Here is a 57,671-nt window from a genome sequence, read left to right on the forward strand (position 1 = left end):
ACGCTCCAGATCAACCGGGATCACTCCCGCATTTCCCGCCACTGCCTGCACATGCCTTTCCACCTCAAGCTCAAGATAAGGTGACACCTGAGATGAAAGCTCCACAAATTTTGTGTCCTCTCCCATCAGCAACCGTGCTGAAAAAGATCCCGACCAGGGAGCCAGCGGCTTTCCACTATGAAACGAAGACACCCAATTTTTATGAGTCCTTTCTTCCTTCCCATTCCAGAAGTCATCATCGGCTTGATGCCCATATTCAATCACGTGTAATACTCCCGGAAACACAGAAAAACTGCAGAGGGCTGAAAGCTTCCTAGCACACCTTCAAAATTTTCTCGGCTTCACCAGACTGCCTCTTGAGGTAGAAATCCGCAAGACAATCCATGAAAAATGACAAACAAAAGAAAGAGGCAACAGAACAACACAACGATTATGAAGAGATGGTCAGCAAAAACGATTGAATTCGCCGGATGAAGAAGTTACAAATCGGGAAAATGAAAATTCCCTGGCAGGTCTAGAAAAAATGTGGCGCCTTGCCCCATGCCCTCACTTTGAGCGCGAAGTGCCCCTCCCATATTTTTTGCCATTAACGCACCGTGATGCAGACTCAAGCCCCGTCCTCGATATTTGGTGCTATACCCTTGTCCAAAAATTTTTGTAATGTCGTCCGGAGGAATCCCGCTGCCGGTATCCTGAATTTCCACGCATAGAGAATCCGGAGGGCCAATGACAAGCTTGATACGCACAACTAAATACCTCTGCGCAGCCGATTCCATTGCCTGACAGGCATTACAAATGACATCCACCAAAATCTGAAGGAGTTGATGCTTATCCACGATGAGCTGTGGCACCTCCTGAAACTCCTGAATCACCGCAACGTTGGCTTCCTGTAACATCTTTTGATTCACTGCGAGGGCCTCTGCTACCACCTCAGCTACACATACCTGCTCTGTCATCCCGTTGAGCTTAGCCAGATCCTGTTGGGCCGCAACACATTGCTGAGCATGCCCGGCCTTCTCCCTCAAGCGCTCCAGTTCCAACAATGCCACTCGCTGCTCTTCCTTCAATTGCCCCGATAATTTCTCCAAATAATGCGGTAGTTGTTTTCCCTTGGGATTTTGCGATAAGTACGTTCCAAGATCTTCACGATGCCTATCCAATAACTGTGAGATCCGACCTACATCTCCCACCATCGAATTTTTCAAAAGATCCGTGATGACCCCGATAGACACATTAATGCTATTTAACACATTGCCCACGTTATGCAGCACACCAGTCGCTACTTCAGCCATCCCCAACTGCCTTGAGGTTTCCATTAACTGCTCATGCAATTGCAGCTTCTCTTCTTCCATCCGTTTTCGTTCAGTGATATCCTGGGCCACACATACCAATCCCTGAAATTGCCCCTGCAAATCCTGCATCATCGAACCAGAGACCGAAATGGTAATTTTCTGTCCCTCATGAGTCAGGAAACTGGATTCCACCCCACTCACCGATCCATGAAGTAAGAGATTTTCGATGATGGCCCCCTGGGAAAATTCCTCACCAAAAATTAGGCCGGGCGACTGCCCAATGAGCTCATCCTCCTGATAACCTAAAAGATTTAGCAAAGAAGGATTCACCGCCCCAATAGTCATATCGGCATTAATAACTAATAGGGAATCGGCCATCGATCTAAGAATATTTTCAACATAATATCTGGAAGCCGCTAATTCGCCACGAGCAGACTCCAATGCCCCCGTCGCCTCTTCGCCATTATCGCCATCAATATCCAGGTAGGGGATAGAGGAACAAACGTTTTCATCAGAGTCGGTTGCCCGATCAAACCCAGGTTCCACCGATTCCAATACCGGCAGGCTCAAACAACAAGCTAATTGAAAGGCTTCTTCTCCAACAAATGGGATCCGAAGTATCGCCCATTGCTCGGGCCGACTCACAACCAGCCGATGGGGCCAAGATGCGCGATTGGAAGGGAGACAGAATATGCACCGTAAGGTCTGATCACATTTCCATAGCTCCTCAACCAAATCTCGCACAATTTCCCATTCCCCTGAACGACCCTCAATCACAACGAGAGCAAAAGGATTGTTCGCAGCTTGAGCCTCTGCGAACTTCGCTAAAACCTGAGGCCCCAATTCCACGCTGACAAGAGTGAACTGCGGTAAAGATGGCTGGGCTCCGGGCCTCGCAACACGCTTGTCACTTGATAAGGTCTCTACCGGCGGGGCATCCATAGACGGCACAGAGAACGCATCCCGGAACATTTCTTGGGTTTCGGGATAAGTCCCCACCAATAACACAGGGCGATGCGCAGGAGTCCGTGCCATAGATTACAATGAAATCAAAAAATTTCTCTCAAAAATCCACAAAACAGATGTCAGCAATCCTTGCTTTTCCCAATTGTCAAAACCCTGAGAGTCATCTGTGGAACTGGCCGTGAGCTCTTCTCATCGATGAATGGGGAGCGTGACTATGAAGGTAGACCCTTCTCCCAGCTTGGAACGAAGGGAGATGGATCCCCCGCACTGATCGACAATACGTTGACACACGGCTAAACCAATCCCTGTCCCTTCGAATTCCTCTTTCCGATGAAGTCGTTTAAACATTCCGAAAATATTCTCGAACTGTTCTGACGGAATGCCAATTCCCTGATCATGAATCTCGATTTGACAAAGCTTCCCATACTGGCCTGAACCTGTATGACGTCGATCCTGAATAATCGTTGCTGTGATACGAATGGCAGGTGGCACATCCGGCTGATGAAATTTCAAGGCATTGGCCAGCAAATTTTGTAACAATTGCCTGATTTGAAACGCATTTCCATAAATGGTGGGAAATTCCCCAAGTTGAACGATAGCCCGAGATTCTTCGATCAGGGCCCCGAGATCCGATATGACTTCCTCAACCAAATCGCGCAAGACAAGCTTCTCCTCTGCCATTGGCGAAAGCCCGACCCTGGAATACACCAACAGGCTCTGAATCAGCTGTTGCATACGACCAGCCGCGTTTTTAACGCGGTCAACATACCCTAGCCCCTGAGTGTTAAGGGCTGATCCATATTTCAGCCGTAAGAGATCAAGAAATACCTGGATGGAATGAAGCGGTTCCTGTAAATCATGGGCTGCAACCGACGCAAATTGCTCCAAGTCCCGATTTGACCGGGCCAATTCATCGGTTTTATGACGCAATATGACTTCGATCCGTTCCCGTTCACGAATTTCATTCAACGCATGGTCCCGAACAGCAAAAAGTTCGAGGGTGCGTTCTTCGACGTCTTGAATAGCTTGAGCCAACTGCGCCTCAACTGCTTGTCCCCTGAGCAAAGCCTGTTCCAAGCGACGATTGGTTTCTTCAAGGAGACCCGTGCGCGTCATGACGATCTGTTCGAGTTCCTGAACCCGCAACCGGGCCTGCTGAACCCAATGCCACTTCATTGTCAAAAACGCAGTCAGTTGCCACACCTCAATCGGATCAAAGGGCTTACGTAAAATTAACAATTGATCCCGTCGTCCTAATCGAGACAATACCTCTGACCAACCAAAATCAGTTTGGGCCGTACATAATACGACCTGTACCTCAGAATCCTCATTCCAAATTCGCTTAACCGTTTCAAACCCGTCCCAACCATTGGCCAATTGCACATTCAGGAACACCACCGCAAAGGGAGAACCCTGCGCCTTCGCGTGCGTGACCAGATCAAGGCCTGATTCCCTATTGTCCACACAATCGAGTTCGAAGGGTTCTTTTTCTTGATGCAGGAAGGAGTCATCAAACGGTTCATGCATGCTCTCCAACCACACACCGGAAATGAATCTTGTTGCAGGACACAGAATTTTCAGAAAATCCTGTAAAACATCCGGGCTCTCATCGATCACTAAGATCCGTCGATTAAGAGTACACACGGAATTCATGTCTGTCCTGCTCCTGCCTCAACCGGAAGGATCAGTGTCAAGGTTGCGCCGGCGCCAATTCCATCGCTATGGGCCCGCAACAATCCACCCATACGATGAATCTTGACCATCGAACTATGCAGACCAATTCCATTGCCATCGTGTTTGGTCGTAAAACCGCGAGTAAACAACCGGCCCAAGTGTTCAGGCGCAATCCCCATGCCCGTGTCTTGAATTGTGATGACAACGGAAAATCCATCCTCTGTTCGAACCTCGACCCGAATGGTGAGCTGGTGATCAACTCCGACCTGTAATTGCATCGCCTGTTTAGCATTTCGCAGCAGATTCACAAGAATTTGAAGAAGCTGATGCCGATCGGTTACCACAGCCGGCACAGACTGATAGTCCCTTTTGATTCTAATCCACTTCGCATCCCCAGGCTGGAAACTTAACTCCACCGCTTGGTCCAGAAGTTCCACCACAGAGAGAGCCTCACTGGTGCCCCGAGACTTCGACATCGTCTGATGTGAAATGATAATTTGTTTCACGTGATCAATATTGCGAACCAGACCTTCCAATTCTTTCAGCACGGTCTGTTGTTCTTCTATAAGGCTGCTCCCCAATTTCATAATCGCCGGTGGAATTCGTTTTCCTTTCGGATCCTGAGTGAGGAATAGTGCCAAATTCTCATCATGCCGCTTTAACAGCTCCGCAATGCGATGAACCAAAATCACCGAAGACTGATGAATCAACTCATGAACCACATTCACGGCCACATTGACGCTATTGAGCACATTCCCCACATTGTGCAACACGGTTGAGGCGATATCCGCCATCTCAATATTATAAAAGGCATCTTCTACCTGCTTGCGCAATTGCTCCCGTTCGATCAAGCCCCGACGTCGAACCAACCCCTCTTGAATGGCCCAGGGCATCGCGATACTCGCCAAATGTTCATTAACCAGCCAATCAATAGCCGGTTCGCTTATTCCCTCTCCATCGGAAATATCATCATTAATCAATCCTAAAATGAACGCATTGCCATAGATTTTCTTGATCTGGCAAGCAATCTCCTCCCCGATTCCCTTTACGCGACAGTCCAGGAGAATGAGATCAAATGGGTTGTCGGAGTCAAAACAGGAGGGATGCACGGAGGCATAATCAAGCCACGAGATCTGAAGCATGGAACCTTGAGAAGCCAACACCCTTTGACAGGATGGGGAAAGATCCCTTTCCTGAAGTCCCAGGATCCCCACTCGAAGAAGCGGAAATTCTGAAACCATCTGCCGATCAGATTCTGACATGCCGTGGACCATCACATAAAGAGGGATAAGGAGAGAAGATCAATCATGAAGGAGAAATACCTCATCCAAGAAAAAATTCAGCAGCCCACGGTGGACGACTGAAATTTTGCCTTGACCTTCCATGGTATTTCATTCACAGGAGCGGGTGAATTGATGCTTCCCTGACTTGCCGACGTATTGCGCACACTGAAAAAGAGGCCATCCCCTAATCCACAAATATCCTTCCATATAAGAGAATATTTCCGACGCACGAATCCACAGAATATGGGAGATGGCCTTACTTTAGTGAGCTTTGATTGTTTCCTCGGCCCGTTCTTCTGCCCATTTGGCTAATAATTCCAACTGCGACTTTGCTTGCCGCGATTCCGCCCAACGTTTGGTAAGGGAATTCGCCAACTGCCAAACTTCAATGTTATCAAAGGGCTTTCGCAAGATAAGGAGTTGGCCATTGTTATTCAATCGTTGAATGACATCTTCCCATGCATGATCCGAGAATGCCGTACAGATCACAATCTGCAAATCAGGATCTTCTTCCCAGAGATGCTCCACAGTCTCTACGCCATCCCAACCTGGAGGCATGCGCATATCCACAAAGGCAACCGCATACGGCCGTTCAGCCTTCATGGCATCTTGCACCATCCGATGTCCCATTTGCCCTTGGTCCGCAGTTTCAACTTCAAACTTTTCAACAATTGTTTGTTCTTCCACATCATCAAATAATTCGGCCCGAACCTCTTGGAGCAGCGAGGTGTCTAATGATCGCTCAAGAATTTTTCGAAAATCATCGTGGATGGCCACATTATCATCAATCACCAAAATACGCCGGTTGCCTTGTTCCTTCTCCATTACCGTTCTCCCTCCATGTGAATAACTGGCAAATCAAGGGTAAATATTGCTCCCTGCATTGGACCGTCACTCCACACCCGCAGCGATCCAGCAAGCTCTTTGGCCGCTATGGCACTGGCATGCAGATTCGGCAACAGGTCTGATTGCTCCCCCGGAGCCTGCGGGGAAAACACCCGCGTGAGACAATCCAAAGGGATTCCGCTTCCAGTATCAGCAACCTGCAAGCGGACAAACCCTTCGCGGTCCGGGCAGGGCAACACAGATAGAGTGAGGCGATGGGTCCGGTCGGTTATCTTCTGCATGCCATTGATGGCGTTCCGGATCAAATTCACCACAATGCGGAGGAGCCTGGATACCTCCAGAATACCTTCGCCAACCATTTGATACTCCCGACACACTTGGACCCCCATTCGATCCAATTCACCCTGATGAGGAGCCAAGGCCTCATCCATAATCGTTGCAAACTGAATGGTCTCTTTAAAGCCCCCGACCCGAAGGGGTACTTGCCCAACCGTCAACAGATATTCCAATTGTTCAAGGTGATAATTGAGCGTGGTCAATTCTGTGAGAGTGTCGAGGTGGTTCTGGGCCAATTCCTCACTCAACTCCCCCAAGAAATATGGAATCTTTTTCCCTTTGGGATCCTGAGTGAGGTACCTCCCATATTCATGGCTATGGGCCTCCAACATATCTGCAACCCGCCCTACATCTGCCACATGAAACTCCCGGAGCCGATGGGTAATGAGCCCGGCAGACACATGTATGCTATTCAAGACGTTTCGCATTTGATGGAAGATGGACTCCTCCACTGCTCCCATTGGTCTTCCCCAAACTCCTGATGATTTCGTCTGAGTCGTCATCGCGGCAATAGCCTTGGAGGTCCTTTTACCGAGATGGCGTATCAACTTATATTGTAAAATCGGTTGATTCTAAATTGTTTGCACGAATCCCGGTTATAAAAACGGAAGAGAACATACCAAAACATCTCAACCGAATCCTTGGCGCGGCATATGGGAATGAATCGGCAGTATAGGAAAGAACCTTAAGAGCCTTGGAAGCTTAACTCGCATGTTCCTGCGCATCCGGAGAAAAACCGGATTCTCAAGAGGTAACGGTTAGCCTTGGAAGAAAAAGGGCGCACGTTTCTAGTCTACGGCATTGCACTTCCAGAACGGAGGAGAACTTCCGAATCTTTAAAACGGAAGCCTCACTTCACAAGAGGTATCGATCGAAACTGCAAGAAGGTACTGGTGTGATTTCTTTGATAAGATGATGCGCACGAAGGTTCGAATCATGATTTCCCCAATTCACGACAAAGAATCAAAGGCATGGACCAAAAAATGATTGACTGGAAAGCATGGCTTCGACAAGATAACTCAAGTTAGTAATCTCGCTATCCTCAAAAATGACTTAACCCCTTTTGAATTTTCAGAACCGTCTCGACTTGTTTTTACTGGGGAATAATACAAACTATGCTAACCTTCAATCTTCTCGGTCTCAGGGTATACCCACCTTGGGGTCCTATTCAGGCTATCAACCAACAGTTAGTTTCGGTTTCGTTATGATACGTATTTGTTTAATATCTCCTTGAACTCAGGGATCAAAGAAAAAAAACCCATACCCACGCCTCGGAATCCCGGTGACTGAATCTTCCTCCGTCTCCCCACCACCTGCAGTGCAATCCGCAGCTCTCCGCGGACTGCTCGTTGCGCAATTTTTTGGAGCCTTTAATGATAATGCCTGGAAACTCATTGTCGCCCTCTTGGCTATTAAGCAAGTCGCCGCCTCAGTAGGTGCCTCTGGGCCGGATTTTGAAGCAGCCTCCCAGACGACTACCACGCAAGCCTTTGTCATCTTTACCCTTCCCCTGATGATAGTTTCGGCCTTTGCAGGAGTCTTTTCCGATCGGTTCAGTAAGCGAACCGTCATCGTCGTCATGAAAGCCGTAGAAGTCTTGTTGATGGGAGCCGGTACCGCTGCCCTTTTTTGGAATCCGCTGGGTGGAGTCCTCCCCCTCCTGGTACTAGCCGCAATGGGTGCTCAAAGTGCCATTTTTAGTCCCTCCAAATATGGGATTCTTCCTGAACTCCTGCCTCACCATCGCCTGTCATGGGGAAATGGTCAACTCGAGATGTGGACCTTCATCGCCATCATTGCAGGAACCGCACTGGCGGGTCCCTTGCTGGACCTTTCCGGCCAAACCCCCTGGCTAACCGGATTAGTGCTTATGGTGTGCTCCGGAATAGGTTTATGGGCTTCATTGTTTATTCCCACAGTCCCAAGGGCTCGACTTGAGGGTGGAGTTCGAGAAACCTGGAATGCCGCTATTGAAGCCATTCGATTAGATCGAGTCTTGAAATTGGGCATCATGGGGGCCATGGCATTTTGGACGTTGGCCAGTTTGGTTGGGCAAGATGTATTGATCTACGCAAAAGCCGTCCTTCAATTATCTGATTCTCTTTCAGGGCTACCCCTGGCAGCCTTCGGAATCGGAGTTGGCATTGGCTCCCTGTTGGTCGGAAAACTTTCAGCGGCCAAAGTGGAATTAGGCTACCTTCCCTTGGGAGGCACCGGGATAACCGCCAGTCTTTTCGCCTTAGGGTTTGGGGAGCCACAGTTAGGAGGAACCCTCCTGGCCATGGGGTGCCTAGGCCTCGCCAGCGGATTTGTGGTGGTTCCGCTCAACGCCCTCATTCAATGGCGATCCCCAGCTGATCGACGAGGCGCCGTGATTGCCTTTGCCAATACCCTGGTCTTTGGAGGAGTCATATTGGGATCTCTAGGATCAGGATTCCTGTCAAAGATCGGGCTTAGCGCCAGCAATATCTTTCTCGTATCTGGAATCGGGAGCGCGACTCTAACCATTTGGGCGCTTCGGGTTCTCCCCGAAATGTTTATTCGGTTGATGTTAGTCTTATTTACCCACACCATCTATCGACTCACCATCACAGGACGGGATCGCATTCCACAAGAAGGCGGGGCTCTTCTGGTGCCCAATCATGTCTCCTTCATTGACGGCCTTCTCCTACTTGCCACCACCGATCGCCCTATTCGATTTCTCGTCGACCAACATTATTATGACCATCGCGTGCTCCATCCATTTGCCAAAATCATGGGAGTCATTCCAATTTCCTCGAATGGATCTCCCAGAGAAATTTTACATGCGTTACGGCAAGCAGGACAGAGTCTCGATCGAGGCGAACTGGTCTGCATTTTTCCAGAAGGCCAAATTACCCGTACCGGCAACCTCTTACCCTTCCGATCGGGATTCACCCGTATCCTCAAAGGCCGGGATGTTCCCATTATTCCCATCAACCTTGACCGGGTCTGGGGGAGTATCTTCAGCTTCATCGGCGGACGTTTTTTAGCAAAGTGGCCTACTCGCTTCCCTTATCCCATTACGCTCTCTATCGGCGAACCCCTCCCCTCAACCACATCTGCCGAAGAGGTACGGCATGCCATTCAGGAATTAGGAGAAGTCGCGTGGCGCTTACGAAAACCCACCCGACCCCCTCTCCATCATAGTTTTGTATGGTCCATGCGCAAACACCCGCTTCGTGTCGTATTTGGTGATGCCACCAGACCTCGTGTGTCCTGCTTCCAGGCGCTAACAGGCGCCATTGCCTTGGGAAGAGCACTCAGAGCCCGCTGGAAAGGGCAACAGACGGTGGGAATCCTGCTGCCTCCAAGTGTAGGAGGAGCGCTTGCCAATGTGGCCGCAACTCTTTCTGGAAGAACCACCGTCAATTTGAATTACACGGTCGGCGTGGAAGGGTTGGAATCTGCGGCCAATCAAGCTGGGCTCATGACGGTTCTCACCAGTCGGGTCTTTTTAGAAAAAGCCAAATTGGAACTGCCTATTAACCTCACTCCCATCTGGATCGAGGAGATTCGAAACACGATTAAATTGCAGGTTCGGCTCACCGCGGCGCTGTTAGCGCTCTTCGCTCCAATTCGGATCTTGGAGCGTTTCTGTGGAGCCACCATACATCCTTCCATTGATGATATCGCCACAATCATTTTTAGTAGCGGGAGCACTGGAGAACCCAAAGGCGTCCTGCTGAGTCATTTCAACCTTGATTCAAACGTGGAAGGTATTGCCCAGGTCCTGCACCTGGACCACAACGACCGAGTTTTAGGTATATTGCCGTTTTTTCATTCTTTTGGATATCTGGCCACACTGTGGTTTCCGGTTATCCATGGAGCGAGCGTGATCTATCATCCTTCTCCATTGGATGCCGGGCCCATTGGAGACCTGATCCACCAGCATCGAATTACCATCCTGCTAACAACCCCGACCTTTCTACAGTTGTACCTTCGCCGCTGCACCCCGAATCAATTCGGTTCCCTGCGGATCGTCCTGACAGGCGCGGAAAAATTACCAGATCGGCTTCTGGTCGCATTCGAAGAACGATTTGGGGTTCGACCCATTGAGGGATACGGGGTCACAGAATGTGCGCCGGTGATTGCTCTTAACTGTCCGGATTTTCGGGCGGCGGGATTTTTCCAAACCGCCTCACGGCGAGGAACGGTCGGTCAGCCCCTTCCCGGCGTGTCCGTCAGAATTGTCGATCCTGATACCGAGAAACCATTGCCCGTCGGCACCCCTGGCATGCTGTTAGTCAAGGGACCCAACGTAATGGATGGATATTTAGGCCGTGAAGATTTAACCGCCAAGGTAATACGCCAGGGATGGTACATTACCGGAGATATTGCCGCACTCGATGAGGATGGATTTATCACGATTACCGATCGTCTATCTCGCTTTTCCAAAATCGGTGGCGAGATGGTTCCTCACGGACGAGTTGAAAAGGCCTTATTGGAAGCCGCAAACGCCGAAACCATGGTTCTGGCCGTCACCGCTGTGCCCGATGAACGAAAAGGAGAACAACTGGTGGTCCTTCACACCCTCGAAGAATCTGCCATCCCGGAGATCTTGGAAAAGGTCTCGGCTAGTGGATTACCCAATCTGTTCATTCCCAAACGGGACAATTTTATTAAAGTAGATCACCTCCCTGTATTGGGAACGGGAAAGTTGGACTTGCGCACCTTGAAACAAGTGGCACTGGGAAAATTGTCAAAAGCACAACTGCCTTAGTACCCGTCAGCGAGCAGGTCCCGCTCCCAATTGACTTCATCTTCGACTAACTCATGGGCACACAGAGGCTAAAAATTGACTGACCAAGAAGTACCTATGCAGCAACCGCAAAGAACAATGAAATAGAGTATATTGCGACACAATCTTCCAACCACACGGAACAAAGGCGTTTTTCATATTCTAATGAACTATGACTAAATCTAAATGTGGGATTTTTGGATAATGGGATTAGTGCTTCTTCTATTTTGACCGGCGGCCAAGCCCCAGGAATGTTTCGCCTGTTTACTAGAACTACTTTCTTTTCTAATTGGTATCCCTTTTCTTTATGCCAGCTCACCTTCATTCCTTTCCACTCCAATTCCTTATCAAGTGGTCACCATTCATACCGTCACTCTCATCCTAGTTGAACATTGGGCGTAAGCCGATTTCCCATTGAACTACTAAACTCAAGACCTGTTCTTCTTGGGCCAAAACCACTATGCCCCTCTCGATCGCTTTGGGCAAGAATAAATTCCGGCCAGATCCAAACGTGAAATACTACTCGGGCAATCGCCTCTTGCCTCAGGGCATTGGAGGTTTGCCTTGTCACTTCCGAATGTCTGGCCTTTCGGCCCGGGGTATGAAATATTCAAATGGATCACAGCCCGTACCACAGAAGAACCTGTCCCAAAATTTCTGTGGGACACACGGTGAAGAGTGGGATACACAATGTGATATCTCATTGGCCTTCACCCAACCCCTAAGGAGCCTCCACACGTCAATCCATTTACAATCGGCAACTGGCCCACATCCAATGACGGATCCACCCCCAACATCCACACAAAAATCCTTAATAAATTGCCATACGCATTGGGTCGCTTTGCCGGAAAGAAATAATGGCTGCTAATCTCTTCACACATGTTGAAGAATCCAATATTCCGCTTTTTCACTAGAAACAGCAGCTATCTCCAAGCAACCTGGCTGCCACAAATAAAATTTCTTCAGGATCTCCTAAAGAAATGGCGAGGATTCAGAGATGCTGGGAACACCGCTCGCCTAGGTATAAAAGTGGGGTACACCAACAACGGTCGACTTAACCGAGAGGCCACCGAATTCCTCATTTCCAATGGTTTAGTCCTCAAGCGGGGGCAGGACTTCCCAACGAATTTCTGGCGCGTGTCTCCATACAATCCCAAACCCATTGATGCAATCCAAGCACTAGACCGCTGCACGGAAGTCGGAGCCATATTGGTGGAAAAGGAAACTTTATCCTTACTAAGAACACAGATTTTGCCTTACGGGCGAGGAAAGAAAAAGAACACCGAATCCCCATATTGTCCACTGATCTCCGAGATTATTCGCCTGAGCGAATGAATTCTTTTGCGATGGGCTGGGGGACAGAAGCCACCATGCATGTATGAGCTCCTATCCTTTAATTAGAGACATTTTAAATGAAGAAGTGCTTTGTGGAAGGAAATTTAAGTACCAGAACAGGATTGGGAATGGCGCAAAAAATATTGATGAGGAACAAAAAGGATAGCCCGCATAACCCTTACTCGCTTCAACAAGAACAATTGACCTTCGAATGCTCTTCTAGGGGTTTTGCCTAATCTGAGGAACAATCCGAAATCTCACATCATCAGCCACGTTATATGCCGAGGCCTCGTCTCCCACAAATAAACCACAACGATAGAGTCCGGGTTTCCAGCCTCCTTCCGGTGAAATTTGAAAACGAAAGTATCCGGATTGATCATTCATGCTCATGATGACCCGATCCTGGACTAACGCAACCTGATTGGACGAAATCTCGGACTTTTCAAGAAAACATTTGGCAGTTAAGGGAATTTCATCGTAGGAAGGTGTGACTAAGCCAAACACTACATATATTTCTGGTTGAGTAACGGGAAAAGTGTCTCCCGGATCAATGGGAATAAATTCATGGGATCCCATAAGCAGATCATCACGCATCACCATTTCTGCGGGAATGGCAAATCGGAACCAACTGAAATCCGCGTCACGCCCCATTAGAGATGCTCGGGAATGAACCGGCTCCAAACCCTCTAGGCTTCTAGTTGGCGCTTCCTCAGTTTGAACGGGTGGCGTATCGGGGATGCTGGAATCAGGGCTGACTGGACTGGGAACCGCTGTGGACTGTTGCGTACGGGGAAGATGCGTCCGAATTTTCTCCAACCATTGTGACACCTTTTGCATATCCAGAACTGGTACCCCGGCAGGGATTGGAGCATCATCGGTACTTTCCTGGCTCTCCTCTGAAGTAACTCTTGGTGCAGAGCCTAACTCCTGAAGTAATTCAAAATGCAGCAACGCTTCAGGCCATCGTTCCAATTCCACCAGGCACTGACCAATACGAAAAATAGAGTCCAAATACACCTCATTGGACACACCCTGATCAATCCCCTTTTGGAGAAAATCGATGGCTTCCTGATAGCGTTTCAATTCCATTAAACTCTGACCGAGTTCATAAGCCGCTCGATGATCGGAAGGTTTGAGGATAAGAACTTCTCGAAATACTGGCTCGGCTTCCTCGTACCTGCCAGCCGTAAAGAGTTCCCAAGCCTTATTACGGATCAACGCCCATTGCTTAAGATCAGCCCCAGTACCCTCGGGGGTAAAGATGGGTTGAAAACGGCGCCCCCTCTCTTTGGTGGCCCCATACACCACCATCAACAAATTGCGAGCAGCGGCTTCGACCGGAGAGCCTTTTGGGACATTTTGCAATACCCCTTCCACTTCTTTTCTGGCCCCTTCATAATCCAAAATATCAAAAAGCGCGCGGCCCAAAGATAATCGCCAACCCGTTATATCCGGAGCCAGGAGGACCGCTTGGCGATATGATTCAAGTGACTCCTCTAAATGATCAAGTTTCCTGAGTTCTTGTGCTAAACGCAGATGAACCAGAGGATTATGAGGTGATCGTTTGGCGATATTCCTTAGCTCGGTAATGGCCAAATCTCCCTCTCCTATCCGAATCAATACACTCCATTTTGCCCAACGAACTCCCAACGAATCGGGTTCACGTTCCAGTATGGCATCATAGACCTCTAAGGCTTCTTGGTTCCGACGGATTGTCGTCAGAATGGTTCCTCGAAGCTTTTGTAAAATTGTATTTTGGGAAAAATGGGGAATTTCTTGGTCCAGAATATCTAAGGCTTGATTGGCGGATCCTTTCATCCACGCCGCCCTTGCTTGATTGATCACCTCATCCTCCGTCTTCTTTTTCTCCGCATAGGCCAACCCAGTCCCGGCAAACAGAATCATAAGAAGCACCAACCCGTGAACGGCTCCTGATTTCTGTGGAAGTCGAGCCCATGACCTAAGAGTATTGTTTGACAATTTCATAAATGGGCTGAGTAGCGTGATGACAGTGTAAACTCATTATATCACACCACAAAATTCGATAAAAAAACAAATCAAATACCAGGAAGGAATGGGAACATTCTCCGGCAAAATCCACTCCACCATGGAGATAGAGTCTTTCCGACTAAGTCCAACGCCAAGGAGATCCCGTAACCAGAAAATTATTGTAGGTGAGGCATAACGCGCTGTCGAGGGTTAATGGACGGGAATGGCTGAGGACAACCCGATACCCGGGTTGTCCTTTGAAGAGTGGGCTGATATTACCATAAAGAAGATTTTGCTCTTGATCGATTTTGCGATTCCGTTGACGGGCACTTAGCCCTAACGTTCGTTTGTGTAAGATCATAATCCTGGAAAGCCTCATTACGTTTGTTCGCCATGGCGGAGGAAATCCCTAGATATACCCTTCTGGCAGATTCGGATAATTGCGGGTCGAACGGTGCCCCTTTAAATGCTGCTTCGGCCGCCTTGCGTTCATCATAAGTCAATGGTCGATTCTGTTTTTGCATAACTCCTCCGTATTCATGGTTGTTTAGATTACTATCATCAATGCACTAAAGGGCGCGGCTCTTTTTCGGCCTGAATCCGTTTCCCACAATTCAAGCAAGCAAAATACAAAAGACTGAGTCCAACCTCCAAATCCACGGCTCGTTCTAGTACCATTGAACCCTGACATTTTTCACAGGTTTTCATAATGTTCCTCAAATAATATGTGTTTCTGTTCTCAGCTTCGTTTAAGCAAACCATGTGCCCCTTTTCCGAATTCACCAGACAACCACCATTTTCATAAAATCTAAACGAACAGGGTTAATTGAGGTGTTGGAACACCCCCATAGTCTGGATCGAAAAAAGCCCGGCGTTAAATCCCTTGACAGATGTCTCTATTCAACATTGGGCAGTAGGGCGAGATCATATGCTTTGAGAGCAGGTTGGTTAGAATTGCATAGCGACAAATCTGTTAAGGAACCTGACGCGAGCCAACACACGCAACCTACATAAAGGATCGAAAACTTTTCTCTAGTTAGAGAGACTGAATATCAGAGATTGGAAATGAGGATTGCAAATGATTTAGATTCGGACAGGAAAAGAAATGGCAGACCTGGAGGCTCTATTCTTCCAGATCAGATTACGAACACTCGCTGGAAAAGAAGAAAAAAGCGGGATCTCTTGGACCTATAACTTTAAAAGCTTGTCCGATAGGTTGTTGGCTGGAGCCGGCGAGTGGGATTGAACCACCGACCTGCTGATTACGAATCAGCTGCTCTACCACTGAGCTACGCCGGCTCACATTGGAAGGAAACAAATCGCGAAAGACAGAGCGCACTGGAGCACAAGCTGGAAGGTTTTCTTTGTGGTCGTTTATACCTTTCGTCGCTTGGTAACGTCAACAACAAAAGATTCTGACTCGTTTCCAAAAATTGAGGATTTTGGCCAAGCATTCAGGTTCCGCCCATTTATCCTCTTCTCAATCTCTCCATTGACAAGGCCGTAGGTATATTTTAGTTTCTCGGGTTGACGTTGTCTCAAGATCCATATGAGGGCGGAAGTGGATGATCGAGTAAAACTCATATTTAGGGGAATCGGGCTCATAATCGGTTTGGCAAGTACACCTCTATTGGCACAGACTGACTTTGTGGTTAGGACTGTTGTGTTATCCAAAGAAGTGAACAAGAGAAACCCACAGGGAATATTCCTGCCTCCAGCCTATTGCGAAAAGGATAAAAACGGGCAAGCGGCCATGCCAGTGGTTCAAACCTCAAAAACCTCCCAAGTAATATTTTGGACCAAAATCGAAGCAACCACAACAGGAAAGATTCGTCACAGCTGGCATCACAAAACCGACGGAACATGGACAAAAATTTCAGAAGTGGATATTGCGATTCAACCGTCTCCAGGTTATCGAATGTGGAGCATGAAATCACTACATCCGGATTTACATACCGGCGAATGGATGATTGTGGTTGCCCCTTCGAAAGAGCCGAATCGAATTCTCTGTATCGCACGATTTACGGTGAAATAACCCTGGAGGACTTCCTGAGTCGGATTCACATTGGCATGAACCAGAACTCTAATGTTATTTGCTCTGACCAGGCGGATTAGGCAACTCCCATGTCACGCCAGATGGTTCACTTATTTTTTTAGTCATCCCTACATACGGTCTATGCCTTCTTCCGTTGCATTTGCCAATCTGATCCGGTTGTTCAATCAAACAGGGACTCTCCTTTTACTTTTCCCCACGCTTTGGTCCCTGTTTCTGGCTTCGGAAGGTTGGCCAAACCTTACACTTCTTTTGATTTTTATTTTTGGATCTTTCCTCATGCGAAGCGCAGGAGTGATTATGAATGACCTGGCAGACCGTTCATTCGATCGGGAAGTCCAACGGACACGGCATCGACCCCTTGCTTCCGGTCAATTAACGCCTTTCCAAGCAGTAGCATTCCTGGCCGTCTTACTTGGGCTAGCAGCAATCTTATTATTGTTCTTGAATCCCCTAACGCTTTTTTTGAGTCCTGTGGCATTACTGCTTGCCGGGGGATACCCTTTTTGCAAGCGTTTCATCCATGTTCCCCAATTTGTTTTGGGGTTAGCATTTGGATGGGGCGGCGTCTTGGCGTGGGCCGCTGTGCGGAACGAATTGGACCTGTCAGCCTGGGTTCTCTTTGCAGCAACAGTATGTTGGGCGATGGTCTACGATACGATTTACGCCATACAGGATAAGGATGATGACCTAAGGATTGGAGTTAAATCCACCGCCATTCTCTTTGGATCCTTCACCTGGCTTGGTGTGGGAATTGCCGCTTTTTTTATGCTGGGGTGCTTGGCCTTGGTCGCCAAAATCAACCATCTGGGAGTTGAATATTCTTTCACCCTAGTGGGAGTAGCTGTCATATTGGGCTATCAAGTCCTTGTTCTTCGCTCAAAGATTTCAGCCGAAAAAGCCTTGTCTTTATTCAAACAACATATCTGGATCGGGGTTCTTATTTTAGGAGGAATTTTGATGGGACTTCGATAGGCACTTGGAAATGAATACAAATTCACGGTTTACTTTTATATTTTTGCCAAATCCTTCTTTCGAACTTAGGCACTCATTTTCGTTTTTCTAATTTGTCCCCTGACATGGTCATCCAAAACATTTCCTGATGCTTTAGATCTTACGACCTAACGGAGCTTAGGTTCTTAGCCTTGAATAAAATCAAAGAATGGCACATTTTTAGGCGAATGTTTAGCCTAAAAAGACGCTTCTCAAGGAGTGAATGACCGTTGGGAGGTGGAGGTTATTCTGCCGTTGAACTCTGATGCTCAGGCTTAGGGGCCTGGAGCGTCCCTAGATAATACGTGAGAGCCTTTGCATCTTGTTCTGAAATCCCCAAATTTGGCATCCTGGTATGCTTTTTCATGGCTTGAGGATACAGAATCCATCGATAGACCCATGTAGGATTAAGGCGGAAACCTGCTCGATCCAACGCAGGGCCAACCACCCCTCCTTCATCGTTAAGACTATGACATCCCTGGCATCCGTACTTATCGTTATATAACTGTTTTCCCAGTTTAGCCTGGGCCGCACGGTCCTCTTCAGAAATGGAAAGATCAGGTCGTGGGATTTGTGGCTTTTTGGGTCGTTTTAAAAAATTATCAACCGCCGCTTTTGCGGTTTCATATTTTTCATTGGCGGCAAGAAACACGGCTTCTTCTGGAATAGTCAGTTCTTTGGGTTCGTAACTTTCAAGCTGCTCATCAGTTAACGTTTCTTCATAGGCTGCTTGTGCGGCCTCTGCCTTTTCAGTGGCTGCCTCATAGGCTGCCTTTGTGGTTTCCATCTCTTGCTGCGCCACCTGCAACGCCTCTTCCAATTCTTTTTTTCTGGTTTCTAAATCATAGCTTAGGGACATCCCATGAAGGGTTCGAACGTATCCCACAATTGACCAGATTTCTTCTTCAGATAACGTATACTTAAAGGTCGGCATGGTGGGTACAGCAAAATAGTTCTCATCATCAATGACTTTTTGATCCGTGGTATCTTTCATGTCCCGATAAACGGTATGGAAAATCTCCTCATCACTGAAAGTGGACATTTCGGCTGTGGATGCGAGATTTTTAGGTCGTGGGTCAGACATGCGCTCCCAATTGAATCCTTCTCCCTGTTGTCCGGTCTCCCCATGGCAGTGACTACAATAGTGGTTATAGAGTTTTCGACCCTTCGCCGTTCTTTCATCCTCAAAAAGCGCACAGCCAGAAAATAGCGTGAAGGTTATTCCGAGTACGGCCAACCCGATGACTGTCATATCGCGACCGCCTCCCGCTACCCGTTTCATACTGATTGCCCCTTTCTCAGTTTTCTGACTATCACCATTTCAAAGGCCGCTGCGAGGGCTAACCCCAAAATAACCCAACCAAAAATGGAATTATCTGCACTCGGTTCTGCACGAAGATACCACCAAGTGGAGACGGCTTTCTGGCCCCCCTTTTCCTTTACCAGACCATCGACAACCGCCCCATCCCAAAAGGCAAATGCCACGTTACGCCATTCGCCTTCATCTACCTGGACATCCTGTGCATCATCGGTTTTCAATAAACGGGAAAAGACCACTTTCCAAATACCATTTTGCCAAACACCTTTTGCTTGAACATCCTGGTGTGGTTGGGTTTCCAAGGTCTTAAAACCTTTTGCGCTCATATCAACTGCCTTGCCATTTTCATTTTTCCAAAACCAAATGTTTACCGGTCCCCCTTCAACCTGCAACATTTCTTGACCATGCGCGAAATGAGCTGGCTTATCACCAACCATGAATTCAAGTGCTGCGCCATCCCCGGCATCTTCGGTCGGATCTGCATACTCCAGGAGAATGGCCAGTTCCTGGCCATTATGAACCCCTTTGACCTTCACTGACTTCACAGTCACCTCCTGGATTCTAGGAGGCCAGTGCACCTGAGGCGCCAGGTTAAATTCGGAACTGGGCACCGAATCCCATTGTGAAGAATTTGGGTCTTCTGACGGCAAGCTGCCTTCTACTTGATACAATCGAACCGAGACACTACCTGGCTCTTCCGAAGTAGGTGGCTCATTGGCAAAAGCTGACGAAAATCCCAGGACCCCGAACAGCCCAATAATGGATAGTGTCCTGAGGCTTCCTAGTCCGTTCAACATGTCATATTCTCCACTCATTCATCCACAACATAATTGGCCTGAGGCTATTCTTCCTCTTCTTCCCAAGTCCGAGGGGATTGGTGTGCCCCATCATATTCACCCATAATAATTTTCCAAATAAATTCCTCTGGCAATTCCTCTTCCCACCGGGGCATAGCCGATTTCCAGGGCATTCCTTCTACGGGTAACCCCACTCCCCCTTTTTTAATTCTCCAGAACAAATAGGCCTCTTGTAATTGCGCAATAGTTCCCGGATCACTGAAGTTGGCAGGAGGTGGATTAAAGCCCGGGGCGGCCGGACCCTTTCCATCATAATTTGCACCGTGACAGGGTGAGCAGTAGGCAGCATACAGGCCTTTGCCCATCATAATATTCTCGGGTGTTTTGGGATAAGGGTTCGATAACCCGACAAATTCACCTGGCGGGGCCGGATGAATAGTTCTGTTTTCAGCAGGTGGAAGATCACTAGGAACCAAGCGACTGTACGTTTGCCACCCCACTAAAAGGGGGAACATAACCAACACCGCCAACCGGGCCATCTGTCCTGCTCCCGTCTGTCCTTCCCCAGATAAAAATCTGAAGATTGGCCCCATCATGGCTTCCAAGGAGGCCGCACTCATTGTTCCATAGATCATAATTCCACTCAGAACAAGGGCCAAATATAGGTAAATTAAACTGGCTGGAAGAGGTGCCGTCACTAACGGAAGGAGGAATTTCAAAAATATGAACATTCCAGCAAGAATGATAGCTCCACTAATGATAGGGCCTTTCATGATATTCTCCTCATTGTGGCTAGTCCTTAACGATCCGCTAAGTTCTGCAACTGAGATTTAAGTGTGGAGGAGACCGAAGCCACCTTTAAAGAACTTGCTGTTTTTTGCCCAGATTCCATTATATCTTCAACCTTGATACTGATGGGTTCCCCACTCATTTTTTGCAAAAATGCAATGACCGAATAAATTTCCTGCTTGCTTAAACCAATGGGATCCTGGTCGATATGGGGCATCTGAGCAGGATACTCTTTTGGAATACCATCATGCCTGAAGTCTAAATAAATATAGGCTTGTGGCTGGGTTAAACTCTCATAGATAAATTCAGCAGACAGTTTTGCCCCAATGCCATTTAAATCAGGGCATCTGGCCGATTCGCTTGGTCCAATTGAATGGCATAACGCACATTGTCCCTTGCTAAAAAATATTTTCTGTCCAATAGAGGCCAAATCATCTGAACTTTTGACGCTGGCAAGATCGAAGGTTTCCACCGCCGGGGGCAAGGACGCCATTTGGGGAACACTCAAGGCAATTAAGCTAAAGACTCCCAACACCATAGCCACGAAACCAAGCACCCGAAGGAACATGCCCCTAATAAACAACAGGATGAGGATACCCACCCCAATGACACACATACCGATTATCTGCAATAGCGCGACTTCACTCATGTTTCCTCACCCATGCTTTTCAAAGATGTCTGGCATTTGAATCTTTCTCTTATTTCTTCCCTATTCAAGTTTTTCCCCTGAACTCGGTGCGCCCCCAGCCATTGCCGGAGCGGCGTGGCCAGGAATCTCCATGGTCGATCCCTTTGGTGGCTGAGCTTTGGCCTTATCCCCCAAGGTCGCTACCCAAAAAATAAACGCCACGATCAGGCAAAACACAAATGTATTTAGGGACATAAAGGCCGCCGCATACCCTAACGCCGGTGAATAAGCATAATCCGATGTATCTCTCATGACACCATAAATGTGCCAGTGCACCCGAGATGATGATCGTGCATATCCCATTAGAGACATGAGCAAGATGACCATCACCGCATTTAAGACCAAGCTATAACCTGCTCGAATGGGCATTTTCCCCCATACCATTTCCGTTGTCGTTTTAGCACTTTTCATTAACAAAGCGGTTAATGGTGTGAATGTCACCATGATGAACAGCACAATTAACACCTGGGCAACCGAGAAATAATTAATGCGGATAATGGCTGGGACAAAATACCCCCATACCCCAAGAACCACCACGGCGATACCTGCGATAACCAGTAAGGCTCCCATAATAGCCTTCGCAGCTTTGGCCCATCCTGCGGTTTCTTGTTTTCCCGCCCGCCAATACATAATGAAACTCATAAACGTCACGAGGATCATGATATTAGATACCGTCATTTTTGCGGACATCACCCCGAAGACTCCCAATAGGGGATGGTGAGTTCCACCCATTTTTTGGGCTTCCGCCAGGCTGGCCACTAAGGAATGCGGAGTCATCCACACACCAAGACACAACAAGAGGACGATCAACATTCCCATAACCGGTTTTTTATATTGGCCTTCAGAACCTGGAATTCGGTGTGTAATTCCCATCCAAAAATAATAGTTGGCTCCAAGGAAGAGCACTCCGATGAGCATTGCCTGAAGGATAAACAGCCATGCCAGGAAACCACCCATAAGGGTAATCCCCATTTGTTGGTTGTATTGGTAGACCTCCCGCATAAGCCAATAGCCGGCAAATGGGAGGGGCAACATACCAAACACACCAATAAAATTCCCGACATACCCCATCCAATCGTAGTGCTCCCGTTCTTCACGTGAGACCGCGAGTAAATAGCGTACACCCGCATACGCTCCCACTATAAATCCACCCAACACCACGTTGGCGATTAATCTATGGATATTGACAGGCCACCAGGTTGGGTTTTGCATGGCCATCCAAGCCCTAGCCCAAGCATCTCCCTCCCCCACAACCACTGGACTGGCCTGAAAGGTTGCCCATGAATTTGGGACGATCATGATTCCCAGGGCAAAAAGATTTAAAAGAAAACCTAAAAAAAGGTGGAAAGTCTTTTTATTTCCCTGCATATAATCCCACCCATACCAATACATATACAGGGTGGCCGTTTCCAATAAGAAGAGAAGACAATAGACAAGGAAGGAAGGGAAAAACATATCGGTTAGGTAGGCCATCAACTTTGGATAGAGTCCAATCAGCAGGAACAAAAGTATTCCTCCGAAAAGGGCTGTTGTGGCATAAGCTGACGTGAGAAGTTTTGTGAACTCTTTGGCGAGCTTGTCATACCGTTGTTCCTTGGTTTTCCATCCAACCAACTCGCATATCCAGGCAAAAATAGGAACACCTAACACGAAACCAGCCAGCAACAAATGTTGTTGCGCGACAACCCATACCAGGTTTCGGCTACCAATTCCAGGGACATCCCGATATTCCACAGACATGGCTTGAATTTCAGCCCCTCCAGCCGCCATAGCCAAAGCCGGGAGAAAGAGAAGGGCCAAAAAACTTCCAAATTTAAGCAATCCAGGCATTCTATTCATTCCTTGCACAACGGTTGCGTGTCGTAATTGGCCGGCCGATTTCATTCTGGCCCCCCTTCGATCGTTCATTATTTTGTTCAAGGCTACTCATCAAAGTCCTCTAAGTTTAGAGGGATTTCCTTCATCCCCTACTGGCGGTTGTTTTTCAGCCTTAGTTTCCTGTTTGGCTTTAGATGAAATGTCGCCAGCTTCTATAGATGTTTTTGTATCTCCAGACTTCTCCTCCTGTAGCTTACTCACCACAAATTCGGCATTAGCCAGAACTTGCTCCGCTTCTTGCAATACCTTTTGTGGCTCAACTTTGACCACTTCTTTTTTTTCAAAAGTATAGACATACTCTTCATGTGGGTGTGGCGTCGTTGAAGGCAAGAGAACCCAGAAGAGAAATACCAGCACGACCCCAGCCCCAGTAAATGCGGTTAAGAGCAGAGGCTGATCTGATGGTATACGTAATCCATCCCAAAAATTAGCCTGGTCCACTGCTGACCCTTTTACCGGGGTCGCATTTTTTACAAATGGTTGAGCGAGCCACCCTAATCCATACAGCCATCCCAATATACAAAGAATAAGCACAACAGACGACACACTACCCCACATCACCAGCTCAAGACTTATCTGCTCAGCGACGGGAATCACGAAAATATTCTCTTTAATCGATTCAACAATATTGGAAACCACAGACTGAGTAGTTTCTGTCACGGTTGACACCACCATCATGATAATCGGTAATGCCAAAGCACTAAAGACTACCCATCGAATCCAAAGTTGAAGACCGATACCTGGCTTTGGGTCAACCTTTAACCTATCAATAAACACGGTTCTCGCACAAAGACCAAGAGCCCAAATATCCACGGGTATGGAGACAAGTAAAAATAGGAAAAGTCCGCTACCCTCCCATGGATGCATATGTGCCGCAAGCAACAACAAGGCGACCACCATCTTTATTGGAAATCCGGTCCAGAATGTTGGCCAAAAAACTAAAAGCCCTAACTTCGAATTTGACATATGTTTCCAGAAATTTAATCTAAAAAGTGCCGGTTTATAATGGCTGACACAGTAAACACAAGAATAAATACCATAATCACCGTCCAACCAATAAGAGCGATTGGTCGTTTAAAGATATTTCGCTCTGAGCTTGTATCCAAAAATGGCAGGGCTGCTAAAAACGCCATAAATGCTCCAGGTATGGCCATAGCCCCGAGAAATTGGCCAAATTCCCCGCCAAAAATTTTCAATCGAAGTAACTGAAACAGGAACAAGAAATACCACTCTGGCTCTGGATGATAATCCCCAGGATCCGGAGTCGCTTGTTCCAGCAACACGACCGGCTCAATGAAGGCGAGTGAGCAGATGATTAAAAATACTGTGGCCATGGCCACAATATCTTTCCAGATTTGACGCGGGAAAAAGTAGTCCGTTTTGGCCTTAATTTCTTCAGGTGTACCCCTAAACGGTCCGGCTGGCCCAGCCTTTCTAAAAAGAAAAATATGAAGGCCAGCCAGCCCTGCTAAGGCAGCCGGCAAGACCATGACATGAATTACAAAAAACCGGCTTAGGGTCATTTGCCCTGGGGTCGGACCACCTTTAAGAAAACGAGCTAAAAAATCCCCTACTATTGGAGTTTTATCCATGATTTCTACACCCACCACCGTTGCCCAATATGCGCGTTGATCCCATGGAAGGAGATAACCCGTAAAACCAAAACCCATCACAATGCCAAACAAAGCCAATCCCACTAACCAGACCAGTTCTCTTGGCTTTTTATAGGCTCCCCATAAAAATACTTGAGACATATGCGCGAAAACCATTACTACCATGGCAGATGAGCCCCAAAAATGGTAGCTCAGAAGAAACCAGCCATAGTCTACTTCGTGAATGATATACTGTGTACTCGCATAAGCGTGATCGGTACTCGGGACATAATAGAACATCAACAATATCCCAGTGACTACTTGGAGTATAAAAATAAATAGCAACACAGAGCCAAAAGCATAAGCCCAGCGGGAACCACCAGGAATTGGCTCATTCAGCATTTTTGCCTGAATATTTTTCAGACCCACCCGCTCATCAACAAACTCAACAACCTTTTCGAATGCGTTCTGTTGACTTGCGACTTGACTGTCTTCCTTCATGCGCCTTTCACCATTCCATCCTAGGCTTTTACAGAAGCCGAATTTGGTTATTTACACCGGCTTTATACTCAACATCAATGATCTTCAGTTCTCCACCGGCATCAACTTGCAGAGGAAGGACATCGAGCGGTCTCGGAGCCGGCCCGTCGATAACTTTTCCAGCTTCATCATAAATACTCAGATGACAAGGGCACAAAAATACCCCATCTGGAAAGTTTTTCGTCTTTCTCCATTTATATCCACAACCTAGATGAGGACATTTGCCAGAGTAGCCGATATAAGGAGAATTTGACTTGTTGACCCAAATGACATCCCCCTTATCATCATAAAACTTTTTATCATTTCCTTCGTATACGGCTTGTTGAACGGCCGGAGTTGCCTTGACCACCCAGATATTTTTTTCAATTTGTTGCTCTGGCATAAAGGCTTCTTTAAATCCACGGGTAAATTTAAATTGGAAGCCAACATTTTCTTTATTTACTTTTTTTACATTGCCGACGGAAAACCAGGCATTATCGTAGGGCTTAAACATGGGCTTCATGAGATACTTCAACACAGGAAACACTAAAGGCAAGGCAATTAAAGTCCCAATCGCATGGGTCATATTGGTAAAAAATGTGCGCCTGGGAACCCCTTGCTCTAGTCGAGGAAGAGGAACCAGAATCTCACCGGGCTCCACATGCAAATGATCCTCCAAATGCGCAATTTCAACTTCCTTAATCGTGACGTACTGATCTCGCTCCAGGACAGGAAATTGACCGAATTCTTCAGTTGAACACCGAAGGACAATCTCTTCCTCGTTCACCACTTCCTGGACTTGGCCAATAGGAATTTTCCGTTCCGCTCCGTGACCATTCAACTCCTGAATGATGACATGGCTGATTTCGTGGGAAAGTGGATCAACAATTACCTTAGAAATCTTCCCGACTTCCTTGTTCGCACACAATGCTTTTGCTGTCAGTTTTGGTTGCATAGCCAGGGAAAACCTCAGGGGTTGATTAGTTCATTTTTATAGGCTTGGGTGTTTTCACGGACTCGTCTTTTAAGGAGGCCAGGAAAGCGACAAGTGCATCGATTTCTTGTGGAAACATGAGATCTTTATACTTATCAGGCATTTTTCCCTTTTCGTAATCCTTATCAAATCCTTCCGCTTTCCAGCTCTTTGGATCTAATATTTTTTCTTTCAGCTGATCCGGGGTCATGAGATTACCGATATTATCCATTTCAGGCCCACGCTTTTTCCCACCTTGTCCATATAGCTTATGGCAGTTATAGCATTCTTGAAGTTCCCATTGGTCTTTTCCTAGGGCCACCAGATCGCCGGAGGCCGCCTTTCCCCCACCTGCACTGGTAGCCACGGCCACCTCAACTTTGGCCTCGGCCCCAAGGGAACTCAGTTGTTTGGAAATAGCCTTGGCCCGTTCATCCAACTCTTTTGTCCTGGCTATCAATTCATCAGCCTTTCCTTGCTCGGTTTGGGCGCGACGAAGTTTTAAAACTTTTTCAATTTTTCCCTTTTCATCTTCCGGATCAAACTGAGGCAGAATCGACGCCCCTGCGATATAGAGACCAGAAAGCAGAAGGTAAAATACCACCAGCGCCCCCACCGCCTTCACACCTTCCAATCGTTTCATCGCTGGCGCATCTAAAAGAATGAATACCAAAGCTCCCAGCATTGCATAAAGGAAAAACATCACTTGAAACACATAGGGGAAATGGGTGAACCTGGCCCCTACCACCAACACCACACCAATTATGACGCCCATGGCGGTCTTTTTCATAATACTTTTGGCAAAACTTTGGTTAGCCATTTGTTTCCTCTTTTTTCAACCTTCTCATTTAGCTTCAACAGGAACTGACGAAGCCATGGACGTTGCCGACTTTGGACTTCCTGCTTTCAGCGTGACAAGGATGGCAAAACTCACAACAGCGTAAAACACGATGGTGACCCCCGTTATCCACCAGGCCGAATAGGCCAGAGTCGGCGTAAATGCTTCAGGGGTAAAATCTGGAACCAGGTTATAAACATGATAATACTTACGAGTTAATGAGCGTACCGTTCCCATGAGACCCATGGTCCAAATCGCACTAAACGCCAAGAATATCAGAACGAATTGCGAGGCAAAATCTATTTTTCCCCACATGATCGTCCCACGCTTAATGGCTCGGTTATAGAGTATGTAATTTACGACAGTTAGGAAGACAAGCGTGAATGCGGCTGCATTTTTTGCTGGCATAAGCGCTAGCTCACCTGCCCAAGAAGGTAGCTCCAACTCTTCCGTGGCAAGACCTTGCGTTGGCACAAACCCGTGAGGAGTCATCCAAATGGCATCAGCCACCACGATCATTAAAAACCCAATTTTAATCATGGTGAAAGCTGAAACCGTGAAGTTCTTAAGACCAGGGATTTTACCAAGAACCACAGGAAGAACGACCAGAATCCCCAAGACAATTAAAGACTGCCACTCGGGTGGAGGAAACATTTTCCAGGTAAATCCCATGATGGCTGGCATGAACAACACTACTACCGCCACGAATCCGGATATCCGAACCTGTTCCACACCCTGTATTCGCTTAAGACTTAGCCAGATATAATAATTACTGGCTAAAAAAATCAGTCCGATCATAGCCCCCTGCATTTCAAAAAACATCGACAATTGGTCAGCCATCATATAGGGGCAAATTGATGCATCATAATCACACAACTCGTAGGCTAGGAGATAACCCATGAACGGAAGGAGCAGGAGCGCCCCTACTCCAATCATGTTCCCCACAAAACCCATCCAGTCGTAATAGGCTCTCTCCTCATCTGTTTTTGATCCCATAAACATATAGGCCGCAATAAGCCCGGCAATAAATCCACCAAACGTCACATTTCCTACTAGGCGATGAAGATTGAGGGGCATCCAGCTAAAATTAGCCATCTTATCCCACAAGCTGGCTGTCTGGATAAACTCCACCAAGGATAGACCTTCCACAGCCTTGGCCGGGGTGTTCATGAAGGATGTCGGTCCATCAATGACAAAGAGTGTCACTGTTCCGACAATATTCAGTAGGATTCCAAGAGCGATATGACGTCCCTTTTTTGCCCCTTTCATGGAATCCCATGAATAAAAATAGGTGTACAAAATAATGGTTTCAAGGATAAATAGCAGAGGATAGATAACCGCAAACACAAGGAAAAAATGCTTGATCAACCATGTCGAAAAATCAGGATACGTCCCGAGCAGGACAAAGATGAACAAACCTCCGGTTAGGGCGGTCATGCTGTATAAGATGACTGTGACCTTAATGACTTCCTTGGCCAGACGGTCATATTTGGGATCGTTATTCTTGTATCCAAGCCATTCGGCCACCACTGCAAATATCGGTGCGCCTAAAATAAACGCCGCAAATAAGATATGAAGTTGAGCGACGACCCACACCGCCGTTCTATTTCCCGAATAGGGAAAATCCACAAGTGGAGCATCCGGGACCTGGCCAAAGGCAATGCCCCCCCCACTTAGGCCCAACGCTAGAACTATCAATAGACTTCGATTCAGTGTTTTCAAGGGTCTCCGCCCTCCTTATTGTTCATTCATTTCCTGGATTACTCTGCCGCTTTTTCAGCCTCTCCCCCAGCAGGGGCCGCACCAGCTCCTCCTGAAGGAACCCATTGGCCTTTCGCAACATCATATTCCTTACCCTTAAGCCCAAAGGTCGCTTCATAGGCAATGACTTTCCAGATGGCGTCCTCTGAAAGCTTGCTTTTCCACGCTTTCATCTTTGTCCCAGAAACTCCCTCAGATATTCGCCAAAACCATACCGCATCCGAATATAGCTGCATTTGCTCTGTTCGCCTGAAGTCACGGGCACCGGCCTTAACAGGTTTCCCATCTTTGCCGTGACAACTCGCACAATTCACATCAATATTCTGCTGTCCCGTAAAAATAGCCTCTCCCTCTTTCAAAATTTCCGGGTTATTCCAATACCCAGCTGGCATATGCTTATCCGCATATTCCGGTGGAGCAGGAGGAGGGGGTTGCGGGGGACCTTCGCCACCACCACATGCTGACATCAAAAGGCCCATAACGGCCAAACCACTGACTAAAAGGCTTTTTACTGTTTGAGACTCGTTCATTGTTCCCCCTCGTTTACCTGATTCTTGATTTTTCCAATTCAACATTCCTCACAAAATCCTCGCAACTACGGAACGACACGACATGGGTACTCAATGTTTGCCGCAAAGATTCAATCTGGTTTTGGACTGGCCCGGTCAACCTCCATCCACCGTGTCGACTCAAACTCTCCTGCTTCTCCTGATTGAATAACCAAGCGATGTCCCTGCTTCTCACTGTCCAAATGGAAAACGACTTTGTTAAATCCATTTTCTCTGCTTTTCCATTTCTCGAAACCTCTGTTCACGCATCCTTCCCTGAAAGGGCAACCGTTCCAAAGCCATCCTGGCCATATCCAAAAATCCGACCCTCGATCATAAAGCGATGGTCTAAATCATGAAGGGCATACAACGCACGGGCCTGGAAAAGGGACTAACCGAGAAGGAATGAAAGCTAGAACGAAGTGATGTGCTTGCACCACATACGTACATCCTATATTCCGCATTTTTCGCAAGCCTTCGTATTTCCTTCAATGAAAATACCCTGCCAAACCCACATATTCCATTCAAAAATATTTGGGCTATATAGGTCTCCTGGGCCCAAAAAAGTTCAGGACTTCTATCACAGTCAGAAGCCAACCGTCAATTATTTCTTCCGTTCTTGAGCGCTGTTTCCCACTCGTCATTCCTGTGTTTTCAGAGAATAAGCATACTAGGTCATGGGTCCAGGGAGAAATAAAATCCTCATCACACCCAGACTCCGATTACAAGGAAAATATGCTTTGGATTATATGGAAGTTTTAGAACATCGAAGGGAAAAGAGAATGCTTGCGGAATCGTGCTGTTAGGAACTTGCCTCGGGTTTCTTCCACTTTTGCGCCCAGTCCTCCCATGACCGACCAAATGCTGTATCTTGCCCTGAGAATACGATTTCAGCCACTTCTTGATATAAAACCATACGTGGTTGGTGATCTCCTGGCAGGAATAACTTAATATACGGCACAGGAGCCTCCTTCTGACGATCAAATACAAATCCCACAACCTGCTCCCCCGTTTGGAGGTGAATCGTCACATCACCTCGATAATCAAATACGCGATCCATGGCTTCATGCAATTCTTCTTCATTCGAAGGCTGCAGATGACGGCCTTCCCAAGATTGAGGAATATCCTTTGAAGATATATCTAAGCCCATGATGACCCCTTACTTCCCTACAGCAAAACGTTGAGTCAACTTCCAGAGGACCCAGAGGGAAGGAAAAAAACAAAGAAAAGAAGCCTCACACCGCATTGGGAAACAGGGTCGCTCGGACGGTCCCAAAAAACCCACTCCATGAGCTGAAGGTATCTTTCACAGCTGAGGCTTCATACCCACAATGCACCATACAATCCCGGCATTGTTCATGTCGTCCCGTTCCATAACGCTCCCACTCCGTTTCTTCCATTAATTCTCGAAAAGTGGATACGTACCCATCCTGTAATAAATAACAGGGGCGCTGCCATCCAAAAATATTGTACGTGGGATTCCCCCATGGGGTGCATTCGTACTCCCGCTTTCCCATCAAAAATTCAAGGAATAACGGAGACTGGTTGAACTGCCATGTGCGCTTTCGTTGAGACAGCAATTGCGCAAATAAGGAATGTGTCCGATCACGGCTCAAAAAACTATGCTGATCTGGAGCCTTTTCATAGCTATACCCAGGAGAAATCATCATTCCTTCCACACCCAGCGCCATCATTTCATCAAAAAATCGCCTGACACGGGCAGGTGCCGCATCATTAAATAATGTCGTATTGGTCGTCACCCGAAAACCTTTGGCTAAAGCGGCTTTAATGGCTTTCACGGCAACATCATAGACACCATCTCGACAAACGGCATGATCATGCTCCTCCTTAAGGCCATCCATATGGATGCTAAATGTGAGGTATTTCGAGGGGGTATAGTCCTGTAATTTTCGTTCGAGCAGAATGGCATTTGTACAGAGGTAAACATATTTCTTTCGCTTCACCAGCCCCTCGGCAATAGCCGGCATCTCAGGATGAATCAGGGGCTCTCCTCCAGGAATACTCACAATAGGCGCACCACATTCATCAGCGGCAGCCCAACATTGCTCAGGCGTCAGGCGCCGATTTAAAATGTGATCTGGGTACTGGATTTTCCCGCACCCTGCACATTCCAAGTTACATCGAAAGAGGGGCTCTAGCATGAGCACAAGAGGGTATCGCTTCACACCGCGTAAGTGCTGTGAGAGGGCATAATGAGCTACGGTATACATTTGTGACACAGGTACCGACATGGTATTTTACTCCCTCTGGGTTTTCACCATATTTCAAAAAGATCCACTCTTACCCCAGCATAAATCCTAAAACCAGTGCCTGGGTTGACAGGATAAATTAAATGGAGGCGCCGAGCGGGTTCGAACCGCTGAATCGCAGTTTTGCAGACTGCTCCCTTAGCCACTTGGGTACGGCGCCTTTCCGAGCTCATTATAAGAAGTCTATTTTCTCTTGTACAAGAGAAAATCCGGCTTTCTTTTTCTTTAGTCCTCAAAAGGGTGGAATCATTACTGACGAGGCAACACGGGAAGTTCTCTGGAGACAGAACGTATCGGGCTTAAGGAAAGATCTTCCATTGGGGATTGATGAATGGAAACCCCATCAGGCGTTTCCTGAACATTGCCGCTCGGGCCTTGACCACCCTGCTCTTTAGCCATCAACTCCACTTCTTCAATCAAAACATGAAGAAGGTCTTCAGATGGCACACGCTTATATAATTTCCCTTTTTTAAAAAGAATTCCTACGCCTTGACCTCCGGCAATTCCAATATCAGCTTCTTTCCCTTCGCCAATTCCATTCACCACACAACCCAGGACGGATACGCTGATCGGGGTGGTGATATGTCCTAGTCGATGCTCTAATTCGTTAGCCATTTTCACCACATCAATTTCCACTCGCCCACACGTTGGACAAGCAATCACATTGACCCCGCGATGACGAAGCTCCAACGATTTTAGAATTTCAAATCCAACTTTGACTTCTTCCACCGGATCGGCCGCTAAAGAGACCCGAAGGGTATCGCCAATACCCTGAGAAAGCAGCCAACCTAACCCAATAGCAGATTTCACGGCACCGGTCATCGCAGTTCCTGCTTCAGTAATGCCGATATGCAATGGGTAATCGGCTTGCTGGGCAAACAACCAATAGGCATCAATCGCCATGTGCACGTCAGAGGCCTTCAGAGACACCTTCATATTGGTAAACCCAACATCCTCCAAAGCATGAACCGCGTTCAATGCCGATTCAGCAAGTGCTTCAGCCGTGGGGTAGCCGTATTTTTCAAGAAGATGCTTCTCTAAGGAACCCCCATTCACGCCAATTCTGAGTGGAATGCCATAGTCATTGACAGCCTGAATCACTTCTTCAGTTTTCCACCATGGCCCAATATTCCCTGGATTAATTCTGACGCAATCCACAACTTTCGCTGCTTTGAGAGCAAGACGATGGTCAAAGTGGATATCTGCGATCAAAGGTACCGTCATTTGTGATTTAATTTTAGGAAGCGCTTCAGCCGCTTCCATATCTGGCACAGCTACCCTAATTAATTCACATCCAGCTTTCTCTAATCGGTGAATTTGCTCCACAGTTCCGGCAACGTCCCTCGGATGTGGAATCGTCATAGACTGGACCGATATGGGGGCATCCCCACCGACCTTGACCGATCCAACCTGGATTTGTTTGGTTTTTCGTCGAGAAATATACACGAGAATAGACTAGCGTATTACTGCTTGCAGTGAAACCCGGTCATGCAACGCCTTGGCCTGATCATAAATCCCATCCGCCGTGAGACCATACTTTTCTCTGAGCAAATCCTGAGGCCCTTGTTCAATGTACCAATCTGGCAATCCGAGTACTTTGGTCGGCATATTCCAACATTCTTCTTCGGATAAAAACTCGAGTACGGCGGATCCAAACCCGCCCATCCGGCACCCTTCTTCAACCGTAATTACGCATTTCACTTTTTTGACAATTTCTCGAATTAGATTTTTATCTAGAGGTTTCACAAACCGTGCATTAATGACAGCCACCGATACCCCTTCTTCTTGTAAACGCTCAGCCGCTTTCACTGCCTCCGAGACCATAACCCCAATCGCGATAATTGCCACATCTCGCCCATCAGATAACAGTTCACCCTGGCCTATTGAAAGAGGAATTGGCTCAGAATCTAAAGGCACCCCAAGGCTACTGCCGCGAGGATATCGCACCGCCACAGGACCATCATGGACCAATCCTGTTTGGACCATATGTTGAAGTTCATTTTCATCTTTTGGGGCCATAATTACCATATTGGGCACATGCCGAAGAAACGCCAAATCAAAAGCCCCATGATGGGTTGTCCCGTCTTCAGCCACCAATCCTCCCCGATCAATACAAAAGGTCACCGGCAGATTTTGGGTTGCCACATCATGCACAACCTGATCATAGGCCCGCTGCAGAAAGGTCGAGTACATACAGATAACCGGCCGCATATTATCAGCGGCGAGACCAGCGGCATATGTCACTGCATGCTGCTCGGCAATCCCGACATCAATCAAACGGGAGGGAAACTCCTTTTCAAACTCCGACATTCCCGTTCCCTCGCACATCGCAGCCGTAATGACTAACACCCGGTTATCTTTTTTAGCCTGACGGATCAGTGTTTTAGCGGCGATGGAACTATACGAGGGGTGACCGGGCTTTTTCATCGGTTGCCCAGTCTTCGAATCAAACGGTGAACAGGCATGGAACCAAACTGGATTCTTCATTGCCGGCTGGAAGCCCAATCCTTTTTTGGTAATCACATGCAGGAGAGTTGGCCCTTTTAATTTCAAAACATTCTCCAACGTTGGGAGTAAATGTTCAAAATTGTGTCCATCAATTGGACCGACATATCGAAATCCTAATTCTTCAAATAGCAGCCCAGGGAGTAATAAGCCTTTCGCCAGCTCTTCAGCCCGAATCGCCATTCGCTTTACAGGTTCTCCAATTTGAGGAATGGTTTCCAGGAGTTGAGAGGTTTCCTCACGAAGTCTTGTGTAGAACTCCCCGGTAAAGGTCCGATTAAGATAGGCGGAAATAGCTCCGACGTTTCGGGAAATCGACATTTGATTATCGTTGAGGATCACCACACAGTCCCGGCCCATATCTCCGGCATGCTGCAATCCTTCCAGTGTCATTCCAGCCGTGAGAGCCCCGTCCCCTACCACGCAAACTACCTTGTTGGACTTGCCTAATTGCTCACGTGCCTCCACAAAGCCCACGGCAGCAGACACTCCGGTTCCGGCATGCCCGGCATTAAATGTGTCATAGATGCTTTCTTCTCGTTTACAAAATCCGCTTATGCCCCCAAACTGGCGCACCGTATGAAATTGTTCACGACGACCCGTTAAGAGTTTGTGTGTGTAAGCCTGATTACTGGTATCCCACACAATTTTATCGTCCGGCGTGTTCAATAAATACTGCAAAGCCACCGTCAACTCCACCACACCTAGATTGGAGGCCAAATGCCCACCCACATGGGAGATCACTTCTATAATGAGTTCCCGAATTTCCTGACAAAGTTCAGGGAATTGGTCCCGAGAAAGCTTCTTTAAATCTGCTGGACTTTCAATCCTCTTTAGCAAGGACATCGCGCATCCTTTCTTGTAGAACCTAACGTGTTGTAGGGGAAAAACTAAAAATGTCCAAGATCCGACATGATTACCGGAAATCTTCCCATAGCTGCTATTGCCTGTCAAGCATTTGATCTAACTTCAGGGATGAGCGTCAGAGCGGTCAACATCCACCTGGCTGAGGGTCCGCTGGAGCAAGAACTGCGCTTCCGGCCGATGAATCCGTTCCCATATCCATCGCTTTTGAAGAGGGGGGGAATTTACAACCCGCGTTAGCTCCCTCACTGCCTCCAAATTTTGTCCGCGTTTCAGGTACCATTTCGCAAGATCCAACCCTGCCGGCGCGTATCTGGTATCAAGGGAAGCTGCTTTTTTCAAATGCTCTCCAGCTAGGTTCTGATCGCCTCCTAACATCCAGGGTAACTCCTCATACATCCGCCCTAACATATGGTGAGCCTGAACATTTTCCGGATCAAGCTCCAAAACCCGATTCACATGTTTCTTTAACTTCTGAATCGTCAATGCCGCTCCAACCAAACCCTCCAACTCCGCAGCACTCCCGAGATTGGCGGCAAACAAAAAATGGGCCTCTGCAGAAGATTCACGAAGATCTAAGGCTTTTTGGGCGAGACGGGCTCCCTCCTGGAAAACTGCCAACTTCTGCTCCCGATCAACGTACACCCCGTACCCCAGATCCAAATACAATCCAGCCATCCGAAGCAAGCGAGTGAGGTCGTTCGAATGAGCGGCTCCCTCACTCACCAAATTCTCCAGCTCCCTTTCAAGACGATCGGGATTTTGCTGGTCGGTTGAGTCTTCACCCTGCAATGCCCCAGAAGGGAATATGAAGACTCCTCCCATTAGGAGGAGTAACCCTATTGGCACAAATAGACGCATATGACTGGATCTTGTCAATACATGTTTTCCGGAAGAACAGATCGAGTATGAGCTACATCAGAAAGGATAATTAAGGCCAGCAAATACCGCTCCACCTTCCCTGCTATACCCCCAATCCACCCGAGCCATAACATTGGGGCGGACAATGGCTCGAAATCCTACTCCAGGAGTAACTTCCCAATCATGAAATTGACGAAATTTAAAATCCTTATAGGTTCTCCCCATATCCACAAATGGCGTTAACTCACATTCTATACTGACATTGAACATCTTCAGGCCAAATAGATGTATACGTTCCTCCACATTAAATGCCACCATGTGTTTATCAATAAACCGATCCCTTCCATATCCTCTCAAGCTGTCTTCTCCTCCCAAGGAACTTTGTTCGTAAAAGGGGATCCCATCGCCAAAACTTAATTGCAGCATCGCTCTCGCCACAAATATATACCGTTTGGAAGGACTCGGAATCAGGTGCCTGATATCAAACCCTGAACGAAAATACATCAGATCCTCTTCTTTCCCAAAGTCAAAGTTCTGCGCTAATTCCCCAAATGCTTCAACTCGGGTACCCGCTGTCGGGGTATTGAGATTATCTCTGGAATCATATTGGAACACCAGACGGTGGGCCAAAATCGTCGCACCTTTTATCCCCGGATCCCGGGGGAAACGATCCTTTGTATATGGCTCGTCATCTACACCTCCCGGTTGAATTTCAACATTTCGAAACCTCTGGTTGACAGATAATCGCGTCACATCATTCAAATGGATACCAAAGTTCCAATGGATTTGAATTTCACGCCCCGTATAGTTGGATTCATTCCCTTTGGGAGTGGTTTGCCCTAAGCCATAAAACCGCTTGGTCGCATTTTTGAAAAACTGTGCCCCAACATCCACAAAAAACAACCCTTCGATAAACCCAGGATCCTGGTAACGAAACTTCAGCTTTCGTTCAATTTCCTCAGTATATGAACCGACTGTCTCCATTTGCCTTCCACCAGACCAATAATGAAAATAGTTCAAGGTTCCCCGGACTCCTAAAAATGAATTGTGAATCAGCATCGGGGCAAAGAGAGAGCGAAGGTTACCTTCCGCATCTGAATTCAATGACGGGGCGATCAACCCAAAGTCTTGTCCATCATTTTTGGAAGTGGAAAACGCAGGAACCACAAAAAGAGAATTTTCGGCGAGGACCATGGAGGAGGGAGAGATAACGCCGCCTAAGGCCAGGCACGACAACACCAGGCCCCACGAACGAAACGATATCACAAAACCGACTCCTTAGGACGGAGTCCCCAGGTCGGCTTTTGAACGGAGCTTCTCGAGAAGAGCTTCAAACGATGAGGAGTTAATTATACGAGAAAATTGCCCACGGTAATTTTTCATCAAACTTACTCCATCAATCACTACGTCATACACCCGCCACTCTCCATTTTTTTGCAAGAGACGATAGTCCAAGGGTATTTGCACTTTAGGGGACACCACTTTGGTCTGGACTTCAGCAAATTCCCCCTTTTCGCGTTCTTTGAGGTACTCCACTTCTTCCCCAGAATACCCGTCTACATTGCCGACGTAAGAATTTGCCAAAAACTGCTGAAATAAAGTCACAAATTCTTGTTGTTGCTCTGCACTTAACCCCTTCCACTGAGAAGGCAGGGTACGCTTGGCCATTTCGGCATAATCAAATCGCTTTCCGATAATTTCTTCCAGCTTGGCTCTTCGTTCCGTCTCTCTCGCAGGGTCCTTCAACGCTTGATCCCTCAGCACCACAAAAACCTGATCAACGGTTTCCTTGACTGCCCCTGTTGGAGTACTTCCTCCCCATGCAGCAGTCAGACAGGCAAGAGAAACTACTATCCAGCCAAGAAATATGACCGCCACATTTCTTAAAGAATTTTTAAACTGCAACCTTTGAAGTTCACCTGCTATTGTCCCCATCTTTAACTCAGGCTTCTTAACCCATTCCCTTTGCATATTTCCTCCACATCCATTACATCAAACAAGCATCACTCAACATTGCCATGGATAAATTGACTAATCACCTGCTCTAGGTCAATTCCGGACTCAGTGTCCACAATGGTCCCACCAGCCTTCAACCGTTCTCCCGCCCCGCCGGGTGATAATTCCATGAATTTTTCTCCGATAATGCCACGAGTCTTGATTGAAGCAATCGCATCGTCAAACACCGGGACCCCATCCTGGATCGCAAGGACCACTTGAGCCCGATCTTCTTTCAAGCCGATTTTTTTTACTCGGCCCACCTCTACTCCTGCGATTTCAACCGACGCTCCGTTTTTCAAGCCGGAGGTGGAGGAAAATTCTGCCTGGAGTTCGTAATAGTCCCCTCCAACCAGCTCAAGCTTTCCAAGTTTGATCGCCAAATACCCAAGACAGATGACCCCCACCAGCACAAATATTCCGACGATTAATTCAAGTTTTCCACGTTCCATCATATTAATTACGGTAAGGTTAATTGATGATCATTTGGGGCAAGGCCCGGGAAGGAGAATGCGTATAATTCAGCGTGACACCAATATCCATCTCACCGCCTAACCCACTCTCGAGAGCCAGGAGATTCAGACTGGAGCAAGGTGATTGCCATTATTAACCGAAATAAACTCACGCACCACAGGATCGGCAGTCTGCTGAAATTCATCTGAAGGACACATAGCAATAATCTTTCCATTCTTTAACATAGCAACCCAATCAGAGATAGGGAAGATCTCTGGGATTTCATGACTCACCATAACACCGGTAAACCCAAAGGTTTTATGCATAGCCAAGATGAGATCATGGATGGCATGGGCCATCAACGGGTCCAACCCCGTCGTCGGTTCATCAAACAAAATAATCTCCGGCCCCATTACCAGTGCCCTGGCCAATCCTGCACGTTTCTTCATTCCTCCGCTCAGTTCTGCAGGAAATTTATGGCCCATCTTGTCCAACCCTACCCTCTCCAGCATCTCCGGTACCCATCGGCAAATTTCCTGGTCGGTCATCATGCGTTTTTCCCGCAAGGGAAAGGCGACATTATCAAATACATTCATAGAATCAAACAAGGCAGCCGATTGAAATAACATAGCAAATTTTTTGCGTATGTCATTTAATTCTTGTTCATTAATATGTGTAAGGTCCGTTCCATCAATAATAACCCTGCCTCGATCAGGGCGAATCAATCCGATGATGTGCTTAAGCATCACACTTTTTCCCTCACCGCTCGGACCGATTATTGTCGTAATTTTACCTTTAGGAATATCGAGAGTGACCCCTTTGAGCACAGCCTGCCCCCCTAAAGTCTTCTCGACCCCCTCCAGCTTAATGACCATCGGTAGACTTGTAGGCATGCCTAACGTTACATAAGGACCGAGGTTAAAAAATAGTCCCACACCAAAATAAGAACTGCCGCCAAGACCACAGATTCCGTGGTAGCTTTTCCTAGACCCTCGGCACTCATTCTCGTGTAATACCCTTTATAGCAGCAGACCCAGCTGATAATCAGGCCAAAACTAATCGATTTTAAAATCCCCCCATAAACATCTTTCCATTCCACCGCTGATTCGATTGAACTCCAATAGGATCCCCCGCTGACTCCGAGCAGCTTGACCCCAACCAGATACCCCCCCCAAATTCCTACCACGTCAAACATAGCAACCAGCAAGGGCACTGAAATAAGCGACGCAACAACCTTGGGAGTAATCAAATACTGCAAAGAATTAATCGCCATGGTCTCCAATGCGTCAATTTGTTCGGTAATACGCATAATCCCAATTTCTGCGGTCATGGCTGACCCCGCGCGAGCCGTCACCATCAACGACGCTAATACCGGACCTAGCTCACGGATCATGCTTATCGCCACAGCCGACCCTAGCAAACCTTCGGACCCAAACTTCCTCAGGGAATAGTACCCTTGAAGAGCTAACACCATCCCGGTAAATAAGGCTGTCAGAATCACCACAAAAGACGACTTGAAACCCACAAAATGCATTTGTTTGATAATTTGAGCAATTCTCACCGGTGGCCGGAAAAACCATCCAAACGTCCGTATCAAAAACACAAACATGGCCCCCATTTCTTCTATCAAGAAAAGAGTCCGTTTCCCAATATGTTGCAATAATATCATGAAATTTTCGCGCCAGATTTATTGATGGCCATGGAGAACGTAGGGGCTGAAACAATCGAAAAAAAATTTTCAAAAAAACTAGAAAGTTGGTTTCCTGCCCGCTTCGAATTCCGATACAAACGGAAAATGCCCTCCCAACATCGAGGTGAGGAGAGGACCTGTCCTATACCTCCGACCCACCCAAATGGCTTGAGAAATTTATTGAAGTCTACCGGTAAATCCTCGTTAACACCATCAGAAATCGCACGAATAATCAGAAAAGGTAAACCGTGCTGTTTCGCCACCTCCCCTATAGCTCCACTCTCCATATCTACAGCCATCGCTCGGGTCTGTTCCCCCAGAATACGTTTTTGTGAAGCCTGTGTCAGCACTTGATTCGTCGTTACGAACCGACCACATTGAAGAAGGCCCCCATCCATTAATGGAACTCTTAATGCCGCCTTGACCCACTCAGGATGACACACAATTCGTGGCAGATCAGAATCAGAGAACCTCTCTGTAGACTGCCCCAACAGAACCTCTTGACCGATCACCAGCGACCCGATTGGGGAAAAACTGAGAGCGCCGGCAAAACCAGTAGAAATGACGACATCCCATGCTTCGCTCTTTAGAATTTGCCGGGTAACCCTTTCTGCCTTTCCTGGACCTATTCCGGTCTTCACCAACAAGACATAGGTTGAGGCGCCTTGACTCTCTAAGGCAGCATACCCCTGGCGATTGGCAGAACGCACACAGGGAAGAGTCCGACCAACAGCGTTAAACTCTACATGGGTGGCAGTCAATATGACGATTCTGGTCAGAGGAGGCTCCTGCCATCGTCGGGGAATGGGAAATACGCAAAAGGCGGGCAGTCAGGACCGAAATTACACAAGCGTACTCTGTCGTCTGGCCACTTGTGCGGCCTTTCGTAATTGATCGGCCCTTGCTTCCCCGGTTATTTTTACATTCCGGTACATACCCAGGGCCCAGATGGGAAAATATTTAAAATAGCCATGGTACCGTAAATAGAAGACCCTGGGGAAGCCGGTACCCGTATGAAAAGGCTCATCCCAAACTCCATTTTCACGTTGATGGCGAATGAGCCAATTGACTCCCCGGACAACACTAATGGAGTCCGATTCTCCAGCTTGAAGGAGGGCCATGAGCGCCCAGGCCGTTTGAGATGCCGCACTTTCTCCTTGCCCGGCCTTCTCCACTTCAGCATAGGTAACACAGGATTCTCCCCAACCCCCATCAGAGTTTTGAACGGACTCTAGCCAAATCACGGCCTGCTGGACCCATGGCACCGTCATATCCATACCTATCGCACGAAGGCCTGAAAGGACACACCAGGTCCCATAAATATAATTGACCCCCCATCGGCCATACCAACTTCCGTTTGGCTCTTGCTCCTTGCGTAAGAACTCAATTGCAGGACTCACGGCAGGGTGAGACTGGTCAAACCCTAACGTTCCTAACATTTCCAAGCATCGACCGGTTAAATCGGCCGTACTGGGATCCAAAAGCGCCTGATGATCCGCAAAGGGAATCTTATTGAAAATTAATTTATTGTTATCCTTATCATATGCTCCCCAACCCCCATCTGATCCCTGCAACGCCAAAGCCCATCGAAACCCTCGTTGAAGGGTTTCGTCGGAACCGAACATTTCGGCAGAATTGATTTTGGCCAATCCTGTCACCACAGCCGCAGTATCATCGACATCGGGATACCATTCATTTTCAAATTGGAAGGCCCATCCGCCAGACCGAGCTTTTGGAGCCGACACAGCCCAATCCCCCACTTTTCGACACTGACGGGATCGCAACCAGGCATCGGCACGTTGCAGTGCCGGATGGTCCAGCGCAAGGCCCCGTTCAATCAGCGTATTAATCGTTAAGGCTGTATCCCAGACTGGAGAATGACAAGGCTGTAAATGCAGCATAGTGGGCGTTGGGGTGTTACCAGGATTCGAGTAAATTTCAAGTGCTTCTATTTCTCTCAAGGCTTTTTGAACCAACGGATGATCCGTAGAGTAGCCCAAGGCTCGAAGGGCAAAAATCGAATAGGCCATTGCTGGATAGATGGCACCCAATCCTCCTTCTCCACCCATATGTTCAATCATCCAAGACTGTACGCTACTCAAAGCCTTTTTTCGGAGGGCTTTTATGGGATAGGCCTCATATAAACGAAGCAGCCCATCAACCCACACAAAAAAATTCCGCCAGCTCAGGAGCGTCGAATCCCTGTGCAACGGTGGCACATGAGCATAGTCCACATCCTGACGAGGCTGAAGAAAAAGTTCATCAATCCCTTGCTCCTTGGAGATGGTGCACAGAGGTCGATGGGCAAAAATAATTAAGAGGGGGATAATGACTGCACGGGACCAATATGAAACGGCATATAAATTAAAATAAAACCATCGCGGGGCTAAGAATATTTCTGGAGGCATACACGGTATCCCGCGCCAATCATATTGCCCGAATAATGCTAAGGTAATCTTGGTGAAAACATTGGCCTGAACGACACCACCTTTGCGGAGAATTAAACTCCTCGCACGTTGCATCACAGGCTCATCAGGAGAAACCCCGGCCAGCTTGAGCGCAAAATAGGCCTTTACCGTTGCACTGATATCTGTTGGCCCTCCGAAATAAATCGGCCAACCCCCATCCTCGAGCTGAGTATGAAGTAAATATCGCGTTGCTTTCCGCTCCCGATCCACATCAACCACATCCAGAAACCGTCGAAGCATGACATATTCAGAGGTCAGGGTTGTATCCGCTTCCAATTCCTCGACCCAAAATCCCTGTTCAGGATCTTGCATGCTCAGTAACCAGTCCTCCCCTTTTTGAAGAGCTGAATCCAGAGCACTCATATGGCCAAGATTAGCTGTACGCTGGAGGGTACGATCCGGAGAAACATCCGGATGAAGGTTATGGGAAACCAGCTTAAGAGGCGGTGGCTTTTGCTTTACACGATAGGGTCCTAGCTTTGGAGTCAGGTTCTCAAAGATATTCCCCGATAATCGTACTAAGAATTGCTTGAGCAACTTCATGCGGCAGTTCTTTCAGCGATTCAATTTTGTAATAATGCAATTTTGGGGGAGTGCTACCAACACAAGAAAGATTCACAAGACACAAAAAAGCCCTGCTTAAACAGGGCTTTATAACGAAATACGGCTAGACTGTCAAGTTGTTACCACTTTTGCCAGGGAATGTGTTTTGTGTGGAAACGCTCCTTAGGTTGAAAGCAACACAATACGATCACGTTGTTGCTTCACGTGACGCGTTCCGTTTCGCGTATCAAACACCACGGGAGCGTGTTCAACAACAAACTGGTAATCAAAAACAGAATGCGCGGTCAAAATCAGAGCGCACGCACTGCGCTTTAACAATTCAGCATTTATCTGTTGAGATTTATATTCCTTCCCTTGAATAACAAGGGAAGGAGTAAAGGGGTCAGAATATTGAAGCGTTGCACCTTCATGTTGCAACAGTTCCATGACTTTTGTGGCAGGCGATTCACGTGGGTCTTCAATATCGGCTTTATAGGTTACTCCCAATACAAAAATGACTGAATCTTTTAAACATTTCCCTCGCTGATTTAAAATCCGCTGAAGCTTATTCATTACGAAATAGGGCATATTTTCGTTGATCTCCCCCGCCAGTTCAATGAACCTGGTATGGACATCATACTCTTTGGACTTCCAGGCTAAATAATATGGATCCAGGGGAATGCAATGTCCACCCACGCCAGGGCCGGGATAAAATGGCATAAAGCCAAAATTCTTTGTGGCTGCGGCATCAATCACTTCATAAACATTAATATTCATTCGGTCACACAACAAAGTGAGCTCATTCACTAACGCAATATTCACTGAGCGAAAAACATTTTCAAAGACCTTCGCCATTTCCGCAACACGTGGAGAGCTGAGAGGAAAGATTTTCACGATGGATTGTTCATAAAAGGCTTTGGCAACTTCCCCACAAGCTTTGGTGACACCTCCCACCAACTTAAAGGTGTTATGAGTCTTAAACTCAGCATTTCCAGGGTCAACCCGCTCTGGCGAAAATGCAACAAAGAGATCCTTGCCAGCCGTTAAACCCTTTGCTGCCAAGGTAGGCAAAATGACTTCCTCGGTTGTGCCTGGATACGTGGTACTTTCTAATACAACGAGCATATTCGGATGTGAATAATTGGCAAGATGCCCAAGAACCTTTACAATCGCCGAGATATCCGGTTCTTTATTTTTGGTCAGGGGAGTCGGGACACAGATAAGTATCACATCGCACTGCTGCAACACGGAGAAATCAGTTGTCGCCTGTAATTTTTTTTGCTCTACGACTTCTCGTAACTCAGAGTCCACTACATCCAAAATATAATTACGCCCTTGATTCACCATTTCAACCTTGGCTACCACTTCATCTATCCCAAACACTCGGAACCCGGCTTTCGCCTGAAGGACGGCTAAGGGCAGCCCCACATAGCCCAATCCAATCACTCCAACATTGGCTGACCGATTTGTTATCTTTTCGAGTATGTCCACTGATCCCCTCCTCTTGAGGTCATGTTAACCGATTCAGTTAAAGATCGGGGAAAATCAACTTTTCTTGAGTTGGCTCCCGTTAAATGCATAGCACACTGACACAACAAAACTAGGAAGACACATCATTCGTCACATTTGTGAGGATCTTTCCCTCATTGATGGTCCACACGTCGCAGGTTGCATCTCCATCAATGTTTCCAATTGCAACCGCCGTAAAGCCTAATGCACTCACAGAATCCAAATTCGGGTCGGTACAACCGGGAGGTAATGTTCCAAGATTGGCATTGCCGATTTTATAAAAATATCGCTGCGATGACCCACTCATGGCAAATCCAATAGCATTAAAATCATCTACATACCCATTATTTTCAGCAAAATAGGCAATTTCTGCGGTATGGATTGCCACCAAATTGCTTTTAGCCTCGGTTTGTTTGGCTTTGGCTTGGTAACGCAAAAAATTAGGAATGGCTATCGTCGCCAAAATTCCAATAATGGCCACCACAATCATCAGCTCCGTTAAACTGAAACCCTTTTGATCGTTGAGTTGAGTCAGCATTCTACGAAACCTCCATGGAGAACGATCCTCCAACAGATTGTTATATATCTCACCATCGGATGATGTTACACCTGGTTTCTTCAAGTAGCCAGGGCTCCGATATTAATCAACATGGCCTTAAAGACGGCAATGAAACAGCATTAAACGTCACAAAATTCACATAACTGACCATTTCAGCGACACAAAGAATGGAGGGCCACATCCCATGCAAGGCAAAAAAGAAAAGGCGTGACTAATTATTCGCCAGAAAGAAAGCCAATCTTAAGAATTAGCCGCGGAAATTGACTCAGACACGGTACTTATCAAGTAGGCTCACGCCAACTTTTTCAATAAACTGGAGAAATCACTTGATAAATTTATTGGCTAAACCACACGACTAAATATCTAGAATGGTGAGAACCTAAGGGGCCAGGGTAGACTGGTGGGAAAGAGTAGGAATTGGTTCCCCAAAACCGGCCTCACGAAACCGCTTGCCCAGCAACTTATTTGTTGAATCGAGTTGCAGTGAATGAAGCCAGGCCTCTCGTGCCTTATTTCGCTCATCTTGCATTAAGAAAATATCCCCCAAATGTTCATAAATCACAGGATCATCGGACACTAAGGAGACCGCTCGTTGAATCGTTTCCAGTGCTTCTTCAATACGTCCAAGTTTATAGAGTGCCCAAGCTAAACTATCCACGTAATACCCATTGTCCGGTTTTAAGGCGACGGCACGTTGCGTAAGGGACAAGGCCTGCTCACCCTTGATGCCACGATCCGCATAGCTATACCCTAAATAATTTAAGGCATCCGCATGTTCAGGGTCCAAGGCCAGAGTCTCTTCCATTTCCCGGACCACATTATCGAAATGGTCTAATTTGTCATAGACCGTGCCTAAATTAAAATGAAGTTCGGCATTTGAGGGATCATGTTGAATACCCTCCTCCAATCTGGCCTTGGCCTTGTGATACTCTTCCATTTGAAAATGGGTCAGCCCCAACAACAAATACGGCTCCGGCCGCTTAGGATTGAGGCTGACGGCCTGATCCAAATACGAAAGCGCCTCCTGGTTGCGTTTCAACCGGTAAGACACAAAGCCTAAATGCAGAATACTATCGAAAAAAGTGTCGTCCATCTGGACATTTGTTCGATAGGCTTGAATCGCGCGGTCATAATCCTTCATTTCCTCATACAACAATCCCAGGAAGTCACGAACACGCAATTCGTTAGGTCTCACGCGCAAGATGGCATTCAATTGCTCGATTGCAGCTGGGAAGTTCCCCATTTCACCATAGATTTGAGCCTTAAGAATCTGCGCATGCAAATCATCCGAATTTTGCTGGAGAAAATAGTCCAAATGGTTCAAAGCCTTGTCCGTGTTATGTTGGCCAATATACAGCCGAATGACACGTAACCGGAATTCCCTATGGTGCGGGTTAACCTCAACCAAATAACGCTCCAAAAGTTCAATAGCCTCCTGAGGCTCCTCTGCTTCTTCGGAAATGGCCACTAACTTCAGGTATGCTCTTTCAAAAGTCGGATGAAGGGCAATAGCGTCCTGAAAATGTGCTTTGGCTTCCTGTTTCGTTTTCGCCTCCAGAGCGATCACCCCCAAATAATAATGGGCTTCAGCGGAACCAGGCACGTGAAGCAATAAATCATGGAATACGGCTTCAGCCATTTGAAGCTCTTTAATATTCAGCAGAAGAGTCCCATGAGAAATGTATATCCGTTCATCCTGAGGAAAGTGTCGTTCCCCTTCAGACAAAATCTCCACGGCCCGCCCGGTATCACCTCCGCCGGCAAAAATTTTCGCCAAGTCGAAAAACATTGCCGCCTGAGTAATTTCCGACACAGGGATTTGCCTTGCTAAATCCACGGCTTCAGTCAGATGCGACATAGAAAAATGCAGCTTGGCAAGGCGAAACTTTAAAAACTTCGAATCCGCATCAAATGCCAAACCGGCCTGATATTCCTCTAAAGCTGTTGCGGCATTGTTATTCAACTCGGCAAGAGAGCCCCGAAGGAAATGATAGTAGGCCTGAGGGTGGACAGTTTCCCGCGTCACTATGGATGCTTCCTGTCCATTCAAAGTGGGAGGGGGAGCTGTCCCACAGGACACCACCAGAAGTGGAATTCCCCACAATAGGGTTCTCAGACGACCCAACCATATCGGGAATGTCCGTCCTGACCTAACATTCTTAGCCATAGCTTGCACAGTTATAGATTTCATATACTGCCCCTCAACGACTCATTATACTATACCAGCCTGTCTCTCTCTCGTTAAGTTATTAAATTTGGCATACCGGTCATGAAATTGCAGATCCACTTCTCCAATCGGTCCATTCCGATGTTTTCTCACCAGAATTTGCGCAATGCCTTTCTGCTCAGTATCAGGCTCATAAACCTCCTCACGATAGATAAACATCACCACATCGGCATCTTGCTCAATCGCACCAGACTCGCGCAAATCAGCCAGAACGGGGATGGGCGGTTTTCGATTTTCCACCGCCCGACTCAACTGAGAAAGAGCAATCACAGGAATATTTAGCTCTTTTGCCAATCCTTTCAGGGCCCGGGAAATATCCGAAATTTCTTGTTGGCGAGATTCTGAATCTCCACGCCCCTCCATCAATTGCAAATAATCAACCACCAGGAGATCCAACCCATGTTCGGCTTTCAATCGTCGAGCCTTCCCTCGCATCTGCTGAAGAGTCAAATTTCCAGAATCGTCTATGAAAATCCTGGCCTGTTCCAACCGACTTGCTGCTTCAGTTAAGGCTACCCAATCATGTTTAGTCAACTGCCCGGTCCGAAGAGCATGAGAGTCCAACAGCGCCTGGGAACTCAACATACGCAAAACCAGCTGCGCCCGGGACATTTCTAAACTAAAGATTCCGACTACGGCATTGGATCGAAGCGATGCATATTCGACCATCCCTAAGGCCAAGCTGGTCTTCCCCATACTCGGCCTACCCGCCACAATAATTAAATCAGATGGTTGAAGCCCGGCCAGCATATTATCCAAGTCCGAAAACCCGGTTGGCACCCCGGTGATCCGTTCCTTTCGGCTATACAACCGGTCAACAATCTCAACACTATCCTTAATAATACTACTGACGGGCGCAAACGTTCCTCCTAAATGCCCCTGAGCCAATCGAAAAATTTCCCGTTCGGCAAATTCAAGAAGTTCATTCGTCCCGGTCGTCCCCTCATAACCTCGCATGGCCACCTCGGTGGCGGTTTGAACAAGGCCACGAAGCAAGGATTTATCGCGAACAATATTACTGTGATACCGGATATTGGCGGCACTGGGCACCACCTGTACGATTTCTGCAATATACGAGGCACCCCCGATCTGGTCGAGTTCGCCGGTCCCTCGCAAATAGTCTGTCAGGGTAATTTGATCAACCGGTTGATTCCGCTCTGACAATGCCACCATGCCACGATACACGATCCGGTTGTCCGTTCGATAAAAGTCATCCTCCGACAAGATTTCCATCGCTCGATTAAGCGCCGCATTATCAAGAAGAATGGCTCCAAGGACGGATTGTTCCGCTTCAAGATTTTGGGGAGGAACTCGGACCTCTGGGGCTTCAGATATTGCCATGGCTGAATGCTTGTAACCGTTGAGGAAGCTCTTGAACCAGCATCCGGGTTTGCCGGGGCTTTTGAGAATGTGAGGTGAATTCTAATAGGAGCACCGATTGCGGGGTGGAAGTCTTTCCTTCAAAAATCATTGCACAAGGCACTCCTCGACGCCGAGCAACTGTGGTGACCCAGCTCAAAGCTGATTTTGGAGAACCTTCTATCATTTCTTCAATCACACAAATCCCAATCCCCCGTAATCGTTGCGCAAGAGCAAATGATGCCTCAGATTGATGAGAAGAGGTAAAAATTCTCACAGGCTTCAATCCATTGCCTCCCACCTTACCTCCCCTTTCCAAGGCGGAAAACACGCGGTCCAAATCCAATCCCAATCCAATGGCGGAAAGGTCCCGGCCAAACCGCCCAACCAAATGATTGTAGCGCCCTCCTCCTCCGATTTCACTGCCGAACGTAGAAGTAAAGACATCAAACACCACACCATCGTAATAGTCAAAACCACGAAATTCCCCAAGATCCAAAAGAATATGATCTTGGACGCCGCTTGCTATCAATTGCCGATACACCTGCGTTAGACGTTGGAGGGGCTCAAGCAATTGCTTATCCTTTCCAGCGATTCGCATTCCCCATTCCAGCACTTCGTCTCGGCCGTACCGTTCGGGCACCTGCAAGATGTCCTTTACCTTAGAACGAGATAACTTTTCAGTCTCTAAAATTTTTTCCAGCTGTGGAAGGTCTTTATGGGCTGCCGCGATTTCTGCCTGCTTTCGCCCGCTAAGAGACAGGCCGGATTGGGCCAACAACGCTTTAAAAAATCCGACATGACCAAGAGAAATTTTCCATTCCGGCAACCCAATCCGTTCCAGAAGCCCCGCCAATAAGGTCACGACTTCGGCATCACTTTGAGAAGTATCATTGCCAAGCAGTTCAAACCCGACCTGAAATACTTCACGATCCCGTCCACGATGTTCCGGTTCATACCGAAAAACCGTGGTCCGATAGGAAAACCGCAAGGGAAGAGTATCTCCTCCAAGGCCCATGGCCACCATCCGGGCAATCTGAGCCGTCGCATCTGGTCGCAAGACCAGGATTCTGCCTGACCCCCAATCCGCAAATTTATAGCATTTCTCAAGGATTTCAGGGGCCAAGCCCACGGCTAACACATCAAGATACTCAAAGGTAGGCAGAATGATTTCCTGATAGCCCCAGGTTGAACAATGGGCCAACAATTGATCTTCCAACCACCGAACGCTTTGCGCCGTATGGGGAAGTAATGTGGCTGTGCCAATGGGGATAAGCGAGCGGGGTGGTTTCATGAGGCGTAAGGAAGAGAACCTGCCAACTCGAAATGTTTGGCTAAGATAGTCTGCAGAAAGCAGCCGTCCAACTAGTTGAGATCAACCATGCGAACAGACAGAATATCTTTCTCTTTCTTGAGAAGATCCAACACGGCGGAATCAAGCGGGGCATCCAGACCAATAATCAGCAGTGCTGATGCACCACGCTCGACTCTGGCGCATTGCATCCTGGCAATGTTGACATCATGCTGACCTAAAATCTGACCAACCATACCGATCACCCCAGGGCGATCCACGTTATCGATCAAAATCATCTGGCCTTCAGAGACCACCTCAACCTGGAATTGGTTTATTTCGACAAAACGCGGTTCTTGACGATGAAAAAGAGTTCCACCCAGGGAATATGTACGAGAACCAGCTTCGACTCTGATCCGGATTAAACTGGAGAAGTCTCCGGCATCACTACTCTTCACTTCCTTAACTTCAATACCACGTTCTTTTGCGACGATAGGGGCATTTACGTAATTAATGACATCTTCCAAAATAGGAGAGAGGAGGCCCTTTAACACAGCGACGGTCACAGGTGCCACGGTAAGTTGAGCCACTTCACCAAAATATTCAACGGTAACGGATTTAATCCCTCCATCTAATAATTGAGCCTGGAATCGACCCATGCGCTCTGCCAAGACCAAATAGGGTTGAAGTTGGGGGAGCGCCTCAGGTGCCACGGAGGGAACGTTCACAGCTCCTCTGGCAATGCCTCGCTTGAAATAATCAACGAATTGTTCGGCGATTCCAATTGCCACATTTTCTTGAGCTTCTTCGGTAGAAGCACCTATATGAGGGGTGCAGATGAAGTTATCAAGATCCATGAGAGGGTGCTTGGGATCCACTGGCTCATTTTCAAACACATCAAAGGCCGCCGCGGCAACTTTCTGGGATTTCAAGGCTTCGCATAAATCCAGCTCATTAATGATACCGCCTCGGGCACAATTCACGATCATGACCCCATCTTTCATCTTGGCTATGGTCTCGGTGTTAATGAGGCCTCTCGTTTCATTGGTCAATGGCGTATGGACCGAAATCACATCAGAACGATGGAACAATTCATCTAAGTCAACCACTTCAATCCCCATTTGCTTGGCCCGCTCCACGGCCAAATAGGGATCATAGCCAATGACATTCATGGACCATCCCTGGGCCAATTTGGCAACATACGAACCAATCTGGCCTAACCCTACCAAACCCAAAGTTTTATTATAGAGTTCTGTTCCCATGAAACGGGTTTTTTCCCACTTACCTGCCTTCATGGACATGGTCGCCTGAGGAACCTTTCGACTCATCGAGGCTATCATCGACATCGTGTGCTCCGCAGTGGTAATGGTATTTCCACCTGGAGTATTCATGACTACAATACCGCGCCGGGTTGCCGCCTCACTGTCAACATTATCCAAACCGGTTCCGGCACGCCCCACAATACGAAGACGAGTGCCTGCCTCAATCACGTCTTTAGTGACTTTGGTTGCAGACCGAACAACTAAACCTTCATATTTGGGAATTTCTTGAAGCAGTTCCTCTTTCGTGAGCTTGGTTTTCACATCCACCGAAAATCCGGCCCGCTCTAAGACTTCAACTCCTTTAGGGGAAAGGCTGTCACTCACTAAAATATTCATAATATCTCCAATATAGGGGAGGCCCCACTTTAGTAGTTCTCAGAGGAAAATCTTGCGCACTCATGCCATTTTAGGGGACATCTCACTCACACGCAGGATTGTCGCAGACATATCGGCACCATTTATCTTGTATCTTGGCGAGCCATTCGTAACCGGATATCCGTGGATTCGTCAGGCTTTGCGTTTCTCAAAGTCCGCCATAAAGTCAATTAACGCATCAACCCCAGCTTCAGGCATCGCATTATAAATACTGGCGCGCATTCCGCCAACTGAACGATGGCCTTCAAGTGTGGTTAATCCTGCCTCTGCCGCTCCTGCAAGAAAGGCCTTATCCAAATCCGGATTGGCCAAAACAAAGGGAACGTTCATCCAGGAACGAGAGGCCTTTTCTACGGGATTTCGGTAAAATCTCGACCCATCAATGGCTGCATAGAGTTTACCGGCTTTCCGTTGATTGATCGCACTCATCGCCGGAAGCCCACCTTGCTTTTTTAACCATTTAAACACCAAACCCGCAATATACACAGCATAAGTTGGCGGTGTATTCAGCATAGAATCCGCTTCTGCTTGTTTGGCATAATCGTACACACTTGGGGTAATCGGCAACACGTTTCCAATCAGGTCGTCCCGCACAATCACTAATGTCAAACCGGCTGGACCAATATTTTTTTGTGCGCCGGCATAAATGATTCCGAACCGACTGACATCAATGGGACGGGATAAAATGGTTGATGAAAAATCGGCAACTAACGGTACCTCACCGGTATCTGGGACCCAGTGAAACTCCACGCCACCGATCGTTTCATTGGGCGTGTAATGCACATAGGCGGCATCTTGACTTAATGCCCAACCTTCAAATGGCGGAATACTCGTAAAGTTATCGCTTTCGGAAGATGCCGCAACATTAACTGTACAATATTTTTTGGCATCGCTTACGGCTTTTTTGCCCCACGCACCCGTCAAAATGTAATCAGCTTTACTTTTCCCACGCAGGATATTCATGGGAATCGTGGCAAATTGCGTTGACGCCCCGCCTTGCAAAAAAAGCACTTTATAATTAGCAGGTACTCCCAATAAATCGCGGACATCTTGCTCGGCTTCTGCAGCCACCGAGACAAACTCTTTCCCACGATGACTCATTTCCATGATTGATGCGCCACAGCCATGCCAATCGGGCAATTCGGCTTGAGCCTGCTTTAACACCTCTTCCGGCAAGATCGCCGGACCCGCACTAAAGTTATATAACCGCGCCATTATCTGACTCGTCCTCCATGCCTAAACCGGCGTCATACCTATTGAATTCCAAACTGCACCAGCGTGAAAAAGAGGTTACGCTAGCACAGGGTCCTAGACCAGTCAAGAAGAGAACCGAACCTTGTTATTCCAATTTTGGATATCCTACAATGCCCCGCGATTGGAGAATGCTTTTATAGATTTTCAAGAAGGTTGGAGAACAACTTGGGAACACAAACAGGTCTGAGATTGGAACAACGGGGGGACGGGAATTACTATAAAGTCATTCTCCACATCGGGAGTACATTGATCCCTATCAGTGATGACATTGTTGAGGAATTGCGAAACCAGACGGCGCTTCCACCAGATCAATTTTTCGCGCTTTTCGTCAATAAGGTGGGATACTCATCCTACTTACAAGAGCAGATCCGCCAGGAAGTACGAAACACCGGAGACCTCAATCCTCAAATATCAGTTATTCAAGAATTCTTTCGGCGGGAATAACTTCACGCCCATTTCGAAGCATGCCTGATGCCTGCCCCCTCCTGCTATCTAATCTATCCAAGCAATTTATCCATAAAATTGAGAATGCGCATCTTTTTATCCGGGTCTTTTTCTAAAGCCAACGCCCGCTGATAATGCTGCACCGCCAATTCCGGCTTGCGCTTTTCTTCATAGATCCGGCCAACCCCGAAGGTCGCTTGGGCATCCTCAGGGTTTGCTTTGAGCGCTCGACTAAAATAATCCATGGCAAAATCATCTTGCCCCTTATCATATAAAAACCAGCCGATCGCGGTGGCGGCCGGCGCAAAGTTTGGTTCCAACCGAAGGGCCTCTTCGTACTGTCGTTTCGCTAAATCCAGCCTTCCCTTATTTTCATAAAGCCCTCCCAAAGCGAAATACACTTCAGCATCATTGGGATTAATCTGCAACGCCTTTTTATATTCTTCAATCGCCGGCTCAATTTTACCTTGTTCCGCTAAGGCGCAGGCTAGATTGGTATGCCCAAAGGCATCATCGGGACGGAGTTTCAGGACTTCCCGATATTGTGGAATGGCCATTTCCAGCTGCCCTTGATCCTGATAGGCGACCCCGAGTTTGAGGCGAGCTGCCACATAGGAGGGGTCCCGCTTAATCGCTTCGCGGTAGGCTTTAACAGCCTGATCGATGCGGTCTTTGGCCTGATAAATTTGCGCCAAAAAAAAGTATGGATAGGGAGAGTGGGGAGCCAACGCTCCGACTTGTTCATAACTGGCCATCGCCTCCTCCAACCGTCCGGATTGGGTATAAAACACGCCTTCAAACAATAAAAAATTCGGCGCATCCGATCCCTGAACCCTCAAGCGCGCCATCCACTCCTGAAGCAGTTGCACATCGGCCTCTTCTCCAAAAGCCCGAGGATAGACCTTCCAGGCTTCGGCAAAATTCCCCCGCAACATGTACACGACATTCAGCGCGAAATAGGGCAAAGGCCCGCAGTCAGCCTGTTCGGACCACTGTCGCGCCTCTGCATAGACCACATCCCATTCTCCTTGGCAAATGGCGTCATTCATTACCTGCTCATAATCTACACTCATGCCCACATCCTTTTAATTGAATTCAATAATGCCTATTCATTCGCTAACGCGTCAGCGAGTCTTCAATATCCGGCGACGTGGCCTCCATGAGGCTTCCTAGATACGGGTGTCGCTCAAGCATCTTTTGCTTCATAAGCCAGGCCACGGTTCGATACGACCAATGGCCCTTGACCCCGGACCGCAATTTGGCAACATACTCAACTTCAGCAAAATCCATTTTAAACAAACACCGGACACGAAACCCAAAGGGAATGGCATAGAGAGCCGCCTCCTGATTGCTGACACGCAACCGCTCTATATCCAGTCGCACGGCATCCATGGCTTGCCGATATTCTCTCTCCACCCCTGCCTCCGATAAAACGGACGGCACCTCGTACCCATGAATCGTCGTGAAATTTTGCTGAATCTGCTGACAACGGCGGTGCCGGTGCATATCCCGCCACCCACCGATATCCATCAGAATGTCAAAGATAAAGGCATACCCGGAACGGAATTCCTTTATCAAATCGTCATGAGGACCACGACCGCGTAGCGCGGCATCGACCACTTCCTGTTTCTCCTTTTCCGACCACTGTTGTACCCACTCAAGGAGAACCCGATAAGGGGCATGGCTCACTCGGTATACGAGCGTCGTCACTAATTCATCCAACGGCGCATGCGGTTCCAACAAATCAACCGGCTGATTCCTCCCTTTCCAGGATTGCGGATCATCATAGCCGGCCTGTTTGAGTCGCCCTTTGACCTGGCGAAGCACGTCCTTGTATACCGAACCTTGATATTCGTTAGCCCCCGCATACCGGGATAAGGTCGGCGCCAAGGCCTCTAACCCTTTGGTCTCTTCTTGCTGTAATTCGGCCCACACCGTTGAAGGTGACTTGGCACACGCATCCTTCAGATCTTCTCCAATCCCCTTCAATTCCGGCAATTGGGCAGACAGCAACCGCGTGATTTGCTTTTCCAATGTGCGAATACTGACCACCTGCCCAACATTCGTCATGGCCGCCAGTGGAAGCAGATAGCGAATGACATCATAGGTTCGAGCACTGATGGTTCGATCATAATCTGCAGGCTTCATACTCGCCGGCCTGGGATACCGCTTCCCCAGATGGGTTTGGATCGGATCTTTCAACAACCGATAAATGTTATAGAGGCTGCCAAGGATACCGCGATACTCCCCTTCGATTTCCGTATTCGCAATCTCGCTAGGCACGTAACAGCCGGCTGCCGCAAAATTTTGATAGCGGCTGGATTTGGCTTGCCCATCCCACAGAGGTTCATCCTCAAGACGAATAGCCGCAAGTTCGGAGATCTGCTCGAAACACACAGTCGCATGCCCCAGATCGGCAATCGAGCCGTGCCCATAGGCAAAATAAAACTGCTCCCAAAATTTTTCGGAAGAATGGGAATGGACCCAACGCAGGCTCTCCTCAATAGAGTCCGGTGAACGACTATATCGAGCCAGGGCATAGGCAGATTTTTCCGGCGGCATCGGGGCTAAAGCAATCACTTTCCGATTTCGTTGTTCGTCGCTCATCAATTCAATCCTTCCAACTTATCCCGAAGAACACACCATCGAAACAGAGAAGACGACACTATAGTCAGACAGGAGTGACATCTCAAGTCAGGCATTATCTCTCCGCCGGACATCCCCCAAAGACCTTGAAAGTACCTGACACCTACACTACACTCCACCGGATTTCCAGGTAGAATTCCAATACTCAATGAATATTTCCGATCGACAATCCATGCATGGCCAATGGTCCTCCCGATGGACCTTTATCCTCGCGGCCACCGGTGCGGCCGTTGGGTTGGGCAATATTTGGAAATTCCCCTATCTTACGGGACAAAATGGAGGGAGTGCCTTTGTTCTGGTGTATGTCCTCTGCGTGGGAGCCCTGGGGATTCCCTTAATGATGGCCGAAATTTTGTTGGGCCGGAGAGGGCGCTCCACGCCAATTCGTTCCATGCAAGTACTGGCGGAAGAAACCAACACCACACAATGGTGGCAAATTGTTGGCTGGTCCGGCACTCTGGCTGGTATGCTGATCCTTTCCTACTACAGCGTCATTGGCGGCTGGACGCTAGCCTATATCTTCAAGTCAGGTGCGGGGACTTTCACCGGAACCTCGGGCCAATTCGCTGCAGATACCTTTAACAATTTTATAGGAAGCGGAGCCACACTCTTCCTCTGGCACACGGTATTTATGATCCTGACCATGACCGTCGTGGCAGGAGGGGTCAAGGGGGGATTGGAAAAAGCGATTCAATTTCTCATGCCGACCCTTTTCCTCCTTTTGCTGCTCATGGTCGCCTACAGCATGACCACGGGGTTTTTTGGCAAAGGTCTGGAATTTCTCTTTACGCCGGACTTCAGTAAATTGACCGGCGCGAGCATGCTGACGGCCATGGGGCAGGCCTTCTTTAGCCTCAGTCTTGGCATGGGCACCATCATGATCTACGGCTCGTATGTTCCCAAGGACACGTCAATCGGCTCCACCTCAATTATCATTGGCCTGGCTGACACCCTGGTTGCCTTGTTAGCCGGCATGGCCATTTTTCCAATTGTATTTGCAAACAATATGGAACCAGGCTCCGGTCCAGGTCTCATTTTTCAAACACTGCCCGTCGCGTTCGGCAACATGCCCGGCGGCCTCGCCTTCGGTTCGCTCTTTTTCATTCTCTTGCTTGTGGCTGCCTGGACGTCGTCGATTTCTTTGATCGAGCCCCTGGTGACATGGCTCATTGAAACTTATGGATTATCACGAATCAAGGCTGCCCTGTATTCAGGGTTCACCACCTGGTTGTTTGGCCTTGGAACAGTCTGGTCATTCAACTGGTGGGCAGAATTCAAATTTTTCGGACTCACCTTCTTTGATCTGTTAGATTTTGTGACATCCAATCTCATGCTCCCACTGGGCGGGATTCTCATTGCCCTCTTTGCCGGCTGGCTCATGAAGGCCGAAAGCACCCAATCCGAACTCAACATCCAGCATCCCAGCCTCTACTTTGCCTGGCAGTCCCTTGTACGCTACATCGCCCCCATTGCCGTGTTTATTGTCCTATTAAACGCCATTGGCATTTTATAGCCACAAGACGATAGCTTTCCCTGATCATTCCCACATGCATAAAGCAGAGATCCTGAAGTTTCTGGCCGAAACAGGTCAAGTATTCCACATACTCAACCGACAAGACCCTAAGGAGAGAAGAATTTCCATGAGTGAATTTTCTGCATTAGCGGCCGCCAACTTCCTCACCCAAGCTTCGCTTCCACTCATCCAAGCTGCCGTCGTTCCCCAACCCCAAGGAAACCCGTCGCCTTCCTCCACCCAGGACACGGTATCGCTTTCATCGGAAGCCAAAGCCCTGCACGCCAACCACAAGT

Annotated in this window: 47 protein-coding genes and 2 tRNA genes (2 of these 49 cut by a window edge); 6 read left to right on the forward strand and 43 right to left on the reverse strand. The window is 47.8% G+C overall.

What is annotated here, in order from left to right; all coding sequences use genetic code 11:
* The 6 genes from H6750_04260 to H6750_04285 form a co-directional block, all read right to left on the reverse strand.
* Positions 1 to 264, reverse strand: partial view of an HDOD domain-containing protein gene (locus H6750_04260; GenBank protein MCB9773521.1) — the beginning only. It extends 585 nt beyond the left edge of the window; only the first 264 of its 849 coding nucleotides appear in the window; its start codon is at positions 262 to 264; its stop codon lies beyond the left edge, outside the window.
* 215 nt (positions 265 to 479) lie between these two features.
* Complete coding sequence (locus tag H6750_04265; GenBank protein ID MCB9773522.1) at positions 480 to 2,327, reverse strand: PAS domain S-box protein; 1,848 nt, start codon at positions 2,325 to 2,327, stop codon at positions 480 to 482.
* A gap of 120 nt (positions 2,328 to 2,447) precedes the next feature.
* Complete coding sequence (locus H6750_04270) at positions 2,448 to 3,911, reverse strand: hypothetical protein (protein MCB9773523.1); 1,464 nt, start codon at positions 3,909 to 3,911, stop codon at positions 2,448 to 2,450.
* Positions 3,908 to 5,194, reverse strand: a complete 1,287-nt coding sequence (locus H6750_04275; GenBank protein MCB9773524.1) for a hypothetical protein — start codon at positions 5,192 to 5,194, stop codon at positions 3,908 to 3,910. Before H6750_04275 ends, H6750_04270 begins: the two co-directional genes overlap by 4 nt.
* 282 nt (positions 5,195 to 5,476) lie before the next feature.
* The gene (locus H6750_04280; GenBank protein MCB9773525.1) at positions 5,477 to 6,040 is read right to left on the reverse strand and encodes a response regulator; all 564 of its coding nucleotides are present in this window, start codon (positions 6,038 to 6,040) and stop codon (positions 5,477 to 5,479) included.
* Complete coding sequence (locus H6750_04285; protein MCB9773526.1) at positions 6,040 to 6,825, reverse strand: hypothetical protein; 786 nt, start codon at positions 6,823 to 6,825, stop codon at positions 6,040 to 6,042. Before H6750_04285 ends, H6750_04280 begins: the two co-directional genes overlap by 1 nt.
* Before the next feature lie 890 nt (positions 6,826 to 7,715).
* Here H6750_04285 and H6750_04290 point away from each other — a divergent pair.
* Positions 7,716 to 11,138, forward strand: a complete 3,423-nt coding sequence (locus tag H6750_04290) for an MFS transporter (protein ID MCB9773527.1) — start codon at positions 7,716 to 7,718, stop codon at positions 11,136 to 11,138.
* 728 nt (positions 11,139 to 11,866) lie between these two features.
* Here H6750_04290 and H6750_04295 read toward each other — a convergent pair.
* The 4 genes from H6750_04295 to H6750_04310 form a co-directional block, all read right to left on the reverse strand.
* Positions 11,867 to 12,037 (reverse strand): hypothetical protein, encoded by a 171-nt coding sequence (locus tag H6750_04295; GenBank protein ID MCB9773528.1) that lies wholly within the window; start codon positions 12,035 to 12,037, stop codon positions 11,867 to 11,869.
* Between the two features lie 673 nt (positions 12,038 to 12,710).
* Complete coding sequence (locus tag H6750_04300) at positions 12,711 to 14,405, reverse strand: tetratricopeptide repeat protein (protein MCB9773529.1); 1,695 nt, start codon at positions 14,403 to 14,405, stop codon at positions 12,711 to 12,713.
* Positions 14,406 to 14,619: 214 nt separating this feature from the next.
* Complete coding sequence (locus tag H6750_04305) at positions 14,620 to 14,841, reverse strand: hypothetical protein (GenBank protein ID MCB9773530.1); 222 nt, start codon at positions 14,839 to 14,841, stop codon at positions 14,620 to 14,622.
* An 863-nt stretch (positions 14,842 to 15,704) separates the two neighbouring features.
* Positions 15,705 to 15,779: transfer RNA gene (locus tag H6750_04310), tRNA-Thr, on the reverse strand.
* Between the two features lie 262 nt (positions 15,780 to 16,041).
* Here H6750_04310 and H6750_04315 point away from each other — a divergent pair.
* Positions 16,042 to 16,515, forward strand: a complete 474-nt coding sequence (locus H6750_04315; protein ID MCB9773531.1) for a DUF2914 domain-containing protein — start codon at positions 16,042 to 16,044, stop codon at positions 16,513 to 16,515.
* Between the two features lie 141 nt (positions 16,516 to 16,656).
* A complete protein-coding gene (gene ubiA, locus H6750_04320; GenBank protein MCB9773532.1) occupies positions 16,657 to 17,508 on the forward strand; it encodes a 4-hydroxybenzoate octaprenyltransferase in 852 nt (283 codons plus the stop codon).
* Between the two features lie 262 nt (positions 17,509 to 17,770).
* On the opposite strand, the gene H6750_04325 is transcribed toward ubiA, so the two are convergent.
* The 31 genes from H6750_04325 to serC all read right to left on the reverse strand — a co-directional run bounded on the left by H6750_04325 (position 17,771) and on the right by serC (position 52,733).
* A complete protein-coding gene (locus H6750_04325; protein MCB9773533.1) occupies positions 17,771 to 18,808 on the reverse strand; it encodes a cytochrome c in 1,038 nt (345 codons plus the stop codon).
* Positions 18,805 to 19,641 (reverse strand): hypothetical protein, encoded by an 837-nt coding sequence (locus H6750_04330; GenBank protein ID MCB9773534.1) that lies wholly within the window; start codon positions 19,639 to 19,641, stop codon positions 18,805 to 18,807. Before H6750_04330 ends, H6750_04325 begins: the two co-directional genes overlap by 4 nt.
* A gap of 44 nt (positions 19,642 to 19,685) precedes the next feature.
* A complete protein-coding gene (locus H6750_04335; GenBank protein MCB9773535.1) occupies positions 19,686 to 20,414 on the reverse strand; it encodes a cytochrome c in 729 nt (242 codons plus the stop codon).
* A gap of 26 nt (positions 20,415 to 20,440) precedes the next feature.
* Positions 20,441 to 21,079 carry a cytochrome c gene (locus H6750_04340; GenBank protein ID MCB9773536.1) on the reverse strand — a complete coding sequence of 213 codons (639 nt, stop codon included), beginning with the start codon at positions 21,077 to 21,079 and terminating at the stop codon, positions 20,441 to 20,443.
* A gap of 60 nt (positions 21,080 to 21,139) precedes the next feature.
* A complete protein-coding gene (locus tag H6750_04345; GenBank protein ID MCB9773537.1) occupies positions 21,140 to 23,002 on the reverse strand; it encodes a cytochrome ubiquinol oxidase subunit I in 1,863 nt (620 codons plus the stop codon).
* A gap of 45 nt (positions 23,003 to 23,047) precedes the next feature.
* Positions 23,048 to 23,962: a hypothetical protein gene (locus tag H6750_04350; protein ID MCB9773538.1), complete on the reverse strand. Its 915-nt coding sequence runs from the start codon at positions 23,960 to 23,962 to the stop codon at positions 23,048 to 23,050.
* A 14-nt stretch (positions 23,963 to 23,976) separates the two neighbouring features.
* Positions 23,977 to 25,089, reverse strand: coding sequence for a cytochrome bc complex cytochrome b subunit (locus tag H6750_04355; GenBank protein MCB9773539.1), 1,113 nt, complete (start codon positions 25,087 to 25,089; stop codon positions 23,977 to 23,979).
* Positions 25,090 to 25,117: 28 nt separating this feature from the next.
* On the reverse strand, positions 25,118 to 26,062 hold the full coding sequence (locus H6750_04360; GenBank protein MCB9773540.1) for a ubiquinol-cytochrome c reductase iron-sulfur subunit: 945 nt from the start codon (positions 26,060 to 26,062) through the stop codon (positions 25,118 to 25,120).
* 25 nt (positions 26,063 to 26,087) lie between these two features.
* Positions 26,088 to 26,900: a cytochrome c gene (locus H6750_04365; protein ID MCB9773541.1), complete on the reverse strand. Its 813-nt coding sequence runs from the start codon at positions 26,898 to 26,900 to the stop codon at positions 26,088 to 26,090.
* A gap of 24 nt (positions 26,901 to 26,924) precedes the next feature.
* Positions 26,925 to 28,640 (reverse strand): cytochrome ubiquinol oxidase subunit I, encoded by a 1,716-nt coding sequence (locus H6750_04370; protein MCB9773542.1) that lies wholly within the window; start codon positions 28,638 to 28,640, stop codon positions 26,925 to 26,927.
* 38 nt (positions 28,641 to 28,678) lie between these two features.
* On the reverse strand, positions 28,679 to 29,209 hold the full coding sequence (locus H6750_04375) for a cytochrome c (GenBank protein MCB9773543.1): 531 nt from the start codon (positions 29,207 to 29,209) through the stop codon (positions 28,679 to 28,681).
* Positions 29,210 to 30,029: 820 nt separating this feature from the next.
* Positions 30,030 to 30,377, reverse strand: a complete 348-nt coding sequence (locus H6750_04380) for a hypothetical protein (protein ID MCB9773544.1) — start codon at positions 30,375 to 30,377, stop codon at positions 30,030 to 30,032.
* A gap of 85 nt (positions 30,378 to 30,462) precedes the next feature.
* Positions 30,463 to 31,479 (reverse strand): adenosyl-hopene transferase HpnH, encoded by a 1,017-nt coding sequence (hpnH, locus tag H6750_04385; GenBank protein MCB9773545.1) that lies wholly within the window; start codon positions 31,477 to 31,479, stop codon positions 30,463 to 30,465.
* A gap of 102 nt (positions 31,480 to 31,581) precedes the next feature.
* Positions 31,582 to 31,657: transfer RNA gene (locus H6750_04390), tRNA-Cys, on the reverse strand.
* 89 nt (positions 31,658 to 31,746) lie between these two features.
* Entirely contained in the window at positions 31,747 to 32,943 is a 1,197-nt protein-coding gene (gene ispG, locus H6750_04395; protein MCB9773546.1) for a flavodoxin-dependent (E)-4-hydroxy-3-methylbut-2-enyl-diphosphate synthase, read from the reverse strand.
* Positions 32,944 to 32,952: 9 nt separating this feature from the next.
* Positions 32,953 to 34,848: a 1-deoxy-D-xylulose-5-phosphate synthase gene (locus tag H6750_04400; GenBank protein MCB9773547.1), complete on the reverse strand. Its 1,896-nt coding sequence runs from the start codon at positions 34,846 to 34,848 to the stop codon at positions 32,953 to 32,955.
* A 123-nt stretch (positions 34,849 to 34,971) separates the two neighbouring features.
* Positions 34,972 to 35,727, reverse strand: coding sequence for a hypothetical protein (locus H6750_04405; GenBank protein MCB9773548.1), 756 nt, complete (start codon positions 35,725 to 35,727; stop codon positions 34,972 to 34,974).
* A gap of 57 nt (positions 35,728 to 35,784) precedes the next feature.
* On the reverse strand, positions 35,785 to 36,993 hold the full coding sequence (locus H6750_04410) for a BamA/TamA family outer membrane protein (protein MCB9773549.1): 1,209 nt from the start codon (positions 36,991 to 36,993) through the stop codon (positions 35,785 to 35,787).
* Positions 36,994 to 37,005: 12 nt separating this feature from the next.
* A complete protein-coding gene (locus H6750_04415; protein MCB9773550.1) occupies positions 37,006 to 37,698 on the reverse strand; it encodes an ABC transporter substrate-binding protein in 693 nt (230 codons plus the stop codon).
* 32 nt (positions 37,699 to 37,730) lie between these two features.
* Positions 37,731 to 38,174 (reverse strand): outer membrane lipid asymmetry maintenance protein MlaD, encoded by a 444-nt coding sequence (mlaD, locus tag H6750_04420; GenBank protein MCB9773551.1) that lies wholly within the window; start codon positions 38,172 to 38,174, stop codon positions 37,731 to 37,733.
* A gap of 126 nt (positions 38,175 to 38,300) precedes the next feature.
* Positions 38,301 to 39,050, reverse strand: coding sequence for an ABC transporter ATP-binding protein (locus H6750_04425; GenBank protein ID MCB9773552.1), 750 nt, complete (start codon positions 39,048 to 39,050; stop codon positions 38,301 to 38,303).
* Between the two features lie 26 nt (positions 39,051 to 39,076).
* Positions 39,077 to 39,844 carry an ABC transporter permease gene (locus tag H6750_04430; protein MCB9773553.1) on the reverse strand — a complete coding sequence of 256 codons (768 nt, stop codon included), beginning with the start codon at positions 39,842 to 39,844 and terminating at the stop codon, positions 39,077 to 39,079.
* Positions 39,841 to 40,626: a hypothetical protein gene (locus H6750_04435; protein ID MCB9773554.1), complete on the reverse strand. Its 786-nt coding sequence runs from the start codon at positions 40,624 to 40,626 to the stop codon at positions 39,841 to 39,843. The genes H6750_04430 and H6750_04435 overlap by 4 nt, the downstream gene beginning before the upstream one ends.
* An 81-nt stretch (positions 40,627 to 40,707) precedes the next feature.
* On the reverse strand, positions 40,708 to 42,876 hold the full coding sequence (gene shc, locus H6750_04440; GenBank protein ID MCB9773555.1) for a squalene--hopene cyclase: 2,169 nt from the start codon (positions 42,874 to 42,876) through the stop codon (positions 40,708 to 40,710).
* Between the two features lie 183 nt (positions 42,877 to 43,059).
* Positions 43,060 to 44,367 carry a nucleotide sugar dehydrogenase gene (locus tag H6750_04445; GenBank protein ID MCB9773556.1) on the reverse strand — a complete coding sequence of 436 codons (1,308 nt, stop codon included), beginning with the start codon at positions 44,365 to 44,367 and terminating at the stop codon, positions 43,060 to 43,062.
* A 109-nt stretch (positions 44,368 to 44,476) separates the two neighbouring features.
* The gene (locus H6750_04450; GenBank protein ID MCB9773557.1) at positions 44,477 to 44,923 is read right to left on the reverse strand and encodes a prepilin-type N-terminal cleavage/methylation domain-containing protein; all 447 of its coding nucleotides are present in this window, start codon (positions 44,921 to 44,923) and stop codon (positions 44,477 to 44,479) included.
* Between the two features lie 400 nt (positions 44,924 to 45,323).
* Positions 45,324 to 47,135 (reverse strand): tetratricopeptide repeat protein, encoded by a 1,812-nt coding sequence (locus H6750_04455; protein ID MCB9773558.1) that lies wholly within the window; start codon positions 47,133 to 47,135, stop codon positions 45,324 to 45,326.
* A 21-nt stretch (positions 47,136 to 47,156) separates the two neighbouring features.
* Positions 47,157 to 48,512: a replicative DNA helicase gene (gene dnaB, locus H6750_04460; protein ID MCB9773559.1), complete on the reverse strand. Its 1,356-nt coding sequence runs from the start codon at positions 48,510 to 48,512 to the stop codon at positions 47,157 to 47,159.
* Positions 48,499 to 49,824, reverse strand: coding sequence for an ATP phosphoribosyltransferase regulatory subunit (gene hisZ, locus H6750_04465; protein MCB9773560.1), 1,326 nt, complete (start codon positions 49,822 to 49,824; stop codon positions 48,499 to 48,501). The genes dnaB and hisZ overlap by 14 nt, the downstream gene beginning before the upstream one ends.
* 71 nt (positions 49,825 to 49,895) lie before the next feature.
* Positions 49,896 to 51,479: a phosphoglycerate dehydrogenase gene (locus tag H6750_04470; GenBank protein MCB9773561.1), complete on the reverse strand. Its 1,584-nt coding sequence runs from the start codon at positions 51,477 to 51,479 to the stop codon at positions 49,896 to 49,898.
* A gap of 171 nt (positions 51,480 to 51,650) precedes the next feature.
* The gene (gene serC, locus H6750_04475; GenBank protein ID MCB9773562.1) at positions 51,651 to 52,733 is read right to left on the reverse strand and encodes a 3-phosphoserine/phosphohydroxythreonine transaminase; all 1,083 of its coding nucleotides are present in this window, start codon (positions 52,731 to 52,733) and stop codon (positions 51,651 to 51,653) included.
* 204 nt (positions 52,734 to 52,937) lie between these two features.
* On the opposite strand from serC, the gene H6750_04480 reads away from it, so the two are divergent.
* Positions 52,938 to 53,216, forward strand: a complete 279-nt coding sequence (locus tag H6750_04480; GenBank protein MCB9773563.1) for a hypothetical protein — start codon at positions 52,938 to 52,940, stop codon at positions 53,214 to 53,216.
* Positions 53,217 to 53,269: 53 nt separating this feature from the next.
* Here H6750_04480 and H6750_04485 read toward each other — a convergent pair whose 3' ends face one another.
* A complete protein-coding gene (locus tag H6750_04485; protein ID MCB9773564.1) occupies positions 53,270 to 54,289 on the reverse strand; it encodes a tetratricopeptide repeat protein in 1,020 nt (339 codons plus the stop codon).
* A 43-nt stretch (positions 54,290 to 54,332) separates the two neighbouring features.
* On the reverse strand, positions 54,333 to 55,823 hold the full coding sequence (locus tag H6750_04490; GenBank protein MCB9773565.1) for an FAD-dependent thymidylate synthase: 1,491 nt from the start codon (positions 55,821 to 55,823) through the stop codon (positions 54,333 to 54,335).
* Positions 55,824 to 56,010: 187 nt separating this feature from the next.
* Between H6750_04490 and H6750_04495 the strand changes: the two genes are divergently transcribed.
* On the forward strand, positions 56,011 to 57,375 hold the full coding sequence (locus H6750_04495) for a sodium-dependent transporter (GenBank protein ID MCB9773566.1): 1,365 nt from the start codon (positions 56,011 to 56,013) through the stop codon (positions 57,373 to 57,375).
* A gap of 127 nt (positions 57,376 to 57,502) precedes the next feature.
* Positions 57,503 to 57,671, forward strand: partial view of a hypothetical protein gene (locus H6750_04500; protein ID MCB9773567.1) — the 5' portion only. 2 nt of this gene lie beyond the right edge of the window; 169 of the gene's 171 nt are visible here — the first part of the coding sequence; its start codon is at positions 57,503 to 57,505; only part of the stop codon is in view: it crosses the right edge, with 1 base visible at position 57,671.

The sequence above is a fragment of the Nitrospiraceae bacterium genome (assembly GCA_020632595.1).
Classification (GTDB): Bacteria; Nitrospirota; Nitrospiria; order Nitrospirales; family UBA8639; genus Nitrospira_E.

Excerpts from the sequence above, each read along its gene's own strand:
- dnaB (MCB9773559.1), bottom strand. The coding sequence starts at position 48,512 with ATGGCAATATCTGAAGCCCCAGAGGTCCGAGTTCCTCCCCAAAATCTT.
- H6750_04360 (MCB9773540.1), bottom strand. The coding sequence starts at position 26,062 with ATGCAACCAAAACTGACAGCAAAAGCATTGTGTGCGAACAAGGAAGTC.
- ubiA (MCB9773532.1), top strand. The coding sequence starts at position 16,657 with ATGCCTTCTTCCGTTGCATTTGCCAATCTGATCCGGTTGTTCAATCAA.
- H6750_04340 (MCB9773536.1), bottom strand. The coding sequence starts at position 21,079 with ATGAGTGAAGTCGCGCTATTGCAGATAATCGGTATGTGTGTCATTGGG.
- H6750_04495 (MCB9773566.1), top strand. The coding sequence starts at position 56,011 with ATGAATATTTCCGATCGACAATCCATGCATGGCCAATGGTCCTCCCGA.
- H6750_04325 (MCB9773533.1), bottom strand. The coding sequence starts at position 18,808 with ATGAAACGGGTAGCGGGAGGCGGTCGCGATATGACAGTCATCGGGTTG.
- H6750_04270 (MCB9773523.1), bottom strand. The coding sequence starts at position 3,911 with ATGAATTCCGTGTGTACTCTTAATCGACGGATCTTAGTGATCGATGAG.
- H6750_04425 (MCB9773552.1), bottom strand. The coding sequence starts at position 39,050 with ATGGTCATTAAGCTGGAGGGGGTCGAGAAGACTTTAGGGGGGCAGGCT.
- H6750_04365 (MCB9773541.1), bottom strand. The coding sequence starts at position 26,900 with ATGGCTAACCAAAGTTTTGCCAAAAGTATTATGAAAAAGACCGCCATG.
- mlaD (MCB9773551.1), bottom strand. The coding sequence starts at position 38,174 with ATGGAACGTGGAAAACTTGAATTAATCGTCGGAATATTTGTGCTGGTG.
- H6750_04330 (MCB9773534.1), bottom strand. The coding sequence starts at position 19,641 with ATGTTGAACGGACTAGGAAGCCTCAGGACACTATCCATTATTGGGCTG.
- H6750_04405 (MCB9773548.1), bottom strand. The coding sequence starts at position 35,727 with ATGCGTCTATTTGTGCCAATAGGGTTACTCCTCCTAATGGGAGGAGTC.
- H6750_04455 (MCB9773558.1), bottom strand. The coding sequence starts at position 47,135 with ATGAAATCTATAACTGTGCAAGCTATGGCTAAGAATGTTAGGTCAGGA.
- serC (MCB9773562.1), bottom strand. The coding sequence starts at position 52,733 with ATGGCGCGGTTATATAACTTTAGTGCGGGTCCGGCGATCTTGCCGGAA.
- H6750_04305 (MCB9773530.1), bottom strand. The coding sequence starts at position 14,841 with ATGATCTTACACAAACGAACGTTAGGGCTAAGTGCCCGTCAACGGAAT.
- H6750_04280 (MCB9773525.1), bottom strand. The coding sequence starts at position 6,040 with ATGGAGAAGGAACAAGGCAACCGGCGTATTTTGGTGATTGATGATAAT.
- H6750_04345 (MCB9773537.1), bottom strand. The coding sequence starts at position 23,002 with ATGAAATCGGCCGGCCAATTACGACACGCAACCGTTGTGCAAGGAATG.
- H6750_04450 (MCB9773557.1), bottom strand. The coding sequence starts at position 44,923 with ATGCTGACTCAACTCAACGATCAAAAGGGTTTCAGTTTAACGGAGCTG.
- hpnH (MCB9773545.1), bottom strand. The coding sequence starts at position 31,479 with ATGTCGGTACCTGTGTCACAAATGTATACCGTAGCTCATTATGCCCTC.
- H6750_04285 (MCB9773526.1), bottom strand. The coding sequence starts at position 6,825 with ATGCGAAACGTCTTGAATAGCATACATGTGTCTGCCGGGCTCATTACC.
- H6750_04400 (MCB9773547.1), bottom strand. The coding sequence starts at position 34,848 with ATGTCCTTGCTAAAGAGGATTGAAAGTCCAGCAGATTTAAAGAAGCTT.
- H6750_04355 (MCB9773539.1), bottom strand. The coding sequence starts at position 25,089 with ATGAAGGAAGACAGTCAAGTCGCAAGTCAACAGAACGCATTCGAAAAG.
- hisZ (MCB9773560.1), bottom strand. The coding sequence starts at position 49,824 with ATGAAACCACCCCGCTCGCTTATCCCCATTGGCACAGCCACATTACTT.
- H6750_04430 (MCB9773553.1), bottom strand. The coding sequence starts at position 39,844 with ATGATATTATTGCAACATATTGGGAAACGGACTCTTTTCTTGATAGAA.
- H6750_04335 (MCB9773535.1), bottom strand. The coding sequence starts at position 20,414 with ATGAAAGGCCCTATCATTAGTGGAGCTATCATTCTTGCTGGAATGTTC.
- H6750_04485 (MCB9773564.1), bottom strand. The coding sequence starts at position 54,289 with ATGAGTGTAGATTATGAGCAGGTAATGAATGACGCCATTTGCCAAGGA.
- H6750_04295 (MCB9773528.1), bottom strand. The coding sequence starts at position 12,037 with ATGTGTGAAGAGATTAGCAGCCATTATTTCTTTCCGGCAAAGCGACCC.
- H6750_04265 (MCB9773522.1), bottom strand. The coding sequence starts at position 2,327 with ATGGCACGGACTCCTGCGCATCGCCCTGTGTTATTGGTGGGGACTTAT.
- H6750_04275 (MCB9773524.1), bottom strand. The coding sequence starts at position 5,194 with ATGTCAGAATCTGATCGGCAGATGGTTTCAGAATTTCCGCTTCTTCGA.
- H6750_04490 (MCB9773565.1), bottom strand. The coding sequence starts at position 55,823 with ATGAGCGACGAACAACGAAATCGGAAAGTGATTGCTTTAGCCCCGATG.
- H6750_04375 (MCB9773543.1), bottom strand. The coding sequence starts at position 29,209 with ATGAACGAGTCTCAAACAGTAAAAAGCCTTTTAGTCAGTGGTTTGGCC.
- H6750_04415 (MCB9773550.1), bottom strand. The coding sequence starts at position 37,698 with ATGCAAAGGGAATGGGTTAAGAAGCCTGAGTTAAAGATGGGGACAATA.
- H6750_04470 (MCB9773561.1), bottom strand. The coding sequence starts at position 51,479 with ATGAATATTTTAGTGAGTGACAGCCTTTCCCCTAAAGGAGTTGAAGTC.
- H6750_04380 (MCB9773544.1), bottom strand. The coding sequence starts at position 30,377 with ATGGGCTTAGATATATCTTCAAAGGATATTCCTCAATCTTGGGAAGGC.
- shc (MCB9773555.1), bottom strand. The coding sequence starts at position 42,876 with ATGAAGTTGCTCAAGCAATTCTTAGTACGATTATCGGGGAATATCTTT.
- H6750_04350 (MCB9773538.1), bottom strand. The coding sequence starts at position 23,962 with ATGTCAAATTCGAAGTTAGGGCTTTTAGTTTTTTGGCCAACATTCTGG.